The sequence below is a fragment of the Streptomyces vietnamensis genome (assembly GCF_000830005.1).
Classification (GTDB): domain Bacteria; phylum Actinomycetota; class Actinomycetes; order Streptomycetales; family Streptomycetaceae; genus Streptomyces; species Streptomyces vietnamensis.
Genome location: NZ_CP010407.1, coordinates 6,377,744 through 6,434,863, shown reverse-complemented (window position 1 = coordinate 6,434,863; position 57,120 = coordinate 6,377,744). Strand labels below are relative to the sequence as shown.

The window sequence follows — 57,120 nt, the reverse complement described above, 5'->3', positions numbered from 1 at the left end:
TCGTAGTCGGCCCCCTGCTGGGGTTCCGTGAAGATGCGAAGATCCATGCCTCCATCCTGCACCGTCGAGTGCCTGTCAACATCGCCGTCAGCTCCCCGTCCGCACCGGCTCGGTCGGGTGAATATCCGGCCCCCTGGCGGGCCGCGTCCGCCCTGGCCAGTGACCGGGGCCCGGCACTGTCGTTGGCTCGGGCGGAGCCGGACCGCCCGGCCCGCGCGCCGGCGGCCGCTGCCGGTGCGTCTCTCTCACGGCCCCGTCCTCGGCGGCGGGGCCCGGGCCGAGGAGGCCGCCATGTCCCAGGAAGCCGCGCCGGAGCGGGCCGTGCCCGAACAGCCGGTGCCGCAGTCCGTGCCCGAGCAGAAGGGCGCCGGCGCCCCCAAGGGCCTGCTCCAGCAGATGGAGGAGCTGATGGCGGCGCTCTCCGCCGACCTCTCCCAGCTGGACGCCGACCTCCAGTCCACGTCCGACCGCCACGCCCAGGAACCCGAGCCCCAGCAGGACCCCCGCCCCGAGCACCACGACGCCCAGCGCCAGGGCCCCGACCAGCACTGACCCGAGCAACAGGACCACGGCCGGCACCGCCCCTGCCGGCAGTGCCTCCACCGGCAACGACCCGACCGGCATCGCCCCGGTCGGCACCGCCCCGAGCAGGGCCGTCGCCTCCCCGCGCATCCCTACCACGACGGGCCCCGTCCCGGGCCCGCTCGGCCTCGGGCGGGGTCGGGCGGGCGGGCCCGCTCCCCGTCGCGCACGGCGAGGCGCCGCAGCATCCCGCGCACCCGGTCGCTCGACTCGTCGGCGGCGTCGATGGCCTCGATGCACTGCCAGTACAGCCCCTCCTCGTCGGTGGCGCAGGCCACGCCCACGAGCGCGATCCCCACCTCCCCGAGAAGCTCCCCCAGCGCGGTCAACGCCCCCCACGGGTCCGCGACTTCGGTCAGCTGGGCCGCGCGCGGTCCGCCCGCGCCCCAGGTCGGGTACTCCCCGATCTCGCTCAGCCCCCGCGCCTCGCCCCGCAGCTCCATCGGTCCGCAGAGCGCGAGGTGACTCCCTATCGCCTGGGCGAGCGCCTGGGCCTGCCAGGCCTCCGCCACGATGTCCTGTGCCGTCCCGCTCTCCGCCAGTGCGTGCCGGCCGAGCGCGATGAGTCGCTCCGCTTCCATCAACGCCGCCCCCGTTCGTACGACTTACTGCCCACTCACTCCACTACCCAGAGTGAGGCCGCCTGAGCCTCGACACCAGAGGAATTCGGAAATCTGTGGACAGGAAGCCTGACGGGGAAAAGTCGATCACTCCGAAGAGTGACGATCTCCGTCCGTAGCCCCGTTCGTGCCTCCGTTCGCGCCTCCGCCCCCACCCCCTCCGCCCCGCCTCCGTACGGGAAATCGGACCTCGTTCCGGTCGATCTTGGCCGCGAGCGCCGCCAGCGGATCGACCCCGAGCACCTGGCAGAACTGGAGGAGGTAGGCGAGCACGTCCGCGACCTCGTCGGCGACCCGGTGCGCCGACTCCGGGTCGTCCATCACCCGCTCCGCCTGCTCCGGCGTCAGCCACTGGAAGATCTCCAGGAGTTCGGCCGCCTCCACGCTGAGGGCCGCCGCCAGGTTCTTGGGCGTGTGGTAGGGCTGCCAGTCGCGGGCCGCCGCGAAATCGGCCAGCCTGCGCTGCAGCCCCGCCACGTCGTTGTTCTCCGTCACCCCCTCAGGTCTACCACCGTCACCCCGGGCGTCCGGCGCGCTTCCCCCGCCGCCCGTTCGCCGACCGTGCCCGCCACCCGGATGTGGCCGTCGGCGGCGATGTCCGTCGCGAGCCGCAGCAGTTCGCCCACCTGCCTCCCGTCGAGTCCCCGGTCCAGGCCGTCGGCGAGCAGCGTCAGGCCCTGCATCGCGTCCGGCACCTCGGCGATCCGGTCCATCTCCAGGACTCCGGGGCCCGTGAGCAGGGTGAGCGCGAGCGCCAGATAGCGGAGTTCGCCGTCGCCGAGGCGGCCGAGCGGCGTCACGGGCCGGCCGCCCCGTTCGAGGACCGCGCGGACGGTGCCCTCCGGGAGTTCCTGCACGCCGAGCCCGGTGACGGGTCCCGCGCAGCCCGCTCCGGCGACGGCGGCGAGGCGGTGGTGGCGGCGCGGGCAGTCCGTGTGGGTGCGGTGCAGGACCTCGGCGAGGTTGCCGCAGCCGCGCCGCAGCCGCCCCTCGCCGGGCGGCACGGGGTCCCGCATCCGCTCGGGCCGGGGGTCGCAGGCGAAGGCGGACCGCAGCCCGATGACGACCTGCTCGGCGGCGGCCAGGACCTCCCGCTGCCCCTGGGTCTTGCCCGCGACCCGCAGCGGCAGCAGGGCCGTGCCGAGCAGGTCGTCGGGGAGCGGGGCCCGGGTGACGGGGGTGGCGCCGGCCGTGTGCCACTCGGCCTGGACGGTGCTGCGGCCGGGGTCGCGGAGCGCGGTGGCGAGCAGGGTGCGGCCCCGGCCGGTGAGCCGCTCGCCGACGATCCTGAGCCGGGGCTCGGCCTGCACGGCGAGGTCCAGGCTGACGGGGCCCTCGGGTCCGTCGACCGTGCATCCGAGCCGGAAGCCGCGCCTGCCCTGGGCGTCGGGCCGGGCGCGCTCGGGGACGCAGTCGGCGGCGTCGGGGAACACCTCGTGGAGCGCTTCGCCCGCGCCGAGCCGGGCCAGCGCCTCGTACGCCCGCAGGGTGGTGGACTTGCCGCTGCCGCTCGGCCCGGCGAAGAGGGTGACCGGTCCGAGGGCGTGCACGGCGGAACGGTGACCGGCGAAGGCGGAGAGCCGCAGCTCGGTGACCGCGGGCCGGGCGCAGGGCGCCGGCCGGGCGGACAGCGGCCCGCCCCGGCCCTCCGCCGCGACCGGGCCCCGCGCCTCGGGGACGGAGGCGCGGGACCCGATGGAGCGGGACCCGACGGAGCGGGATCCGGCGGGACGGGACCCGATGGGAGGGTCCCCGGCGGGACGGCCCCCGGTGGATCCGGGCCCTGAAGCGCGGGTGCCGGAAGCCGGGGCGCCGACGGCACGGGCATCGAACGCACGCGCACCGGAAGCGCGGGCACCGGACGCGGAGGCCTCGGCGCCACGAGCATCGGGCACACGAGCGTCGGACGCACGGGCTTCGGAAGCGCGGGCATCTGAAGCGCGAGCCTCGGAAGCGCGGGCATCAGAGCCACGAGCTTCGGAAGCGCAGACTTCGGAAGCGCAGACTTCGGAAGCACGAGCCTCGGAAGCGCGGGCATCAGAGCCACGAGCGTCGGAAGCACAGGCTTCGGAAGCACCGGCATCAGAAGCAGGCGCGACAGTGGAAGAGCGGGTCGAGGAAGGAACGACGTCGGAGGGGCGGGCGTCTGACGTGCGGGCGAGCGTGGAGCCGCCGGTGAGGTCCATGCCCGGACCGTACGCAGATCATTCCCTGACGAACCGTTACGGCGAGATGACCTTCCTACGATCGGGGGACGCCGGCGGTCCGGCCGCCCACGACGTCCTCCTCGCCCTCGCCCTCCGCGCCCTCGACCTCCGTGCCGGCCGGGGCCAGCAGGAAAACGTTTCGGTCGACACGGTGCATCCCGCTGCCGAGGCCGAAGACGACACCGCTGCTGAAGTCGAGGATCCGCTTGGCGACCTCGGTGTCGGCGCTCGTCAGATCGAGGAGCACCGGGATCTGGGCGATCAGGTACTCGGCGACCTCGCGGGCGTCGGCGAAGACCTGCACGCGGAGCACGACCATGCGGCGCTGCTCGGCGGATTCGTACTGCTCGGGGATCGTGCGGTGGTCGACCCTGGACGGCCATTCGTCACGGCCGCGCAGGGGCAGGACCTGGGCGAGGCCCTCCCACTGCTCGTCGGTGACGTCGTACCTCTCGTACCTACTCATGGCCCCATCCTCCCGCTCCTCACCCGTTCGGCCCAACAACGACACGAGGTGATGGCCCGGGGAGCGGTCGGCGAGCCGCCCGAGGTCAGCCGGTCCCCTGACCCGCGCCCGCCGGCGGGACGGAGTACGTGACGGTGGCGGAGGCCGCCAGATCGCCCGCCTCGTCCCGGAGTTCGGCGAGGACCACGCAGAGGCGCCGGCCGAACTTGGCCATGCGCGCGTGGGTACGGAGCAGTCCGGGCCGGGGGCGGTTGAGGTAGCTGATCTGGAGCGAGGTGGTGAGCGCCATCGGGGTGGACCGCCCCAGCCGGGCGTTGATCAGGAGGAAGGCGGCGAGGTCGACGAGCCCGGCCTGTTCGGGGCCGGAGATCGTGCCGCCGGGGCGGGTGCGGAGCCGGGCCCCGTCCGCCTCCATGAGCAGGTCCGTCCCGCTCGCGTCGGTGACGCGGCAGGCCGCGTAGTCCGGGAACTGCCGCTGGACGAGCGCGTTCAGCTCGTCCGGCGACAGCGTGGCGGAAGCAGAAGCCGAGGCCGACGTCCTCGCGCCCGTCATCAGACGAAGCTCTTCGCCAGCCGGCGGAGGCCTTCCCCGATCTCTTCGGCCGAGTGCGTCGTGAACGAGAGCCGCATCGCGCCCGGGTCCGGCTCGCCGCAGAAGAACGGCGCCCCCGGCACGTACGCCACCTCGTGGCCGACGGCGGTCTTCAGGAGGGCCGTCGCGTCGTGGCCGGCGGGGAGGGTCACCCAGATGAACATGCCGCCCTCCGGCCTGTTCCACCGGCTGCCTTCGGGCAGGGCGCCCGGCAGGCCTTCGAGCATCGCGTCCCGCCGCTCCTGGTAGGCGGCGCGCATCACCGCGACGTGCGCGTCGAGGTCGCTGTCGCGGAGGTAACGGGCGGCCGCGGCCTGGTCGATGGTCGAGGTGTGCAGGTCGGCAGCCTGCTTGGCGATCACGCAGGCGCGACGCAGCCCGGCGGGGGCGCGCAGGAAGCCGAGCCGGAGGCCGGGGGCCATCACCTTGGAGAAGGAGCCGAGCAGGACGGTGCGGTCGGCGGCCACGGGGTCGGCGGCGATGGAGGGGACGCGCTCGCCGTCGTAGCGCAGTTCGCCGTACGGGTCGTCCTCGACGATCCAGAACCCGTGCCGCGCGGCGGCCTCGGCGACGGCGTGGCGGCGCTCGGCGGGGAGGGTGCGGCCCGTGGGGTTCTGGAAGGTGGGGACGATGTAGAGGAGGGTGGCCTTCTCGCGGACCGCGATCTCCTCCAGGGCTTCCGGGACGAGCCCCTGGTCGTCGGTGGGCACGGGGACGACGCGGGCGCCGGCGAAGCCGAAGGTCTGCAGGGCGGCGAGGTAGCAGGGGTCCTCGACCAGGACCACGCTGCCCGGTTCGACGAGGGCGGTGGTGAGGAGCGTGAGCGCCTGCTGCGAGCCGGTGGTGATCAGCAGGTCGTCGGCGTCGGTGGGCAGTGCGCGCGCGGTGAGGCGGGCGGCGATGGCGGCGCGCAGCTCCGGGTCGCCCTCGGTCGTCGAGTACTGGAGGGCCGCCTGCGGGTTCTCCGTCAGGACCCGGTCGTACGCCGCCCGGATCCCTTCGATGTCGAACAGTTCGGGGGCGGGCAGGCCTCCGGCGAACGAGATCACCTCGGGCCGCGCCGTGAGCGCCAGGATCTCCCGTACCGGCGACGAACCGACGTTGGCCAGCCGGGAGGCGGTGGCCGGCGCGGGCACGGAGGGGGTGGCGGGGGTGGCGTTCGCGGGCGCGGAGGCGGCAGAAAGCATGGCGCCAGCATATAGAGATTCAAGACGGTGTCCAGGTCGTTCGATTCCCGCCGGGCGTGGCCGAGTTGACACAGTTCGGGACCGCTCGCGGGGCGAATTCCGGTCCGATCGGGGCGTGATCCGGCCACACTGCGGGCCGTGGAATTTCGGCCGTGCGCACCGAATTCGGAGGATTCCCCTCCTCCGGCCTTTCCCGCTGGTCGCCTCCGGGAACGGGCGGCCCGGTGATCTTTCCGTGCGCTGTCCGACGCGCCGCAGCCCGTACGGGATCCGGTTCTCCGTGCGCCGTGCGCGACTCAGGGAAATCGGCCATTCCGGTCCTTGGTCTCATTGATGGACGAGTGAGCCCTGGATAGCGTTCGACCGCTCCACCACAGCGACGCACACAGCGATGAACACAGCGATGAACACCGCGTTGTCAGCGGTCTTTCGGGTCGTAGTCGAACGAGCGAGGCGAGTGGATCACCATGGCATCTTCCGTTCCCGTCGACGAGGTCGTCGTCGTCCGCACCCCCGAGGAATTCCTCGCCATGCCCGAGGACTACCGCGAGATCGCCGTCCGGGGAATGATCGTCAACACCGAGGGCGAACTGTCCGGCGCCGACGACTACATCCAGGTGTTCCTGCCGCTCGCGCCGAACGCCGAGGAACGGCAGGTCTGCGCCGAGCGCGCCGTCGAGGAGTACGACCACTACAAGATCGGCAAAAGGATCCTGGCCGACATCGGCGTGGACACCGGCTACATGGAGCAGCAGCGGCTCGTCGACCGCGATCTCTTCGCCGGCCACGAGTTCCACACCTGCACCACCTGGGCCGAGCGCGGAATCTTCTCGTACATCGGCGAGGAGACCGCGATGGTGATGATCTCCGAATTCGCGCAGAGCAGTTACAAGCCGTGGGCCGAGGCGGTGCGCACGATCATTCTCGACGAGAAGGTCCACATCGCGCACGGCGCGCGCGTGTGCCGGAATCTCGCCCGTACCGAGGAAGGCCGCGAGGAACTCCAGCAGGGGCTCGACCGATTGTGGCCGGGGTTCAACCGGATCTTCGGGAGCGCGCGTTCGGAGAGGTCGAAGCTCGCGGTCCGCTTCGGGCTCCGGCAGACCACCAACGGAGAGGCGCGCGACATCTGGCGGGCGAAGGTCACCCCGCGGATCGAGAGTCTCGGCCTGAAGGTCCCCGAGTAGCCCCCGGCCCCCGAGCCCCCTGGCTCCCGAGTAGCCCCAGGCCCCGAGCCCCCTGGCTCCCCGAGCAGCCCCCGGGCCCCGAGCCCCTGGTTCCCCAAGTAGCCCCTCAGCACCCCAAGCCCGGCCCACCGAGGAGTCCGTACGCCCAGCCCGGCCCACCGAGGAGTCCGCACCCCCATGGCCACCCCCCTGACCATCACCCCGCGTCCGCTCGGCCGCCGCGAGGCGAAGGAGCGCACCGCCGCCCTCCTGGCCGAACGCCCCGATCTCGCCGAGCGCCTGCACCGGCTGCGCCGTCTCGGCCGGGAGGTGCGCTCGTGCGAGGTCCACCTCACCAACACCTGCAACATCCGCTGCAAGGGCTGCTGGTACTTCGAGGGCGGCTTCGACACCGCCGTGCGCGAGCTGTCCGACGTCGACAAGATCCGCGCCTTCGCCCGCCGGCTGCGGGACGAGGGCGTCAACCAGGCCACCCTGATCGGCGGCGAGCCGACCCTGGTGCTGCGCCGGGTGGAGGCCTTCGTCGAGGAGCTGCCGTACATCACGATCTCGACCAACGGCCTGCGGCCGATGCCCGTGCAGGGCTTCGAGCACATCGCCGTCGCCGTCAGCATCTTCGGCGGCGGGCCGCTCGACGACGACCTGCGGGCCATCCGGGTCAACGGCTCCAAGTTCACCGGCCTGTTCGACACGGCGCTCTCGCACTACAAGGACGATCCGCGGGTCCTGTTCATCTTCGCGCTCTCCGAGGACGGGTTGCCGTACCTCGAACCGACCGTGCGCAAGATCGCCGAGAACGGCAACATCGTCACCTTCAACTTCTACAGCGAGCACGGCACCGACAACCCGCTGCGGATCGAGAACGAGCGGCGCGTCCTCGAGGAGGCCCTGCGGGTCAAGGAGGCGTACCCGGAGGCCGTGGTCAGCCACCCGTACTTCATCCGCAGCCTCATCACCGGCACCTCGCACTGGGGGGCGCGCTTCGGGTACGACGTGTGCCCGAGCCTCAGCGTCGACCACCCCGCCCACGAGGAGCGGGTCGCCAACGGCAACCCGGTGATCCCGGGCTTCGCCGCCTGGGGCGCCGACTACGAGTCGCTGCAGTTCTGCTGCACGTCCGGGGAGTGCGGCGGCTGCCGCGACAGCCAGGCCGTCTACAGCTGGCTGGTGGTCAGCGCCTCCCGCTTCCTGGACAGCGCCGCGCGCCTGGAGGAGTGGGTGGGCATCGCGGAGAGCTACTGGCGCCAGTGGCACTGGTCCCCGTACCACGCCTCGAAGCTCACCACCCCCTGATCGCAGCCCTGATCGCAGCCCTGATCGCGGCTCTGATCGCCGCTCTGGTCCCCACACCGCACGGGAGAGTCATGTCCGAGACATCCGAGGCGTCCGAGGCGTCCGAGACGCTGGACCGCGCCACCATCGAGCAGTTCATCACCGACGCCCTCGTCGAGCTCGGCGTCGACGCCGCCGACGTCCGGCCCGGGGCCGCGCTCGACGACCTGGAGATCGACTCGCTCGACATGGTCGAGCTCGCGCAGTCCGTCAAGCGGGACCTCGGCGTGCCGGTCCGCACGAAGGACTTCGACGGCATCGACACCGTCGGCCAGATCCTCGAACTCTGCTACGAGAAGGCCGGAGTTGAGTGATCCGGAGAAGGGCGGCCGGGCGGTCGTCGTCACCGGCTTCGGCGCGGTCACCCCGCTCGGCGTCGGCGCCGGCCTGCTCCACGAGCGCGCCGTCGCCGGGGACGTGGCGGCCCCCGGCCCCCATCCGGCGGTCCGGCCCGCGGACTTCACCGCGACCGACCACCTGCCGCGCAACCTGGTGCGCCGGACCGACCGGTTCACCCAGCTGGCCCTGGTGGCGGCCGACGAGGCCCTGACGCAGGCCGGGAAGCGGGACGGCGCGCCGTCGCCCTGGCGGCCCGAGCGCGTCGCCTGCGTCATCGGCTGCGGCCTCGGCGGTACGAGCTCGTTCGAGGCGCAGCGGGAGGTGTACGGCAGGGAGGGCGCCGAGTTCGTGTCGCCGCTGATGGTCCCGCAGATGATGGCCAACGCGGCCGCCGCACACCTCTCCATGCGGCACGGCTTCCGCGGCGAGAGCCTGTGCGTCGCGTCCGCGTGCAGCAGCGGCGCGCAGGCCGTCGGCACGGGCATGCGGCTCCTCGCCTCCGGCGCGGCCGACGCCGTCGTCGTGGGCGGCGCGGAGGCCGCCTCCTCGGACCTGGTGGCGGCCGCGTTCGCCAACGCCGGTGCGCTCTCGCCGAGCGGTTCCGCCCGCCCCTTCGACCGGGACCGGGACGGCTTCGTGATCGGCGAGGGGGCCGGGATCCTCGTCCTGGAGACGGCGGAGGGCGCCGCCCGGCGCGGGGCCGAGGTCCTCGGAGCCGTACGGGGGTACGGGGCGACCTCCGACGCCCATCACGTCACCGCGCCCGAGCCCACCGGCGGGCCCGCGGGCAGGGCGGTCGCGCTCGCGCTGCGGGAGGCCGCGGTGGCGCCCGGGGAGCTGGCGTACGTGAACGCCCACGGGACCGGCACCTCCCTCAACGACCGTCTGGAGTGCGAGGCCCTGCGGCAGGCCCTCGGGGCCGACGTCCTCGCCGAGCTGCCCCTCTCCTCCTCCAAGGGCGCCCTCGGGCACCTCTTCGGGGCGGCGGGCGCGGTCGAGGCCGTCGCCACCCTGCAGGCGCTGCGGCACGGCGTCGCGCCCCCGACGGCGGGGCTGCGCCGTCCGGACCCGGCGCTCGGCCCGCTCGACCTGGTGCGTACGGCGCGCAAGCTCACCACGCGCGCGCGTGGGGGCCGGCTGTTCGGGCTCTCCACCTCCTTCGGTTTCGGCGGACACAACGCGGCCCTGGTCCTGGCCGTGGAAGGACGGTCCTGATGCGCTCCTCCCGCGACCCCCACGGCGTCCCCGACCCCCGTGGCATCCGTGACTCCCACGGCGTCCCCGACCTGCTCGGCTTCTCGGGGCGCCGCTATCTGGTGACCGGCGTCCTCAACGACGACTCGATCGCCTGGCACACCGCGCGGGCGCTCCAGGAGGCGGGCGCGGAGGTCCTGCTCACGGGCTTCGGGCGGACCCGGCGGATCACGGAGGCGGCGGCCTCCGGCCTCCCGTTCCCGGCCGACGTCCTGGAGCTCGACGTGACGCGCCCCGAGGACCTCGACGCGCTCACGAAGGAGCTGGAGCGCCGCTGGGGCGCGGTCGACGGCGTCCTGCACGCGATCGCCGCCGCCCCGCAGTCCGCGCTCAGCGGCAACTTCCTCACCACGTCCGTCGAGAGCGCGACCCTCGCCCTGCGCACGGCGGCGTTCTCGCTGCACTCGCTGACCACCGCGCTCGCCCCGCTGCTGCGCGAGGGCGGGGGCGCCGGGGCGGCCAGGGGCAGCGTCGTCGGGCTCGACTTCGACTCGTCCGGGGCCTGGCCGGGATACGACTGGATGGGCGTCGGCAAGGCCACGCTCGGCGCGGTCTGCCGCTACCTCGCGCTCTATCTGGGGCACTCCGGCATCCGCGTCAACCTCGTCGCCGCCGGCCCGGTCGAGACCGTGGCCGGGCGGGCCGTCAGCACCTTCGACCGGATCGCCGACCGCTGGGAGCAGGAGGCGCCGCTCGGCTGGAGCCGCGCCGATCCGGCCCGGCTCGTCGGCCCCGTCCTGTTCCTGCTCTCGGACCTGGCGGCCACCGTCACCGGGGAGATCGTGCACGCGGACGGCGGGATGCACGCCGTCCGCATGGGGGCGAACGCCGTCGGCGAACCCCCGGGCATCGGCGCCCCGCCCCGCACCGGCAAGGAGGACCGCTCATGACCGCGGCGATCGTCGGCATCGGCTCCGCGTTGCCCGAACGGGCCGTGTCCAACAGCCACTTCGCCGCCATCGGCTCCTCCGACGAGTGGATCGTCAAGCGGACCGGGATCCGGCAGCGCCACTTCCTGCCGGAGGACGGGCACCTCGCCGACCTCGCGCTCGCCGCCTCCCGTACGGCGCTGGCGCAGGCGGGACGCACCGCGCGGGACGTGGGGCACGTCGTCGTGGCGACCACGACCCCCGACCGGACCACCCCGGGCCTCGCCGTGGAGGTGGCCGCCCGGCTGGGGGCGGACCGGGCCGCCGCGTTCGATCTGCACGCGGCCTGCGCCGGATTCGTGTACGCCCTGGACCACGCCGTCGCCCTGGTCGAGTCCGGCCGGGCGAGCACCGTCCTGGTCTGCGGCGCCGAGGCGCTGACCCGTATCACCGACCACGAGGACCGCTCGACGGCGGTCCTGCTCGGCGACGGCGCCGGGGCGGTGGTGGTGGCGGACGTGGACGCGGGCGGCGCTCCCGAACCCGCGTTCCGGCTCGGCTCGGACGGGGACCTGATCCCGCTCCTCTACGCCGACCGGTACGACCGGAAGCTCCGGATGGACGGCCCCGAGATCTTCGTCCAGGCCGTGGAGAGGATGAGCGAGGCGGCCCGGGACGTCCTCGCGCGGCGGGAGCTGACCACCGACGACGTCGACCTGTTCGTCGCCCACCAGGCCAACGCGCGCATCGTACGGGCGGTGGGCAAGGAGCTCGGCGTCCCCCCGGAGCGGCTCTACCTCAACGTCGACCGCGTCGCCAACACCTCCTCCGCCTCCATCCCCCTCGCCCTCCACCAGGCCTGGCAGGAGGGCCGCCTCGGCCCGACGGGCCTGCTCGGGGTGGCCGCGTTCGGCGCGGGCGTCACCTGGGGCGCGGGCGTGATCGGCTGGCGCCTGACGGACGGGGACACGGGGACGGCACCATGAAGGCCCCGCCCTTTCCCGTACTCGCCGAGCTGACCGCCCCCGACGGCGCCTCGCTCGTGGTCCGCGTCCACGCCCGCCCCGAGCCCGCCGCCCCGGTGGTGGTCGTCCTCCCCGCGATGGGCACCGCCGCCCGCCACTACACCCCGCTGGTACGGGCGCTGCACCGGCGGGGCGCGACCGTGGTGACGACGGACCTGCGGGGCCACGGCGAGAGCACCCCGGTCCCGGCGCGCGGGGTCCGCTTCGGCTACCGCGAGCTCGTCGAGCACGACATCGGCGCGGTCCTCGACGCCGTCGAACGCGCCTTCCCCGAGGCGCCGAGGCTGCTCCTGGGGCACAGCCTCGGCGGCCAGCTCGGTCTGGTGCACTGCGGTCTGCTCCGGCCGCGCCTCGCGGGGGTCGTGCTCGTCGCGAGCGGTTCGGCGTGGTGGCGCGCGCTCGGTACGGGGGCGGATCCCCGGCCGGGTGGGCGGTGGCTCGTACGGAGCCTGCTGTGCGTGGCCGGTGCGGAGCTGCTCGGGTACTGGCCGGGGCACCGGTTCGGCTTCGGCGGGCGCGAGTCGGTGGGCGTGATGCGGGACTGGGCCCGGCAGATGCGGACCGGGCGGTACGGGGCCGTGGGCGCCGCCGCCGACTACGAGGAGGCGCTGCGGGGCGTCGGCCTGCCCGTGCTCGCCGTCGACGTCGAGGGCGACGCCCTCGCGCCGCCCCGGGCCGTGGACCACCTGTGCGCGAAGCTTCCCTCGGCGCGGGTCGAGCGCTGGAGCTACCGCTCGTCGGACGCCGGCGGCCGGTCGCTGGACCACTTCCGCTGGATCCGGCACAACGGGGGCCTGGTCGAACGGATCGCGGTGTGGGCGGAGTTCCCACCGGTCCCGGCCGGACCCGCTCCCGCCCCGTCGGGTGCCCGGGCGTGAGCGCGCGAGGCGAGGAGGCGTCCCTTCTCGGCGCGCTGTTGCCCGGCCGGGTGCACTGGGCCGAAGAGACCCACGAGCACGCCCCCCTGTGGCTCTTCGCCGAGGAGGAGGCCCTGATGGCGCGCGCCGTGCCCGGCAGGCGGCGCGAGTTCGCGGCGGGCCGGCGCTGCGCGCACCGGGCCCTCGGCGCCCTCGGGGTCCCGGCTGCCCCGCTCCTGCGGGGGCGGCGCGGGGCGCCCGCGTGGCCCGCGGGCACGGTCGGCAGCATCACGCACTGCTCCGGGTACCGGGGTGCGGCGGTGGCACCGGCCGCCCGTTTCCTCGGCCTCGGCATCGACGCGGAGCCGCACGCGCCGCTGCCCTCCGGGGTCCGTGAGGCGGTGGCGTTCGGCCCGGAGGAGGCGCGGCTGCGCGAACTGGCCGCCCTGCGGCCGGACATCGCCTGGGACCGGCTGCTGTTCAGCGCCAAGGAGTCCGTCTACAAGGCCTGGAGCGGGTACGGCGGTGCCTGGCTCGGCTTCGAGGACGCCGAGGTGTACCCGTACCCGTCCCCACGCGCGCGTGCGGAAGGTTCCGGGGCCGCCGGCCGGTTCCGGGCGCGGCTCCCGGTCGATGCGGGCGTCCCGTCGCCGGCGGGGCCGTACCCCTTCCCCCGCGTGCTGCCCGGTCGCTGGCTCGTCCGCGGGGGCCTGCTGCTGACCGCGGTCGCCGTCCCCCGTCCCGTATCGCCGCCTCCGCACCGTACGGCCCCGAAGGAGCACCTCTGATGAGCGTCGACGACGGCACCGTTCCCGCACTCCTCGCCCGGAGCGCGGCCGCGCACCCCGGCCGGACCGCGCTGCGGCTCGGCACCGACGCGCTGGCGTACGGGGTGCTCGACGACCTCGCCGACCGGGCCGCCGCGCTGCTCCACGCGCGCGGGGTCGGGCCCGGCGACCGGGTCGCCCTCATGCTCCCGAACAGCACGCTGTTCGCCGTGCTCTACTACGGCATCCTGCGCGCGGGCGCGGTCGTCGTCCCGCTCAATCCGCTGCTGCGCGCGGGCGAGGTCCGGCACTGTCTGGCGGACGCCGAGGCGGCGCTGCTCCTCGCCTGGCACCGGGACGGCGAGGAGGCCGCCGAGGGCGCGCGGCTCGCGGGCACCCCGCACCTGGCGGTCGAACCGGCGGAGTTCACGGAGCTGTTGGCGGGCCACGCGCGCGTGGAGGCCGTTTCCCGTACGCCCGAGGACACGGCGGTCGTGCTCTACACCTCCGGCACGACCGGGGCCCCGAAGGGCGCCGAGCTCAGCCACCGCAACATCCGGCGGAACGTCGACGAGGGCGTGCGGGTCCTGCGCCTCGGTCCCTCGGACGTGGTCTTCGGCGGGCTGCCGCTCTTCCACTCCTTCGGGCAGGTGATGGGGCTCGACTGCGCGGTGGCCGTGGGTGCCTGTCTGACCCTCATGTCGCGCTTCGACCCGGCGGGCGCGCTCGCGCTCGTCGCCCGGGACCGGGTGACGGTCTTCCTCGGCGTCCCCACCATGTACGCGCTGCTGCTGCGAGACCCGGACCGCGCCCGGTACGACGTGTCCTCGCTGCGGGTCTGCCTGTGCGGCGGCTCGCCGCTCCCGGTGGCGGTGCTGAACGGTTTCGAGTCCGCGTTCGGCTGCGCGGTCCTCGAAGGGTACGGCCTGTCCGAGTCGTCGCCGCTGGCCTGCGTGAACCGGATCGACCGGCCGCGCTCCCCCGGCACGATCGGCATCCCGATCGAGGGCGTGGAGATGCGCGTGGTGGACCGGGACGGCAAGGAGGTCCCCGACGGCGAGGTCGGCGAGCTCGTCATCCGGGGCCACAACGTCATGAAGGGGTACTGGCGCCGCCCGGAGGCCACCGCCGAGACGGTACGGGACGGCTGGCTGCACACCGGCGACCTCGGCACCCGGGACGCGACGGGCGACTTCCGGGTGGTCGACCGCGTCAAGGACGTCGTGATCCGGGGCGGGTTCAACGTGTACCCGAGGGAGGTGGAGGAGGTCCTCCACCTCCACCCCTGCGTGGCGGAGGCCGCCGTCCTCGGCGTCCCGCACCCGGTGCACGGGCAGGAGGTGGCCGCCGCGGTGGTCCTGCGGCCCGGCAGCCGGATCTCCCCCGCCGAGCTGCGCGCGCACGTGCGGGAGCGGGTCGCCCCGTACAAGTACCCGCGCCGGATCTGGCTCGCGGACGCCCTGCCGAAGGGCCCGACGGGGAAGGTCCTCAAGCGGGAGATCGTCCCGCCGGAAGGGGTGTAGGGGCCTACTCGTCCCCGGTATCCGAGTCGGCCCACAGGGACCGGACATGGCCGAGATGGCGCTCCATGCACGCCTCGGCCGCGGGCGCGTCCCCGGCGATCATCAGGTCGAGGAGTTCGACGTGCTCCTCGGCGGAGGAGACCAGCTTGCCGGCCTCGTCGAGGCCGGTCAGGCCGTACAGCCGGGAGCGCTTGCGCAGGTCTCCCACGGTCTCGACGAGCCGCTCGTTCCCGGAGAGGGCGAGCAGCGCGAGGTGGAAGCGGCGGTCCGCCTCCAGATAGCCGATGAGGTCGTGCTCGCGGGCGCGCGAGACGATCTCCTCGGCGACCGGGCGCAGCTCCTCCAGCTGCTCCCGGGTGGCCCTGCGGGTGACCCGGCCGATGGTGGGGACCTCGATGAGGGTGCGGAGCTCGGTGTACTGGTCGAGGTCCCGCTCGCTGACCTCGGTGATGCGGAAGCCCTTGTTGCGGACGGGCTCGACCAGGCCCTCCCTGGCCAGGTCGAGCATGGCCTCGCGGACCGGGGTCGCGGAGACTCCGAGGTCGGCGGCGAGGCCGGGGGCCGAGTAGACCTGGCCGGGGCGCAGTTCGCCGGCGATCAGGGCGGCGCGAAGGGCGTGGCCGACCTGGTCGCGGAGCCGTTCCTGCGCCCTGACGAGGCCGTACTGTTTCAGGTCACCCATCGTGCGTCCTCCGAGAAGTCACGGGGGAGCATCGTACAATGTCACGTTTCTCCGGCCCGTCGCCGTCGTCTCAGAGCAGGAATCCGGCGGGGAACGGGTCGTCGGGGTCGAGGAAGTACTGGGCCGTGCCGGTGATCCAGGCGCGGCCGGTGACGGTCGGGACGACGGCGGGGAGCCCGCCCACGGTCGTCTCGTCGACGATGCGCCCGGTGAACTCGGTGCCGATGAAGGACTCGTTGACGAAGTCGGTGCCCGGGGCGAGCAGTCCGCGGGCGTGCAGCTGGGCCATGCGGGCGCTGGTGCCCGTGCCGCACGGGGAGCGGTCGAACCAGCCGGGGTGGATGGCCATGGCGTGGCGCGAGCGGGTCGCGTCGGAGCCGGGGGCGGTCAGATAGACGTGCTTGACCCCGGCGAAGGCCGGGTTCTCGGGGTGGACGGGCCGGTCGGGTCCGGCGTTGACGGCGTCCATGACCGCGAGCCCGGCGGCGAGCAGTTCCTGCTTGTGGGCGCGGTCGAACGGCAGGCCCAGGGCGTCGAGGTCGACGAAGGCGTAGAAGTTGCCGCCGTACGCGAGGTCGTAGGTGACCGTGCCGTACCCGGGGACGTCGACCTTGAGGTCGAGCCCGACGGAGAAGGCGGGGACGTTGGTGAGGGTGACGGAGCGGGCCCGGCCGTCCTCGACGCGGACGTCGACGCTGACCAGCCCGGCGGGGGTGTCGAGGCGGACGGTGGTGACCGGTTCGACGACCGGCACCATGCCCGTCTCGACGAGGACGGTGGCGACGCCGATGGTGCCGTGGCCGCACATCGGAAGGAGGCCGGACACCTCGATGTAGAGGACGCCGTAGTCGGCGTCGGGGCGGGTGGGCGGCTGGAGGATCGCGCCGCTCATCGCCGCGTGGCCGCGCGGCTCGTACATGAGGAGGGTGCGGACGTGGTCGAGGTGCTCGGCGAAGTGGAGTCGTCTCTCGGCCATGGTGGCGCCGGGGATGATCCCGAAGCCGCCGGTGATGACGCGGGTGGGCATGCCTTCGGTGTGGGAGTCCACCGCGTGGTAGACGTGGCGGGTGCGCATGGGGTCCCCCTTCTGATGGGTGGATGACGGGCTCGACGCGTGGCCTCGGCGAGGACCTTCCGGTGGTGAGGGGGCTCGGCTACGCGTGGCCCTCGGCGAGGACCTTCTCCGTGGCGGCGCGCACGACGGCCTCCTGTTCGGGCGTCAGCGGGAGGCGGGGCGGCCGGGTGGCGCCGCCGGTGTGGCCGGCGAGGTCCATGGAGAGCTTGATCGCCTGCACGAACTCGGTCCTGGAGTCCCAGCGGAAGAGCGGGTGCAGCGAGCGGTACAGCGGCAGCGCGAGGGCGAGGTCGCCTGCGACGGCGGCGCGGTAGAGGGTGGCGCAGGCGCGCGGGAGGGCGTTGGGGAAGCCGGCGATCCAGCCGACGGCGCCGGCGAGGGCGAGTTCGAGGAGGACGTCGTCGGCGCCGACGAGCAGGTCGAGGCCGGGGGCGAGTTCGGCGAGCTCGTAGGCGCGGCGGACGTCGCCGCTGAACTCCTTGACGGCGACGATGCTGCCGTCGGCGTGGAGGCGGGCGAGGAGCGCGGGCGTGAGGTCGACCTTGGTGTCGTACGGGTTGTTGTAGGCGACGACGGGCAGCCCGGCCTCGGCGACCTCGGCGTAGTGGGCGCGTACGGAACGCTCGTCGGCCCGGTAGGCGTTGGGCGGCAGGAGGAGGACGGAGCCGGCGCCGGCCTCGGCGGCCTGTTCGGCCCAGCGGCGGGCCTCGGCGCTGCCGTACGCGGAGACGCCCGGCATGACCCTGGCCCCGTCCCCGGCGGCTTCGACGGCGGTACGGACGACCTGGGCGCGCTCCGTGTCGGTGAGGGTCTGGTACTCGCCGAGGGAGCCGTTCGGGACGACGCCGTCGCAGCCGTCGGCGATCAGCCGGGCCACGTGCCGCGCGTAGGCGTCGTGGTCGACGGAGCCGTCCTCGCGGAAGGGGAGGGCGGTGGCGACCATGATCCCGTGCCAGGGGTGGGCGCGGTGCACGGGGACTTGCGCGTGGACCATGAAGGACTCCCTTGTGTGGTGTGTGACATTTTATTGATGGGGACGGGGTCCACAAGGGTCCGGTACGGGCTCAGTTCTGACGACCGATCAGCCGGGACGGAACGCCCCCTCGGCGGACCGTCAGGGCCGGTCGATGCGTGACCTCTCCGGCGCGGGGCCGTCAGGGCCGGTCGGTGCGCGACCGCTCCGGCCCCCGGCCGGGACGGTCCCAGGGCGCGCCCCGGCCGCCGCCCTCGTTCGGGTGGGGCCCGGCGGACGGCGTACGGGCGGGGTGAGGCTCGTTCCGGCAGTACTCGGGGACGTGCTCCTCGCCCCCGGCCGCGGCCACGAGCCGCTGCCAGGCAGCGGACTTCGGCGCCTTCCGCCCGCTCTCCCCGTCCCCCTTCCCGAAGGCGTGACAGAGGGCGTCGCGGCTCTTGCCGGGGAACTCCGGGGGGTCCTTCTCCGGACGCAGGGGGGCGGTCGTGCCCGGCGGTACGGATCGAGAGGCACCGGCCTTCCCGCCGGCCGTCGCGTCCGTCCCCGTGGGCGCGGGAGCCGGATCGGGCACGGAGCGGGTGGGCCGGGGTTCGGGGGTCGGGGAGGAGGTGCCGAGGAAGTGCTCGGGGAGATCGCCGGTGGCGACGGCCACGCCGCCGAGCGTCACGCTCGCGACCAGCGCGGCCACGAGCGCCTTGAGGGAACGCCGGGGGTGGCGCCGCTCGACGACCGGGGTCCAGTCGTCGAGGTCCCGGGCGGGCGTCGCCGCATGGAGCCCCGCGTCACGAGCGGCCCGGAAGGCGGCGAGAGCGTCCCCCTCGCCCCGGGCGACGGCGTCGCTCCCGGCCCCCTGCCCACCCCGCTCACCGCTCAGAGCGGCCCGCAGCAACTTCCCGAGCTCTCCGTCCCGCAGCTCATCAGGCATCCGTCACCTCCCTCTCCCCTTGAGTTGTTCCGCAAGTCGCCTCAATCCCCTATGTGCCGCGGACCGTACCGCACCGGGACGCTTGCCCAATACCCGGGCGGCCGAAGGCCCGTCGAGACCGACGACGACGCGGAGCAGCACGGCCTCGGCCTGGTCCTGCGGGAGACCCGCGATGAGGGCGAGCGCCCGCTCGGTCGACAGCGCGTCCAGCGCCTCGCCGGCCGCGTCCCCGGCGGCCGGGAGCTCGGACAGGTCCTGGTCGAACCGGGTGGGACGGGGCCGCGCCCGCACGCGCCGCAGATGGTCGAGGGCCCGGTGGCGGGCGATGGTCGCGGTCCAGCCGCGGAAGCCGGCGCCGTCCCCGCGGAACCGGCCGAGGTCCCGGGCGATCTCCAGCCACGCGTCGGAGGCGACGTCCTCGGCGTCGTCGCCGACGATGCCCCGCAGATAGCCGAGGAGGCCGGGGTGAACGAGCCGATAGGCCTCCGCGAACGCCCCCTCGTCGCCGTGCCGGGCCCGCTCGACGGCCGCGGAGAGCCGGGCGTCACGCTCGGGACCGAACGGGGCGTCACGTCCGGGACCGGGCGCCGCCTCCGCGTCCGGGCCGTGTGCTGTGGCGGGCGCCTGCCCCGTTCCCTCGCCCACCCGACCTCTTCACGCCCCGTACACCCACGAACTCCGACCCTCACCGAACAACCGGAGGACGTACATCCTGTCAGACCGTCAACAGGCCTTTCCCGACACCCTGTCGGGGATGCGGGACGGGACACGGCGCGCCCGGGCGGAGCGCCGCCCGTGCAGGGTGAGGAAGTACGTGTGCAGGGACTCGTTCGGTCCGATCTCGAAACGGTTCACGGTCCGGCCCAGCGGATTCCACACCCGCCCGTCCGGCATCCGCACCGCGACGGGGTGCCCGAACACGGGCCGCAGCAGATGCCCGGACGGCAGGTCCACCCACACGGCCCCGGCCTCCCGCACCAACACCTCCCCCACGTAGGCCCCGAGCCCGAGCAGCGTCCCGGCCACGTCCTCCCGCCCGGCACCGCCCTGCCGCAAGCCGTCGATGAGCCTGTCGACCACCCGCAGGCTCCCCACGGTGTAGTCCAACGGCAGCCGCGCTCTCGTCCCCACCCGCTCCACGAACTCCGCGGCACAGTCCTCCATGCCGGCCGCGCACAACGTCAGGCTCTCGCAGTCCACTGATGACCACCCTTCCCATCGGAGTGGCGGAATCCGCCGACCGACCCAGCGGATCCGCCCCCCGAAACATCACGGAGCCTCCGCGTGACCCTGGTCACAGCCGGCGGGCCCTTCAGGGAGCGGGGACCGCCACCGCCGTGAGGAGGAGGTTCCGGTGGGCCCTCCAGCGGCCCGTGAAGCCGGTGAGGGGGGTGCCGTCGACGGTGGGGCCCGGGACCAGGAGGCGGGCGTGGAAGGTGCCGGTGTCCGGGTCGAGGGTGACCAGGGCCTCATGGAAGTCCAGCCAGCGGCCGGTGAGCGGGAACCACGTCTTGTAGACGCTCTCCTTCGCGCTGAACAGCAGCCGGTCCCAGCACACCTCCGGGCGCGCGGCCGCCAGGCGGGCGAGGCCGCGGCGTTCCTCCGGGAGCGTGACCAGGTCGCGGACGGCGGGGTCCGGGAGCGGCAGATGGGGTTCGGCGTCGATGCCGAGGGAGAGCACACGGTCCGTGCGGGCGACGGCCGCCGCGCGGTAGCCCTCGCAGTGCGTCATGCTGCCGGTGGTCCCGGACGGCCAGCGGGGCGCGCCGCGCTCGCCCCGCAGGATGGGGGCGGGCGGCACGCCCAGGGCGGCGAGTGCGGCACGGGCGCAGAAGCGGGTGGTCGCGAACTCCGTGCGGCGCTTCTCCACGCTCGTCGCCACGAGCGCCCGCTCCTCCTCGTACAGGACGGCGTCGGGCGGATCGCCGAAGACCTCCCTGGCCTCGGCGCCCGACGGGAGCAGTTCCTCGATCACGGGGCCTCCGGCGCGGGTCGTCGGACGGGTCGTCGAACAGACCCTAGCGGGTCACGGCGGCGATGGGCCGTCGGACGACGGAGAAGCGGCCGTCCTCCTCGCGGGTTCCCCGGGCCGGTCCTGACGGCCGGGGTCCTGCACGGCGTACGCCTCGGTGTCGCCGGGCAGTCCGGCGGGCCGGCCCCGGTACGCGAAAGCGGTGCCGCCCGCGTGCGGGGCGCACACGAGCCGGCACCGGGGGCGGGACGGGAAGGACGGCGGCCCGGGCGGGGGGGTCCCGGGGCCGCCGTCCGTCGAAGGGGGCTTATGAGGCCTCCCGGCTCATGGTGCGCCAGGTGACGGCGGCGCTGGCGGTGACGGCGAGGAGCAGGGAGCCGATGATCGCTCCGGTCACGGTGCCGCCGTCGAGGTGCAGTCCGACGTCGGTGGAGGTGGCCTGGGAGAGGCCCGAGGCCATTCCGGCGAGCGGCGGGAGGGTGACGAGGACGCCGAGGGCGGCGCCGACGGCCACGACGAGGGAGGTCTCGCCGACGGAGAAGAGGAGCAGCTGGCGGACGGTGCCGCCGGCGGACTTCATCACCGCGAAGTCGCGGCGCCGGCCGTGGGCGGTCATGGCCATGCTGTTGGCGACGGCGATGCCGCTGTAGCCGACGGCGATGACGATGAGCATGGCGGCGAGGCTGTCGGTGAGCTCGGCGTCGGTGTTGTAGTCGTCCAGGGCGTACTGGAGGGCGTCGTGGAGGGCGGTGCCGGGCACGAGCTCGGTGGGACGGTTGGCCCGAGGGACGAAGATGTCGTCGGTGAGGGCGGCCGGGTCGTGGCTGCGGACCAGGTCGCGGGAGACGACGAAGTCGCCGCGGGCGGGGTCGTCCGGGAGGACCTGGGCGACGCGCAGGCGGACGCTCTCCCCGTCGGCGAAGCGCACGGTGGCCTCCTGGCCGGCCTTGAGGTTCAGGGTCTTGGCGGTCCGCTCGCCGAGCACGGCCCGGCCGGGCTTGCTCCAGCGGGCGTCGCGGGAGCCGAGGACGTCGATGACGGTCTGCTTGCCGGGTTCGCCGACGAAGGCCCGGGTGGGCAGGGCGGCCTTGCCGACGGGGTTGGCGGCGGCGACCTCGTCGGTGTTGCCGGGGGTTCCGTCCGGCGTGACGATCAGCTGGCCCTGGACCTTGAGGGCCTCGCCGGCCGGGTAGGCGACGCGCATGGTCTCGACCATGCCGCTGAGCAGGACGGCGAAACCGACGGCGGCGATGACGGGAGCGGCGAGGGAGGCGGCGCGGCGGGAGTCGGCGCCGAGTTCGGCGCGGACGAGCAGCGGGCCGGCCGATCCGGACCGCTGGAAGGGGGCGGTGAGGGCCCGGCCGGCGGGGCCGACGAAGACGGGGGCGAGGAGCGCGGCGGCCACGATGAGCACCATGGTCGCGAAGACGGCCGTGTTGACGCGGTCGTCGGCGGCCGCGGTGGCGGTGCCGATGGCGAGGGCGGCGCCGAGGCCGAGGACGGCGAGGCCGCTGATCCAACGGGCGCGGCCCATGGTCTTGTTGGCGGAGCGGCTGTCGAGCAGTGCCTCGATGGGGGTGACCTTGGCGGCGAGCCGGCCGGCGGACCAGGCGCCGAGGACGCTGACGCCGATGCCGATGGCGGCGGCGGTGAACAGGGGCCAGGCGGAGACGGTGATCTCCAGGCCGGGCGGGGTGACGTCCAGGCCGTCGAGGACGTTCCGCAGCAGCGGGGCCGCCGCGACGCCGGCGAGACAGCCGGCGAGGGAGCCGAGGAGGCCGACGGCGGCGGCCTCGCCGAGGACCATCCGGCGGATCTGGCGGGGGGCTGCGCCGATGGTGCGCAGCAGGCCGATCTCGCGGCGGCGCATGCCGGTGGAGAGGACGAGCATGGAGGCGACGACGAAGACGGTGGTGAACAGGCCGAGGATGGCCATGGCGCCGATGAGCTGGGTGCCGAGGAACCGCTTGTGCTCGATGTACCGGGGCTGGAGTTCGGCCCGGTCGTCGCCGGAGACGACGGTGCCGGCGGCGCCGACGGCGCTGCGGGCCTGCTGCGCGAGGTTCCCGGCGGAGGTGCCGGGCTCGGGGACGAGGCCGATGACGCCGACGCCGGGTTCCTGGCGTGCGGCGAAGGCGTCGCTGAAGTAGTAGCCGGGTCCGTCGACCGTGCCGACGACCTTGAACGGGGTACGGCCGGCGGTGATGTTGACGGTGAGGTCGGAGCCGACGGGGACGCCGAGGGCGCGGTCGACGACTACCTCGTCGTCGGCGGTCGGGGCGCGGCCCGTGACGAGCTTGTACGGGGCGAGCCGGGTGCTGGCGAAGCCGTGGCCGGCGTCGACGGCGCCCTCGTCGGTGACGGGCCGGTCGCCGCGGAACGCCTGGGCGTAGAAGGTGCGGTCGACGACGGCCGCGGCGACGCCGGGCACCGCTGCCAGCTTCTCGACGAGCGGTGCGGCCTCGGCGCGGCTCCACGGCATCCGGTCCTCGGGGCTGCCGTCCTGGTCGGGGGCCTGGTTCGGCAGGGCGAGGGCGGCGGTGCCGGCGTAGCGGGGCTGGACGTCGAGGCGGGAGGAGTCGTAGATGACGAGGGTGGTGGTGATCAGTCCGACGCCGACCGTCACGGCGACGAACGCGCCGAGGAATCCGGCCCAGCGCTCACGGATGTTCGCAAGGATCAGCATCACGCCTCCAGCCGGGCCATGCGGGCTGCGATGGAGGCGGCGTTCCGGCCGTCGGGGTCCCGGGTCAGGGTGACGCGGTCCGCGATGCGGCCGTCCTTGAGGAAGACGACGACGTCGGCGACGGCGGCGGCCGCCGGGTCGTGGGTGACCATGAGGGTGGTCTGTCCCTCCTGGTCGACGAGCATGCGCATCATCCGGAGCACCTCGCGCGAGGTGACGGTGTCGAGGGCGCCGGTGGGCTCGTCCGCGAAGAGCACGTCGGGGCGGGTGACGAGGGCCCGGGCGAGGGCGACGCGCTGCTGCTGGCCGCCGGAGAGCCGGCTGGGCCGGTGTCCGGCGCGCTCGGCGAGGCCGACGGCGGCGAGGGCGGCGGCGACCTGCTCGCGGCTGACCCGGCGGCCGGCGAAGCGGGAGGGCAGCTCCACGTTCTGAGCGGCCGTCAGCGACTCCACCAGGTTGAAGGCCTGGAAGACGAAGCCGATGTGGTCGCGGCGGAGCTTGGTGCGCTCCTTCTCGGTCTGCTGCCCGATGTCGACGCCGGCGAGCATGATCCGGCCGTCCGTGGGACGGTCCAGGCCGGCCGCGCACTGCAACAGGGTGGATTTCCCGGAACCCGACGGACCCATGATCGCGGTGAAGGTGCCGCGGGGAAAGCCGATGGAGACTCCGTCCAGGGCGGTGACGGAGCGGTCGCCGGCGCCGTGGACCTTTCGTACGGTGAAGAGCTCGACCGCATCCTGTGCGGGGGCGTGCCTGGTGGTCGTCATGGCATCGATTCCACCGGGAAGGCCCCCGGAGCCGCACTGATCCGCGCTCTACTCCTCAAGTAGAGCTGGCTCTACCTGGAGGAGACGAAAGTCCGGGATAGCGTTGCGGCCATGCATCCGAAAACGGCCTGGCAGGCGATGGCTCAGCGGCCGCTGAGCTTCCTCACCTCCAGCTGGCCCTGGCGCTCGCTGGCCTATCTGGCCGGCGGGGTCGTGGTCGGCGCCGCCGCCGTGCTGGTGTTCGCCACCGGCCTGGTGGCGGGGCTCGTGCTGCTGGTCGTCCTCGTCGGGGTGGCGCCGTTGGCCGGCGTGGTGCTGTCCTCGATGGCGGTGGCGACGGTCGAGCGGTACCGGCTGCGTCTGGTGGACCTGGACAGCCTGCCGAACCCGCACCGGGAGCCGGAGGCGCCGGGGCTGCGGAGCTGGGTCGCGACGCGGCTGAAGGAGCAGGTGACCTGGCGGGAGCTGATGTTCACGCTGGTCTCGGCGGCGGCGCTGTGGTGGCTGGACCTGCTGGTGCTCTGCTTCTCGTTCGGCGTGCCGGTGCTGACCTTCGAGGCGGCGGACGGGGACACCTGGCCGTGGGCGGTGTTCGGCGCGGTGGTCCTGCTGGCCTCGCCGTACACGGTGACCTCGTGGGCGGGGGCGCGGGCCGCGCTGGCCCGGACGTTCCTGGCCCCGCGCGACGAGGAGCTGGGCGAGGAGCTGAAGGAGGTGCGGGCCTCGCAGGTGCGGCTGCTCGACTCCTTCGACGCGGAGCGGGTGCGGATCGAGCGGGACCTGCACGACGGGGCGCAGCAGCGGCTGGTGTCGCTGGGCATGACCCTGGGCCTGATGCGTCTCGACGTCCCGGAGGGTTCCCCGCTCGCCGAGCGGCTCACCGAGGCGGAGGGGCAGCTCGCCACCGCGCACAAGGAGCTGCGGAGCCTGATCCGGGGGCTCAATCCGCCGGTGCTCGCGGATCACGGTCTGGTCGCCGCGATCCAGGACTACGCGAGCCGGTTCCCGATACCGGTGACGGTGGACCTCCAGCTCCCGGGCCGGCTGCCGAGGCAACTGGAGACCACCATGTACTACGTGATCAACGAGGCCATGACGAACATCGCCCGGCACAGCGGCGCCGCGCATGCCGCGGTCCGCGGCCGCTACCACTCCGACCTGCTGGTCCTCGACATCTCGGACGACGGGAAGGGCGGCGTCGACCCGGAGGCCGGCAGTGGTCTGACCGGGCTCGCCGACCGGCTCAAGGCCCTCGGCGGCCGGATGCGGGTGTCGAGTCCGGCGGGCGGTCCCACCCTGCTGCATGTGGAGGTCCCGTGCCACTTCGCGTGATCGTCGCCGAGGACGCCGTTCTGCTGCGCGAGGGCCTGGTGGGCCTGCTGCAGCGGTTCGGCCACGAGACCGTCGCCGCGGTCGGCGACGCGGACGCCCTCGTCGAGGCCGTCCGGAAGGACCCGCCGGACCTGGTCGTCACGGATGTGCGGATGCCGCCGTCCAACGGCGACGACGGGTTGCGGGCCGCGGTGGACCTGCGTGAGGTCCACAAGGGACTCCCGGTCCTGGTGCTCAGCCAATACGTCGAGCGCTCGTACGCGATGCGGCTGCTCGACTCCTGCGGCGGCGCCGGGGTGGGATACCTCCTGAAGGAACGCATCGGGGCGGTGGCCGACTTCATGGCCGCGGTCGACCGGGTCGCCGCGGGCGGCGCGGTCGTCGACCCCGAGGTGATCCACCAGCTGGTACGGCTGCGCCAGGACCCCCTGGAGCGGCTCAGCGGCCGGGAGAAGGAGGTCCTGAGTCTGATGGCGCAGGGACATTCCAACGCCAATCTGGCGTCCCAATTGTTCATCAGTGAGGCGGCTGTCAACAAACACATCGGCAATATCTTCAATAAACTGGACCTGCCGGTGGACACCGACGGCCATCGACGCGTTCTGGCGGTGCTCGCATTCCTCAGGGCGTAACGAGAAGAACCGGATATCCGGGGGAAAAGAAACCGATCCCGCGGAAGACGGCACCGCCTGAACAGGCGGTGCCGTCTGTTCCTGCCAGGAAAGGCCGGTCACTCCGCCTCGGGGGTGGCGCGGTGACCGGCCGCGGGGCGCCGGAGCGTCAGTTCACGGAGTCGAGCTTCGCCCGCTGCTCCGGGGTCAGTTCGAGCTCGACCGCGCCCAGGTTCTCCTCCAGCTGGGCCACCGAGGAGGCACCGACGAGGGGGAGGACCGGGATGTCGCCGCCCATCAGCCAGGAGAGCACCACCTGGTTGACGGTGGCGCCGGTCTCCGCCGCCACCTCGCGGACCGCCTTCAGGCGCGGCTCGGTGCCGGCGTGCTCGAAGCCGGGGCCGAGCGGCTTGTCGTCCCGTACGTACGCGCCCGAGATCAGCGGCGAGTACGAGACCTGCGTGAGCTCCGGGTTGGCGCGCAGGTAGCTGAGCAGGTCGCCGCTGACCAGGCCCTGGTTGCCGTCGGGCGAGCGCAGGCTCGGGATGTCGGTGCGCTGGCGCAGGTAGCTGTGGTGGTGCTGGAGCACCTCGTAGCCGGGCACGCCCGCCGCCGCGGCGAGGGTGCGGGCGCGCTCGATGCGCCAGGACCAGTGGTTGCTCGCGCCGAGAAGGCCGGCCACACCGTCGGCGACCACGTCGGCGAAGCCCTGGACGGTCTCCTCCAGCGGGGTGTTCTCGTCCATGATGTGCGCGTACAGCAGGTGGATCTTCTCGATGCCGAGGCGTTCGCGGCTGCGCTCCGAGGACTCGCGGATGACCTTGGCGGACAGGCCCTCCACGTCCAGGCTGAAGCCCGTGGTGGGCTGGTTGGGGCGGGCGCCGAGCTTGGTGGCGATGGTGAACTCGTCGCCGACGCCGCGGCTCTTCAGCCAGCGGCCGACCAGCTCCTCGCTCTCGCCGCCCTGGGTGCCGTTCACCCAGAACGCGTAGTTGTTGGAGGTGTCGATGAACGTGCCGCCGGCCTCGGCGAACCGGTCGAGGATCGCGAAGGAGGTGGCCTCGTCGACGATCGTGCCGAAGGTCATGGTGCCGAGGCTCAGTACGCTGACCTCGCGGCGGGTCTCGGGGGAGCTTCCGATGACGCGGTACTTCATGACGGGTCCTTTCGGATGGGGGTGTGGTCCGGGGTGTCCGTCCCGGTGGCCGGCAGGTCGGCGCGCAGTTCGGACGCGACGGCGTCCAGATGGGGCCGGAGGTAGAAGTGGCCGCCCGCGTAGACGCGCAGGCGGTAGGCGCCGGTGGTGTGGGTGCGCCAGGCCAGCGCCTGCGGCTCGTCGACCCGGGGGTCGATGTCGCCGATCAGGGCTGTGACGGGGCAGTCCAGTGGCGTGGCACCGCGGAAGCGGTACGTCTCGGTCGCCACGTAGTCGCTGCGGACGGCGGGCAGGATCGCGGCGAGGAGCTCCGGGTGGTCGAGCATCTGCTCGTCCGTGCCGCCGAGGAGCTTCATGTCCGCGATGAGCAGCTCGTCGTCGGCCAGGTGCACCGCGCCCGGCGCGGGGATCGACGGCGCGCGCCGGCCGGAGACCGTGAGGGCCGCGGGCGGGAGACCGGCGTCGCGGAGCCGGCAGGCCACCTCGAAGGCGAGGGAGGCGCCCATGCTGTGCCCGAAGATGCCGAACGGCCGGTCCAGGTAGGAGTCCTGAGTACGGATCAGCTCGGCGGCCACCAGGTCGGCCAGCTCGTGCAGCGACTCCACGCACGGCTCGCCGAACCGCTCCTGGCGGCCCGGGTACTGCACCACGAGCACGTCGGCGTGGTCCGCGAGTGCGGCCGAGAGCGGAAAGAAGTACGAGGCGTTGCCGCCCGCGTGGGGGAAGACGAGGAGGCGCGGGGCGTCGGCGGGCGCGGTGTGGAACCGGCGCAGCCACCGCGTCCCGGTCGGCGGGGCCGGGGTCGTGGTCCTGCGGGGCCTGACCGGGGCCGTCATGCCGTCGTCCTCGCCCGCCCGTTGCCGCCGCGCGCGGGGCGGGCGGCGATGGGGATGTGCTTGTAGCCGGAGACGAAGCTGGACCGCAGCCGCTCGGGACGGCCGGCCGGACGGAAGTCCTCGAAGCGGGTGAACAGCTCGTGGAAGAGGGTCTTGAGGCTGACCCGGGCGACGCTGTGGCCGATGCAGTAGTGCGGTCCGATGCCGAACGCGAGGTGCTTGTTCGGCTTGCGCCGGATGTCGAACTCGCTGCCGCGCGTGAAGACCCGGTCGTCGCGGTTGGCGGAGCCCAGCCAGACCACGACCGCGTCCCCGGCCTTGATCCGGGTGTTGCGGATCTCCACGTCGCGGGTGGCGTACCGCAGGAAGTGGTTGACCGGGGAGGCCCAGCGCAGCGACTCCTCCAGGGCGGTGGCGTCCAGCTCGGGGTGGGCGGCCCAGTCCTGGAGCACGCCCGAATCGATGAACTCGGCCATGACGAAGTTCGGCGCGTGCGGGGTGGTGACGTTCGCGCCGAGCAGCAGGCTGTAGCAGTTGGCGACGATCTCGTCGGACGCCATGTGCCGGCCCTCGAACTCGGTGGAGATCAGCACGCTGAGCAGGTCGTCGCCCAGGTTGTTGCGGCGGAAGCGGACGAGGTCCTGGAAGTAGGCGAACAGGTCGCGGTGGGCCGCCTTCAGGGTGGCTTCGCGGCCGCCCGGGTCCTGGTACTCGGGGTCGTCGGCGGCGATGCACACGGTGGTGAGCCGGTTGAGCCAGGCCCAGTCCGCGGTGGGGAGGCCCATCATCGTTCCGGTGACCGACATCGGCATCGCGAGCATGGCCTGGGCGAAGTCGAACGTGCCGCCGTCGCCGAGCGGTTCGATGAGCGGCACGACCAGGTCGCGGATCATCTCGCGCTGCTTGTCGACCGACTTGATGGCCAGGGCCTTCTTGAGCCGGCCCTGCATCTCGGTGTGGCGCGGCGGGTCGGTGGCCGCGAGCTGCTTCCCGCTGGCCGGGTCGTCCTGGCCCAGCAGGTCGAGCATGGTGCCGCGTTCGGAGGTGAAGGTCGCGGTGTCGCGCAGCACGCGGTCGGAGTCGTCGAAGCGGACGACGTTCCAGAACCAGCGTTCGTCGTCGACCTCGTGGCGGGTCAGCGTGTCGAGCGAGCGCATGTGGCGCCAGAGCGGATGCGGGTCCCCGTCGCTGTAGAGGCGCGGGTCGACCAGGTCGAAGGCGTCGGCCGGTCCGGTCGCCGCGGCGTGCATCGGGCAGCCGGGCGGGGGCGTGAGCGGCGGTACGTCGGGGGCGGATGTGGCGTAGACGGTCAAGACCCGTCTTCCTTTCGCCGGGCGGGCTTTCGCCGGGGCGGGCGGTGGGAACGCGCCATGACGTGCGGGCCCGCACCGTACGAAGGGCACGGCGCGGGGCGCACGAGGGAAGGGACGGGGCACGGACCACCGGGATCACGACCCGGGGCGGGGCCCAGCGTGGCGCGACGGGGAACCAACCGGTCTGCGCGGTGCGACGGCCGGGAGACGGCCGCGCGGGAACGGTGCTGTGGGCACAACGTACATGACGGCCGGGGGAAGGTGAAGCCGTGTCCCCCGGTCCGGCACGTCCCCCCGTCACTCCGATACGTCGTCCAGGAACCCGCTCTTGGCGATCAGGTACGCCAGCTGCGCCCGGCTGCGGCTGCCGAACAGCTCCGCCGCCCAGCGCATGTGGTTGGCCACGCTGCGGGTGCTCATGCCGAGCCGGGCCGCGATCGCCTCGTCCGTGTGGCCGTTGACCATGTGCCGCAGGATCGCCCGGCGCACCTCGTCCGTCAGCAGCGGGGGCAGCCGGGTGCTGGGGAAGCTGCGCAGCGGCGACGCCCGCTGCCAGGTGTGCTCGAAGATGCCGACCAGGTACCGGACCACGCCCGGATGCTCCACGGCGAGCGCGATCTCGCTCCGCTCCGAGCTGGGATCGGGGATGAAGGCGACCTTGCGGTCGCAGATGATCAGCCGGTCGAAGACCTCGTCCAGCGTCCGCACCTCGCCGCCCGCCTGCGCGATGTGCTCGACGTACATGAGCGTGGGCTGGTGGGAGCGGATCGTGTGCTGGTAGATCGTCCGCTGCGACACTCCCCGCCCGATCGCCTCCAGATCGCTGGCGAGCGCCTTGTCCAGCATCTCCTGGGGGCGGCCGCCGCCGGGCTGGGCCGTCAGCAGTTCCTCCTGGCAGGCGTGCACCGCGGCCGAGAGGGTGGCGCTGATCGCGTTGGCCCCCTGGACCACGCGGATCAGATGCGACTCCCCCTTGCCGTAACTGTCGAGATAGATCTCCTGCGCCTGGGCGATGGCGGCCCGCATGGCCGCCAGGGCGTTCTTCTTCTCCTCGATGGCGCGTTCCATGTGGTCCATCTGGGCGCCGGCCGCCAGTCGCGGCGGGATCGGGGCCAGTGTCCCGTCGGGCACGCGCTGGACGAGTCCCAGGTCGAGCAGGCAACGCGGACATTCACCGGATGCGGGCCGGCCCTGCAGCGCGTCCGCGTAGTACTGAAGGCCGTCCGCGCAGATCTCGGCGGTCGGACCTGCGCCTCCTTCGTTTCCAATGTCCGCTCTCGTGCACATTTTCCCACCCTGCTGGTTCTCGCATTGCAGGATCATCCTCCCCGATCAGCGAGACCTGGGGCGCAAAGACAACGCAAGATTTCGGCCGGGGAACCACCCACCGTCTGAACCCTGCAGATCAGCTCTGACCAAGGTAAGAAAGCAAGGTAGAAAGATGCTTCAGCGCTTTTCCGTCCGCTTCCTGGCCGCCCTCGCACTGACGGTTCTGGCCACCGCGGGCCTGGCCGCCGCCGGCTCCTCCCCGGCCACCGACGTCGCCGCCGACTCCCAGTGGGGCCCGACCCCGCCGCCGGCCCCCGCCCCGGTCGCCCCCGTGACGCTCGCCGGCGCCGACGACTCCCAGTGGGGCTGAGCCCCCACTCACCCACCCCGCCCGCCCCTTCCGCAGATTTCGGAGGCCCCTTCGTGCTGCCCGCGGCACCGCACGGTGCGTCACCGTCCGATCACGCCTGGTATCCGGCCACCCGGGTGCAGCAAGGCATGTGGGTCCTGGACCGGGACGAGCTGCTGCGTCCCACCCAACTGGTCCCCACGGTCGTCGAGTTCACCGGCCCCGTGGACCACCGGGCCCTCGTATCGGCGGTCGGGCGGTCCCTCTCCCGGCACCCCTCGCTCCGGGCCCGCTTCCGGCTCGACGTCAAGCGCCGCCAGGTCGAGTACCGCACCGACGGTCCGCCGGCCGAGCCCGGCTTCCTCGACGCCGAGGCCGAGGGCTGGACCGAGGAGGAGGTCGACAACCTGGTACGGGCCCTGAGCGCCGCGCCCTTCGACCTCGCCCGGGACGCGCCCGCCCGCGCCGAGATCATCCGCATGGGAGCCGAGCGCACCCTGCTCGCGCTCAACGTGCACCACATCATCTTCGACGGGGTGTCCCGCGGCATGCTCCTGGAGGACATCCGCACCCTCTACCGGGCCGCCGTCGACGGGGTCGAGCCACAGCTCAGCACGCCGCCGCACCCCGCCTCCGTCGTCGCCGAGCGCACTCCGGAGGAGATCGCCGAACAGGTCGCCGAAGTCGTCGACCGGCTGCGCGGCGCACCCGCCGAGGTCCGACTGCCCTTTCCCCGCACCCCCATCGCCGGGTCGGCGGAATCGCTGCTCGGAGCCTCTCTCGCCACCTCCCTCGACCCCGACACCACGGCACGGGTCATGGCGGTGGCCGCCCAGGAGGGCTGCACCCCCTTCATGGTCGGCGTCGCACTCCTGGCCGCCACCCTCGCCCGCACCGGACCCCAGCGCGACTTCCTCATCGCCTTCGCCTGGCCGGGGCGTGACGATCCCGACACCGCCGACGTGATCGGGATGTTCATGACCACCGTCGTGCTCCGGGTCACCGTCGGGCCCGAGGACACCTGGCACGACCTGCTCGGCGACGTACGCGTCAGCGGCATGGAGGCGTTCGTCGACAGCGACGTCCCCCTGGACGCGGTGTCCGCCGCCCTCAACCCCGACCGGAACGCCCTGTGGCCGCCACTGTCGCCGGTCCTGGTCAACCTCGACGAGGCGCCCCGGTCCGTGGACCTCACCCCCGGCATCACCGGGAGGCTGCGTCCGCTCGACCCGATGTTCGTCAAGTACGACCTGGCCGCGTTCGTCCGTCTGGAGGACACGCCCGACGGACGACGGCTCGCCCTGTCCCTGGACTACCCGGTCAACGTGTTCGACACCGGCGACGTCAAGGACTTCCTCAACGCTCTGCGGCACAGCGCCGTGGACCTCGCCACCTTCCCGGAGAACCCCGTGCTCGAAGAGTCCGTACGTCCCACCGCCACCGCCCCGGCCGTCGACCTGGACGACCCGGCCGCGCGCCTCGAACTCGTCCGCTCCATCTGGCGCGAGATCCTGGACACCGACGACGTCGCCGACGACGTCAGCTTCTTCGAGTCCGGCGGCGACTCGCTGCTCCTCGTCCTCCTCGTCGAGCGCCTCGGCCAGGTCTCCGGCCGCGAGGTCCGCACCATGGACCTGTTCCGCTCGCCCACCGTCGGCGGCCAGGCCGACCTCATCGCCGCCGCGGCCGAGCCGGCCGCCGCCCCCGCCGCCGGGGACCGGGCCGCGCTCCTCGCCGCCGCCCGCACCCAGGGCGGAGCCGCCCGATGACGGCCCGCTCACTGGCCGCCGAGATCCTGGACCTCCCGGACGGCCCCGACGCCTTCGGCGACGAGAGCTTCATCTCCCTCGGCGGCGACTCGCTGCGCGCCCTGCGCCTCGCCGCCGTCCTCCAGGAGGAGCTCGGACTGCGCGTGCCGCTCATGGAGCTGCTCGGCGACGCCCCGCTCGCCCAGGTCCTCGACGCCGCCACGCCCGTCACCGCCCCCGGGCCCGAAGCCCGCGCCGACGACCGGAACGGACCGGCCGAGCAGTCGCTCACCCCCGCCCAGCGCGGCATGTGGCTGATCGAGCGGGTCGCCGGCGGCTCCCCGTACAACCTCGTCTTCCGCTGCTTCACCGACGGCGGCCGGCTCGACCGCGACGTGCTCGCCAAGGCCGTCGCCGCCACCGTCGCCCGCCACGAGGGACTGCGGACCGTCTTCCGCGAGAGCGACGACGACGTGGTCCAGGAGATCCTGCCCGCCTACGTACCCGAGCTCGTCGAGCACACCTACGTCGGACCGGCCGAGGCCTTCGAGAGCGAGGTCCGCCGCCAGGGCGCCGACCTCGGCCGCGAGCCCTTCGACCTGGCCGCCGCCCCCGCCTACCGGTTCGGCCACTGGGCCCCCGCCGACGTCTCCGACGAGCGCAGCGCCCTCGTCCTCGCCGCGCACCACATGGTCCTCGACGGCCACGCCGTCGGCCAGCTGCTCCGGGAGATCCTGGAGACGTACACCGAGCTCACCGCCGCGGCCGACCAGGCCGTCCCCCGCGACCTCGGCACTCCGCTCGCGGCCCTGCGCCGCCACCAGGAGGAGGCCAGGGCCCGGGGCGCCTGGGACGAGCAGACCGCGCTCTGGCGCGAGCGCCTCGACGGGGTGCCGTCCGTCCTCGAACTCCCCGCCGACCGGCAGCGCCCGGCCGTCCAGGACGGCGCCGGCGACCGCCTCGGCCTCGACCTCGGTCCCGCCGTCACCGAGCGGGTCGCCGCCCGGGCCCGCGCCCTCGGCATCACCCCGTACGCCTTCCTGCTCGGCGCCTTCGGCCTCACGCTGGCCCGCCGCACCGGAGTCCGCAGCCTCCTGGTGGGCGTGCCCCTGCTCGGCCGCGGCAGCTCCGAGCTGAGCCGCCTCATCGCCGTCGCGGGCAACCTCGTCCCCGTACGCGTCGACGTGGACGACGACCTCGACGTCGCCGCCTTCCTGCGCGGGGTCCACCGCTCGCTCGCCGCCGCCATCGACGCCGGCGACCTGCCCTTCGAGGAACTCGTCGCCCGCCTCGGCGTCGAGCGCAGCCTCGGCTGCCACCCGCTCGTCCAGGTCTGCTTCGGCATGCACGACCAGCTCGTGCCGCGCGAACTGACCGCAGGACCGCTGCGCGTCCGCATCGAGGAGGGCCACGGCGGCGGCTCCCAGTTCGACCTGACCATGCTCATCGGCCATGCCGACCCCTCGTACGCCGGTCACCTGGAGTACGCCACGAGCGTCTGGCACCAGGCGGAGGCGGAGGGCTTCGTCGCCGACTTCCGCGCCGCGGTCGGGCAGCTCGCCGACGCCCCCGACGCCCGGCTCGAGGACGTCCGCGGCATCTCCGCCGAAGGCCGCGCGCTGCTCGACGAGATCAACGCGAGCGGCCGGGACTTCCCCGTCACGTCGCTCGACGCCCTCTTCCGCGAGGTGGCCGCACGGACGCCCGACGCCGTCGCCGTCCGCGACGCCGAGCAGACCCTGACGTACGGTCGACTCGCCGAGGCCGCCGCCGAACAGGCCCGCCTGCTGCTCGCCGCCGGCGTGCGGCCGGGCGACCGGGTCCTGGTGGGCGTGGAGCGCTCGGTGGCCGAGGCCGTCGCCGTCCTCGGCGTGGCCCGGGCGGGCGCCGCGTACGTCGGCATCGACCCGACGCTGCCCGACAGCCACGTCACCAAGATCCTGGAGCGGGCCCGGCCCACCGCCGCCCTCACGGGCCCCGTCGCCGGCCCGGTCGCCGAACGCTTCGCCGGCCTCGGCGTACCCGCCGTCGCGACCTGGGAGCCCGACTGGCGGCCCGGCCCGGCCGACGCCGTGGCCACCCCGCCCGCCGACCCGGCACGCCTGGCGTACGTCGCCTTCACCTCGGGCTCCACCGGGCAGCCCAAGGGGGTGTGCGTCCCGCACCGGGCCGTCATCCGCCTGGTCCACGAGGCCGGTTACGTCCGCCTCGGCGCGGGCGAGCGGATGCTGCGGCTCTCCCCGCTGTCCTTCGACGCCTCCACCCTCGAGCTGTGGGGCGCCCTGCTCACCGGCGCCGTCCTGGAGGTGCACCCGGCCGGCCTCGCCTCGCCGACCGAGCTGGGCGCCTTCCTCCAGGAGCGCGGGATCACCGTCGCCTGGCTGACCGCCGGACTCTTCCGGCTGGTCGAGGAGTTCGCGCCGGAGTCCCTCGGCGGCCTGCGCCAGCTGCTGACCGGCGGCGACGTGGTGCCCCACGAGCACACCGCCCGCCTCCTCGCCCGGCACCCCGGCATCGTCGTCACCAACGGATACGGCCCGACCGAGAACACCACCTTCACCACCACCCACTCGGTGGCGCGCGCCGAGGACGTGGACGGACCGCTGCCCATCGGCCGCCCCGTGCCCGGCACCCGTGTCCACGTCCTCGACGCCCGTCGCCGGCTGCTCCCGCCCGGCGCGGTCGGCGAGCTCTACACCGGCGGTGACGGCCTGGCCGACGGATACCTCGGCGACGAGGCGGAGACGGCCCGGGTGTTCGGGCACCTGTCCCCGGACGTGCCCGAGCGCCTCTACCGCACCGGCGACCTGGTCAGGGTCGACACCAGCGGTCGTCTCCGCTTCCTCGGCCGCGCCGACGACCAGGTCAAGCTGCGCGGCTACCGGATCGAGCTGAGCGCCATCAGCGACGTGCTCACCGAACACCCCGAGGTGCAGGACGCCGTGGTGGTCGTGACCGACGGCGGCGGCGCCGACAAGCGCCTCGTGGCCGCCGTCGTCCTCGCCCCGGACGCGGCCGTCGACGCGGTCGCGCTGCGCGACCTGCTCACCGAGACGCTGCCGTCCTACATGGTGCCGACCCTGTGGGCCGTGGTGGACCGGCTGCCGGTGACCGCCAACGGCAAGGTGGACCGGCGGGCCCTCGTCGCCGTGGCCAAGCCCGCCAGGCGGTCCGCCGGCACCCCCGTGGCGGCCGTCGAGGAGCCTGTGGCCGCTCCGGCTCCGCCCGCGGTGGACCTGGAGCGCATCGCCGGACTGTTCGCCGCCGTCATCGAGGGCGAGCCCGTCACCGACGTCACCGAGGACACCGACTTCTTCGTGATCGGCGGCAACTCCCTCGGCGCCGTACGCCTCATGCGCAAGGTCAAGCAGGAACTGGGCGCGACCGTACGGCTGCGGGACTTCCTGCTGTCGCCCACGCCCGCCGGGCTGAGCGCGCTCGTCGAGAAGGCCGCGGAGCGATGACCTCTGCCACGGCACCGGTCCCGCCGCCGTCCCTCGCGGACGGCGTGCGGGCGCCGGAGTGGGACGAGGGCCTCGACTGCTGGGTCGTGGCCGACCCGGCCCTGGCCCTGCAGGTCCTCAACCACCCCGGCTTCGCCTCCGGGACCTTCGAGCGCTCCTTCCAGCTCTACATGACGGACGCGGCCCGCGCCGAGTACCGGGAGCTCACCGAGTTCCTGCGGCTGTGGTTCGTCCAGGCCGACGCCCCCGAGCACACGGCCCTGCGGCGCCCGGTCCAGCGCATGTTCTCCGCCTCGTACGTGCGGTCGCTCGTTCCGCGCATCGAGGAGATCACGGACGAGTGCCTGACCGCGCTCGCCGCCGGGGCCGCTCCGCAGGACGTCATGCCGACCGTCGCCGAGGGCATCTCCGGCAAGGTCATGGCCCACGTCGTCGGGATCGACGTGCCCCCGCCGGTGCTGCACGAGTGGTCGCGGACCCTGTCGCTGTTCATCGGCGCCATGTACCGCCGCGACTACGCGCAGGCCGCCCACCGGGTCATGGTGGAGATGTCGGAGGCGCTCGTCGGCGCCCGGGCCCTGGACGGCTTCCCCACCGACACCCCGGAGGACCGGGCCCGGACCACCGCGACCTGGGCCATGTGCCTGTTCGGCGGCCTGGAGACCACCGCCTCGCTGCTCGGCTCCACGGTCCTGACCGCGCTCGGCGACCGGGCCCTCTGGGACACCGTCGTCCGCGACGAACCGGGTGCGGTGACCGGCCTCGTGGAGTCGGTGCTGGTGAGCAGGCCGCCGCTGCGGCATCTCGGCCGGGTCGCCGCGTACGACCAGGAGTTCGCGGGGGCGCGGCTGCGCCAGGGGGACCTGGTGCTCGTGAGCCTCACGGGTCAGGGGCCGCTGGACGAGGTCGTCCCGGAGGCCGAAGCCCCGGCGGCCTGTCCGGTCACCGGCGCCGCCGCCCCGGCGGGCGGGGACCGGAACCTCGTCTTCGGTCACGGGCCGCACTACTGCGTGGGCGCCCCGCTGGCCCGGTCGGAGGCGGCCGTCCTGCTGCGCCGGCTCGCCGCGCGGTTCCCGCACGCCCGGCTGTCCGACGAGGCCGCCGTGTGGGGTCCCAACCTCAGCTACGTCGGCCTCGACCACCTGTACGTCGACCTGGGCGGAGAAGCCTGACATGTCCCTCACCCTTGCCGAGGGCACCCCGGTGCCTCTCGACGACGGCGCCGTCGCCGTCGTCGGCATGGCCTGCCGGCTGCCCGGCGCGCGTGACGTCCGCGCCTTCCGGGCCATGCTGCGGGCCGGCCGGGACGGCATCAGCCGGCCCGGCCGCGAGGAGCTGCTCCGGTCCGGGGTGGACCCCGCGTACGCGGGCCGGGAGAACTTCGTACCGGCCATGGGCGTCATCGAGGACTCCCGCCGCTTCGACTGGTCCTTCTTCCGGTACAGCCGGGCGGAGGCCGCGGCGATGGACCCGCAGCAGCGGGTCTTCCTGGAGTGCGCGGCCACGGCCGTCGACGACGCCGGCCTCGACCCCGTACGGTTCCCGGGCCGGATCGGCGTCTACGCGGGCGCCGACCGCTCGGGGCCGGGCCGCGACGACGACGGGCTGGGCGAACTGGCGCGGCACATCGGGCGCGAGAAGGACTTCGTCGCCACCCGCGTGGCCTACAAGCTCGGCCTGCGCGGCCCCGCCCTCACCGTGCAGACCGCCTGCTCCACCTCGCTCACCGCCGTCCACCTCGCGGTGCGGGCACTGGTGGGCGGCGAGTGCGACGCGGCCCTCGCGGGCGGCGTCACCGTGATGCCGGACGGCGAGTGGGGCTACCTCTTCGAGCCCGGCGGGATCCTCGCGCAGGACGGGCACTGCCGCCCGTTCGACGTCCGGTCCGGGGGTACGGTGCCCAGCGAGGGCGTGGGCGTGGTCGTGCTCAAGCGGCTCGCCGACGCCGTACGCGACGGCGACCGGATCGCGGCCGTCATCGCGGGTACGGCGGTCAACAACGACGGCGCGGACAAGATGGCCTTCACCGCGCCCTCCGCCACCGGCCAGAGCGAGGTCATCCGCGCGGCCCTGGACGCCGCGGGCCTCGCCCCCACCGCCATCGGGCACGTGGAGGCGCACGGCACCGCCACGCAACTGGGCGACCCCATCGAGGTCCAGGCGCTCACCGAGGTCTTCGGGGCGGCGAGCGGGGAGACCGGCTGGTGCGCGCTCGGCGCCGTCAAGGGCCACGTCGGGCACACCGGCGCGGCCGCCGGGGTCACGGGCCTGATCAAGACGGCGCTCATGCTGGAGCACCGCGAGATCTACCCGACCGCGCACTACACGGCCCCCAACCCGCTGCTCGAACTGGAGCGTTCGCCGTTCCGGGTGACGGAGCGCTTCGAGCCCTGGGAGCTCGGCGCGGGGCAGGAGCTGCGGGCCGGCGCGGTCAGCTCGTTCGGCGTGGGCGGCACCAACGCGCACGCGGTACTGACCGAGGCACCGGCCGTCCGCCGCCGGCCCGCCGGCCCGCGGACCGCCGGGCCGGAGCTGCTGGCGCTGTCGGCGCAGAGCCCGCGGGCCCTGGCGGGCCTGGGCGAGGCGCTGGCGGATCATTTCGCCGCGGTGGTGGAGGCGCGGGAGACCGCGGCCTCGGAACATTTCGCCACTGTGGTGGAGGCACGGGAGACCGCGGCCTCCGCCCAGGAACTCGACGCGTCGGCAGGGGCGACCGGGCACGGAGCCGAGGCACCGGACCTCGACACGCCCGCCCCCGGAGCCGGGGAACCGGAACTCGGCGCCGTCGCACGGACGTTGGCCGGGCGTCGGGTGCATCGGCACCGGCAGGCCGTGGTCGTGCGCGACGCGGCCCGGGCCCCCGAGGCCTTGCGCGCGGCGACCGCCGCGGCCGGCGAGCCGCGGCGACTGGGCAAGGTGGCCTTCCTCTTCCCGGGCCAGGGCACGCTCAAGAGCGCCGCGGGCGAGGCCGCGTACCGCCTGCTGCCGGAGTTCCGCTCCGCCTTCGACGAGATCCGCACGCTCGCGGACGAGCGGTGCGGCGTGGACCTCGGCCCCGTGATCGTCCCGGCGTCCGCCGGCCCGGACGCCGACGACTGGTACGCCGACACCGTCCACCAACAGCTCGGCCTCTTCGCCCTGGGCCTCTCCTTCGGGCGCCAGCTGGCCGCGTGGGGCGTCACCCCGCACGCCATGCTCGGCAACAGCATCGGCGAGTACGCCGCCGCGGCCCTCGCCGGGACCTGGAGCCTGCCGGACGCCGTCGGACTGGTCCACCGCCGGGCCGTCGCGATGCGCGACGCCTCCCCCGGCCGGATGGCCCTGGTCGAGGCCGACCCGGCCGAGGTCGAGGCCCGGCTGCCCGCGGACGCGGCCGTCACCGTCGCGGTGCGCGGCAACGGCTCGGCGGTGCTCTCGGGCCCCGAGGCCGCCATGGACTCCCTCCTCGCGGGGGACGCGCTGAACGGACTGCGCGTCACCCCCGTCCACACCCGGCGGGCCTTCCACTCGCCGGCCATGAACTCGGCAGCCGAGGCGGTGCGGGACCATCTGTCGTCGATGCCCGCCCGCCCGCCACGGCTGCCGTACATCTCCAACACCACCGGCGACTGGGCCGATCCCGGGGCCGCGGCCGAACCCGGCTACTGGGCGGCGCACCTGCGCGAGCCGGTCCGGCTCGACACCGGCACCGCCACCCTGCTGGCCGCCGGCTGCACCACCTACCTCGAACTGGGCCCCGGCGGCTCGATGACCGGCTCGCTGCGGACCGCCCCCGGCTGGGCCCCCGGCCACCGGACCGTACGGCTCGCCCCCGGCGGGCGGGCCGACGCCGAGACCGGGCTCCTCGACGCGATCGGCGCCCTGTGGGAGCTCGGCGTCGACCGCGCCCTGGAGACGGTCCTCGAGGCGCGGTACGCCGACCCCGAGGACCGGCCCGCGCACTGCTCGCTGCCCGCGCACCCGTTCCTGGGCGAGGACCCGGCGACGGTGAAGGCGAAGGCGCCGCACGAGGGGCGGAGCCCGGCCCCGGTCCCCGGGCGCCCGGACGCCGGGCGCCGCCCCCGGCGGGCCGTCCTCGAAGAGGTGTGGTGCCAGACCCTCGGCGTCGCCGCCGTGGCCGACGGGGACGACTTCTTCACGCTCGGCGGCGAGTCGCTGCTCGCCCTCGCGCTCACCAACGCCGTCCGCGAACGCCTCGGCGCGGAGGTCTCCGTCACCGACTTCTCCCTGAAGGGCACCTTCGCCGGACTCGTCGAGCTCGTCGACCGGCGGCTGCCCGGCGAGGACGGCCCCGTCCACGACGCGCCGCCGCCCGGAGTGGCCACCCTGCGGGAGGGCACCGGACGTCCCGTCTTCCTCGTCGCGGACGCCCTCGGCAACGCCCTGCCCTACCGGGAGCTGGCCGCGCGCCTCTCCCCCGCGGGCGACCGTCCGGTGCTGGCCCTGGAGCGGCCCGTGCCCCGCGGCGGCGGCATCCGTGCCCTGGCCGCCGCCCACGCCCGGACCCTGCTGAGCGCCCAGCCGGAAGGTCCGTACACCCTCGGCGGCTGGTCCTTCGGCGCCGTGGTCGCGCACGAGACCGCGCGGCTGCTCATCCGCCGGGGGCGGACGGTGGACCTGCTGTTCGGCCTCGACGGCTACGTGCCCGACACCCGCCCGCTGCCCGTCGCCACGGCCCCGGACTTCCTGCTCGGCGGGGTACGGGCGGGCCTCGACACCCTGCTCGGGGTCGGGCCGGCCGCCGGGGCGCTCCGTGCCGACCCGGAGGCGCGCCGCCGGTTCCTCGCCGGCCAGGCCGCCCTGCTGGCCCACCGGCCGGGCCCGGTGACGTGCCCCGCCGTGCTCTTCAAGGCGGAGGCGGGCCCGGGCACGGCCGCCCACCTCGGCCGGCGTCTCGCGGGGCTGTACCCGGCGGGTCTGCGCGTGGTCCCGGTCCCCGGCGACCACTGGTCGATGCTGCGGTCCCCGCACGTCGACGAGCTGGCCTCGCGCATCGACGAGGCACTCAAGACGGTCCCCCGGGCCGCGGAACACAAGGAGAGGAAGGACTCATGACGGTCTCACAGACACCGCCCGACAGTGCGGCTGACGAGGAGCGGAAGGAAGAGGAGCGCCCGGAGCTTCGGAAGGAGCCGGGGCAGACGGAGAAGCCGGAGACGCCGGAGACGGCGGAGACGGCGGAGCAGCCGGAGAAGCCGCTCCTGAAGAACCTCGACTTCCAGGCGCTGTGGACCAGCGAGGCGTTCGCCGCGCTCGCGAAGGAGACCGCGGAGGTCGCGTACCCCCTGCTCATCCTGTCGTCCACCGGCTCCGCCTTCTACGCCGGCGCGGTCGGATCGGCCCAGCTCATCACCGCCAGCCTGCTCTCCATCCCCGGCGGCACGCTCGCCGACCGGATGGACCGCCGACTGCTGATGATCATCTGCAATGTGGTCCGGGTCGTCCTGCTCGGCCTCTTCGGCGTGCTGATCCTCGCCGGCCAGACCCACCCCGCCCTCATCTTCACCGTCGCCGTGGGCTCGGCCGCCTGTCTCGGCATCTCCAACCCGACCGGTCTCGCCGCGATCAAGCAGCTCGTCCCGCCGTCCCAGCTCACCCAGGCCACCGCCCAGAACCAGATCCGCTACTTCGCCGCGACCATGGGCGGCCCGCCCGTCGGCGGCACCCTCTTCGGCGTGGCGCGCGCCTTCCCGTTCCTGAGCGCGGCCGTCGGTTTCCTCGTCTCCACGGTCCTGCTGCTGTTCATCCGCAAGCCGATGAAGGTGGAGCAGCTCGCCCCCGGGGAGAAGCGCAACACGGCCGAGGGCTTCCGGATCCTGGCGCGCCAGCCGGTCCTGCGGCTGCTGATCGTCTGGATCATGGGCTCGAACATGGCGTTCACCCACTCCGGCGTCTTCCTCGCACTCATCGCCACCGCCGAGAGCCGGGGCGCCTCCGCGGGCTTCACCGGCATGCTGCTGTCCATCGCCGGCGTCGGCGGTCTGGTCGGCTCGCTCATCGCGGGCCCGGTCATCAAGAGGGTCGCACCGGCCAAGCTCTTCCTGACCGCCGCGTGGATCGGCCCGGTGGCCGCCGTGCTGCTCGCCAACGTCTCCGGGCTCGTCCCGCTCGGCATCATCGTCGCCTGCGTGTTCCTGCGCGGGCCCATCACCAGCGCCCTGTTCCTCGCCTACCTCGCGGCGATGGTCCCGGACAAGGCGCAGGGCCGGGTCCTCGGCGCCGTGATGTTCATGTCGATGATCGCCGCCCCCGTCGGCGTGTTCGCCATCGGCACCATCTTCGACCAGGCCGGCCCGGTCTGGGTGTTCACCGTCATGGCCGTCGTCTCGGGACTGGCCGCCCTGCCCACCCTCAGCCCGCGCATCCGCAACCTCGCGCCCCCGGAGACGTACGCGGACACCGTGTCCGCCGACACGACGCCCGCCGACAAGGCGTCCACCGCCAAGGCATCCACCGACAAGGCATCCGCGGACAACGAAGGAGAGACCCGATGACCACCGAACTCCCCCGCACCGCCGAGCAGCTTCCCCCCGAGTTCTTCACCGCCCCCGAGGGCAACGACCTCCACACGGGCAACGCCAAGCTGCGTGCCACCGGTTGCCCGGTCCACGCCATCAACTACCCGGTGGGAGGCGAGGGTTACGTGGTCGCCGACTACGCGACCGCGCTCAAGGCCTTCAGCGACCCGCGCCTGTCCAAGAAGGTCGACAACGCCCCCGCCTGGTTCCGCGACCTCGTCAAGGACTCCAGCCCGGTCCTGGTGCGCAACATGCTGACCGCCGACCCGCCGGAGCACACCCGGCTGCGCAAGCTCGTCAGCCGCGCCTTCGTGCCTCGTCGGATGGAGGTGCTGCGCCCGCGCATCCAGGAGATCACCGACGAGCTCATCGACGCCTTCCCCGAGCACGGCGAGGTGAACCTGACGGAGTTCGCCTTCTCGCTGCCGATGCGCGTCATCTGCGAGTTCCTCGGCGTCCCGGTCGAGGACCGGCCTCAGCTGCACACCTGGGGCAACTGGCTCAGCGGCGCCCCGTACCCCGACGCCGAGTCCAACGAGAAGCTCAAGGACGCCAGCGAGAACATCGAGCGCTACCTGACCGACCTGCTCGCCGACCGGCGCGCGGACCTCGGCGAGGACCTGGTCAGCATCCTGGTGCGGGCCGCCGACGAGGAGGGCCGCTTCACCAACGACGAGCTGATCTCCACCCTCGTCCTGCTGATCATCGCCGGGCACAAGACCACCGCCAACCTCATAGGCAACGGCGTCCACGCCCTGCTCACCCACCCCGACCAGCTCGAACTCCTGCGCAGCCGGCCGGAGCTGGCCGAGTCGGCCATCGAGGAGTTCCTGCGCTTCGAGTCCCCGGTCTACCGCGGCACCCTCCGCGTCGCCGCCGAGGACATGGAGCTCGGCGGCTGCCCCATCCCCAAGGAGAGCTTCGTCCACCTGCTGATGGGCTCCGCCAACCGGGACCCCGAGGCCTTCGAGAACCCCGACGAGCTGGACATCACCCGCACCGCCAACCGCCATCTCGCCTTCGGGCAGGGCCCCCACTTCTGCGTCGGCGCGCCGCTCTCCCGGGTCGAGGGCCAGATCGCCTTCACGACCCTGCTGCGCCGCCTGCCGGGCCTGCGCCTGGCCGTGCCCGAGGAGGAGATCGAGTGGCTCTTCGACAACTCCACCAGCCGCGGACTCGTGAAGCTGCCCGTCACCTACGACGTCCGCCGCGCCGCCGACGCCCCCGAGGGGAACTGACATGACCGACCGCACCACGCTCGTCTGCCTGCCCTTCGCGGGTGCCGGCGCCTCCTTCTACCGGCCCTGGCAGCGCGTCGCCGAGCCCCTCGGCATCGACGTCCTGCCGCTCCAGCTGCCGGGCCGGGAGCGCCTCATCGACGAGGAGCCCTACCGCGACGCGTCCGCCGCCGCCGAAGGGCTGCGCACCGACCTGCTCGCCGCGCTCGGCGACACCCCGGGGGCGCACCGCGTCGCCCTGTTCGGCCACAGCCTCGGCGCGGTCCTCGCGTACGAGCTGACCCGCCGGCTCACCGCGACCGCGGACGTGACGGTCGTCCACCTCTTCGCCAGCGGCTCCCCGCACCCGGCCGAGCCCCGGAGCGCTCACGCCACCGGCCTCGACGACGACGCCTTCCTGGCCCGCGTGAGCGAGTTCGCCGGCTACACCGACGAGGCCCTCCAGGACCCCGAGATGCGCGAGCTGATCCTGCCCACGCTCCGCGCCGACGTCGAGATGCACGAGTCCTACCTGCCGGCCGACGACCGGCCGCTTCCGGTCCCCGTGACCAGCCTGCGCGGCAGCGCCGACACCCTCGTCAGCCGCACGGAGGCCGAGGCGTGGGCGCGCACCACGGACGCCGGGTTCCGGGCCGTGGAGCTGGACGGCGGCCACATGTACCTGGCCGAGTCGGCGCCGGAGCTGCTCCGGATCCTCGCCGCGAACCTGGACCGGGCGGCGGAGGAACTGTGCGTCTGACCGGCAAGACCGTCCTGATCACCGGCGCGGCCCGGGGTCTCGGCCGGGCCACCGCCCTCGCCTGCGCCGCCGAGGGCGCCGACCTCGCGCTCCTGGACCTGTGCGACGACCTCGACGGCGTGCCGTACCCGCTGGGCACCCGCGGCCAGCTGGAGCACACCGCCGCGCTGTGCCGCAAGCACGGCGTCGCCGTGCTCACCGCCGCCTGCGACGTCCGCGACCTGTCGTCGGTGGAGGCCGCCGTGGCCCTCGCCGAGGACCGGTTCGGCAGGATCGACGGCGTCGTCAACAACGCGGGGATCGCGGCGCCTTCGGGCAGGCCGGTGCACGAGATCCGCGAGGACGAGTGGGCGCTGATGATCGACGTCGACCTCTCGGGCGCCTACCGGGTCATCCGTGCGGTCGCCGGGGCGATGAGCGCCCGCCGCTCCGGCTCCGTCGTCAACGTCTCCTCGACGGCCGGACTGGTCGGCTACCGGCACTTCGCCGGCTACGTCGCCGCCAAGCACGGCCTGATCGGGCTGACGAAGGCCGCGGCCCTCGACTACGCGCCCACCAAGGTGCGGGTCAACGCCGTGTGCCCCGGCTCGGTGCGGGACGACGCCACCGCCGAGGGCCGGATGCTCGCCGAGATCGCCCGCGCCCTGGAGGTGCAGGTGGGCGAGCACGAGCAGACGTTCACCGAGGCGCAGCCCATGAACGCCCTGATCGAGCCCGAGGACGTGGCCGCCGCCGTGGTCTACCTCCTCTCGGACGACGCCCGGCAGGTGACCGGATCCGTGCTGACCGTGGACGGCGGGTTCACCGCGCGCTGAGGCGGCGCGGGACCGGCCCGTGGCCGGCAGTTGTGACGTGTGTGAGAGAGAAGGAGGACGCCCCATGGAGGGTGAGCAGTGCCATGCCGTACGGGTCCGGCTGAGCGGTTCGGTGAGCGACGCCGAACTGACCGCCCGGCTGGGCGCGGCGGGCCCGTGGCGGCTGTGGGTGGAGGAGGTCGCGGCCGGCTCGGGCGAGCCGGAGGCCCGCCGCCGGTGGAACGCCGAGCTGAACCGGCCGACGGCTGCCGTGCGGTGCGTCCTGCTGCGCTACCGGGACGGTCTCGCGGACCTGGTCGTGGTCGCCGACCGCGCGGTGCTCGACCGGGCCGGTCTCGACGGCCTGGCGGGGGCGCTGGTCACGGGGGCGGATCCCGGTCCCCTGTCCGGCTCGTCCGTTCGCGCACCCGCCGCGGCCCCGGCACCGGACTGGGGTGGCGGGGCCCGCTCCGCCACCGCCTGGGAGACCCGCTCCCACGACCTGTCCGACGACCTGCCGGGTACGGCGGACCCGGCCGTGCTGCTCGCCGCCCTCGCCCTGACCATGCACCGCTACGAGGGGCACGGCGCCACCGGTGTCGTCACCGTCGCCAGTGACCGGCGCGGCGCCCTCGCCCACGCGCTCCCCGGCGACGCCTCGCTCGCCGCGCTGCGTGCCGCCGTACCGGTGCCGTCGGAGCACCCGGTGACCGCGGGTCTGATCGAGCCCGCGGCCCCGGCCGCGAACACGGAGAAGTACGCGGGCGAGTACCTGCCCTGCCTCGCTCCGCCGTTCCCGCTGACCCTCGCCGTGCTGCCGTCCGAGGCGGCGGAGGAGGGCGGGGAGCCGACCGGCAGCAGGCTCTGGGCCGCGTTCCGCCGCAGCCACCTCGCTCCCGAGACCGTCGAGGGGTTCCTGCGCCACCTGGCCCACGTCCTGCGCCAGTTCGCCGAGACCCCGGAGATCCCCACCGACGACGTCGAGCTCCTCGACGCCGCCGAGCGCGAGCGGGTGGCGGCCCTCGGCCGGCCGGACGGCGCCCTGACCGGCGTACCGGAGCGGCTCGTCGACGCCTTCGCGCGGGTGGCCGCCGCCCGCCCGGACGCCCCGGCGGTCGACGACGGGACGACGTCCCTCACCTACCGCGAACTCGACCGGCAGGCCGACCGGCTGGCCCGGGGCCTGGTGGCGCACGGGGTGACCCCGGGCGACCGGGTCGGCATCTGCCTGGAGCGGACCGCCGAACTCGTGGTGGCCATGCTCGGCGTACTGAAGGCGGGTGCGGCGTACGTGCCCACGGACCCGGCCTACCCGGCCGACCGGCTCGCCCACACGGCGCGGGACGCCGGCCTCGACCTGGCGATCACCCGGCTCGCGGAGTACCCCGCCGAGGCGGGCACCCCCGTCGCTCCCGACGACCTGCTCGCCTCGGGCGACGCGCCCGGCCTCGCCGAACCGGCGGGCGCCGCGGGCCCCGACGACCCGGCGTACGTCATCTACACCTCGGGCTCCACCGGCCGCCCCAAGGGCGTCGTCGTGCCGCACCGCAACGTCGTCGCGCTCATCGACGCGACCCGCGACGAGTACGGTCTCGGCCCGGCCGACGTGTGGACCTTCTTCCACTCCGGCGCGTTCGACTTCTCCGTCTGGGAGATCTGGGGCTGCCTGCTGACCGGAGGACGGCTCGTCGTCGTGCCGTACCTCGTCTCCCGCGAACCCGGGGAGTTCCGCGACCTGCTGGAGCGCGAGCGGGTCACCGTCCTCAGCCAGACGCCCTCCGCCTTCTCCCAGCTCCTGGAGACCGACCACGCCCGGCTCGCCGTCCGGCTGGTCGTCTTCGGCGGCGAGCCGCTGGACGCCCGCATGCTGCTGCGCTGGTTCGACCGGCACCCGGAGGACGAGTGCCGCATGGTCAACATGTTCGGCATCACCGAGACCACCGTGCACGTCACCGCGCAGACCCTGACCCGGGAGCTGGCCCTCGCCGGCTCGAAGTCCGTCGGTCCGGCGCTGCCCGGCTGGCACCTGTACGTGACGGACGCGCGCGGCCGGCTCGTCCCGCCCGGCGTCACCGGAGAGATCCTCGTCGGCGGCGCGGGCGTGGCCCTCGGCTACCTCGGCCAACCCGAGCTCACCGCCGCCCGGTTCACCGCCGACCCGTTCGCGGCCGACCGGTTCGCGGCCGACGGGTTCACCGCCGCCCGGTTCACCGCCGACCCGTTCGCGGCCGACCGGTTCGCGGCCGACGGGTTCGCGGCCGACGGGTTCGCGGCCGACGGGTTCACGGCCGACGGGGTGGCAGCCGACCGGGACGGCCGCCGGTACCACAGCGGCGACCTCGGCCGGCTGCGCCCCGACGGCACCCTGGAACACCTGGGACGCATCGACAGCCAGGTGAAGATCCGCGGCTTCCGCATCGAGCTCGACGAGATCCGTTCCGTCCTCCTGGAGGACCCGGACGTCCGCGCGGCGGCCGTGATCGTGCGCCGCGAGAACCCGGACGACCCCGCCACCGCCCGCCTCGACGCCTACGTCGTCCCTGCGGACCTGGACACCGTCGGCGTGCGCAAGCGAGCCGCGACCGTCCTGCCCGGCTACATGCTCCCCGCGACCGTCACCGCGCTCGACTCCCTGCCGCTGACCACCAACGGCAAGCTCGACGCCGCCCGGCTGCCGGAACCCGCCCGCACCGTTCCCGCCCCCGCACCGGCCTCCACCGGGGAGCAGGGAACCGCCGCGGTGCTCCAGGACATCTGGTCGACCGTACTGGGCACCCCGGTCGGACTCGACGACGACTTCTTCGAGCTCGGCGGCAACTCCCTGCTCGCGGTACGGATCAGCGCCGCACTGCGCAACCGCGGACTGCCGGCCGTACCGCTGCGGGACCTGTTCCGCACGCCCACCATCCGCGAGCTCGCCGGGACCGGCGCCGATGCCTGAGCTCGCACACGCCCCCTCGCCCGCGTGTGCCCCCTTCCAGTACCACGCGCTCGACGACACGCCCCCGGAGCCGGGCCCGCCCCCACGGGGCGGGGACGTGGCCCTGTGGTGGCTGGACACGGACCGGGAGGTCGTGGGCGGCCACCCGGTGGCGGCCGAGCGGGCGCCGCTGAGCACGGCGGAACGCGAGCGCTCCGCCCGGCTGCGCCGCCCCGGCGACCGGCACCGCTACCGGGCCGCGCACATCGGCCTCCGCCTGGTCCTGAGCGGGTACACCGGACTCGCACCCGAGTCGGTGAGCCTGGTACGCGAGGACTGCCCCTGCTGCGGCGAGCCCCACGGACGGCCCGCCCTGGCCGGCGGCGGCCCCCACTTCTCGCTCTCGCACAGCGGCGGGCTCGCCCTGATCGCCGTATCGGGGGTCACGGTGGGCGCCGACGTCGAAGGCGTCCCCCGGCCGGACATCACCGAAGAGCTGCTGCCCGCCCTGCACCCGCGCGAGCAGCACGCCCTGCGCGCGCTGCCGGACGCGGACCGCCCCGGGGCCCTGGCCCGGGTGTGGACGCGCAAGGAGGCGTACCTGAAGGCGACGGGGGCGGGACTCGCGTACGGGGTCACCGACCCGTACGTCGGAGTGTCCGAAGTCCCCGCCGCGATACAGGACTTCACCTTCCACGACCTGGCCGCACCCACCCCCTCGTTCGCGGCCGCTGTCGTCCTCGCCACGGCGAGCTGACCCCCTCCGCCTCCCCCCATAAGGAGATTCCCTGATGCCGGTCCTCGGCAAAGAGATCCACAGACTCGACCGGGTGGTCATCCGTTTCGCGGGTGACTCCGGCGACGGCATGCAGCTCACGGGCGACCGCTTCACCTCGGAGACGGCATCCTTCGGGAACGACCTCTCCACCCTGCCCAACTTCCCCGCCGAGATCCGCGCCCCCGCCGGAACCCTGCCGGGCGTCTCCTCCTTCCAGCTCCACTTCGCCGACCACGACATCCTGACCCCCGGCGACGCCCCCAACGTCCTGGTCGCCATGAACCCCGCCGCCCTCAAGGCCAACATCGCCGACGTACCCCGCGGCGGCGAGATCATCGTCAACACCGACGAATTCGCCAAACGCGCCATGGCCAAGGTCGGCTACGCCACCTCCCCCCTCGAAGACGGCTCGCTGGACGGCTACCGGGTCCACCCCGTGCCGCTGACGACCCTCACCCTGGAGGCGCTGAAGGACTTCGGCCTGTCCCGCAAGGAGGCCGAACGCTCCAAGAACATGTTCGCGCTCGGGCTGCTGTCCTGGATGTACCACCGCCCCACCGAGGCCACCGAGACCTTCCTGCGCACCAAGTTCGCCAAGAAGCCCGAGATCGCCGAGGCCAACATCGTCGCCTTTAGGGCCGGCTGGAACTTCGGCGAGACCACCGAGGACTTCGCCGTCTCCTACGAGGTCGCCCCCGCCACCCGCGCCTTCCCCACCGGCACCTACCGCAACATCTCCGGGAACCTGGCTCTCTCGTACGGCCTGATCGCCGCGAGCCGGCAGGCCGACCTGCCGCTCTACCTGGGCTCCTACCCCATCACCCCGGCCTCGGACATCCTGCACGAGCTGTCCAAGCACAAGAACTTCGGCGTGCGGACCTTCCAGGCCGAGGACGAGATCGCCGGCATCGGCGCCGCGCTCGGCGCCGCCTTCGGTGGTTCGCTTGCGGTGACGACGACGTCCGGACCCGGTGTGGCGCTCAAGTCCGAGACGATCGGGCTGGCGGTGTCGCTGGAGCTGCCGCTGCTGATCGTCGACATCCAGCGCGGCGGACCCTCCACCGGTCTGCCGACGAAGACGGAGCAGGCCGATCTGCTGCAGGCCATGTACGGCCGCAACGGCGAGGCGCCGGTGCCGGTCGTGGCCCCGAAGACGCCGGCGGACTGCTTCGACGCGGCGCTGGAGGCCGCCCGGATCGCGCTGACCTACCGCACGCCCGTGTTCCTGCTGTCGGACGGCTATCTGGCGAACGGCTCCGAGCCGTGGCGGATCCCGGACGTCGAGGAGCTGCCCGACCTGACGACCCCCTTCGCCACCGGCCCGAACCACACCCTGGACGATGGCACCGAGGTGTTCTGGCCCTACAAGCGCGACCCGGAGACCCTGGCCCGGCCGTGGGCGGTGCCCGGCACCCCGGGCCTGGAGCACCGCATCGGCGGCATCGAGAAGCAGGACGGCACCGGCAACATCTCGTACGACCCGGCCAACCACGAGTTCATGGTCCGCACCCGCCAGGCCAAGATCGACAACATCGCCGTGCCGGACCTGGAGGTCGACGACCCCGACGGCGCCACCACTCTCGTGCTGGGCTGGGGCTCCACCTACGGGCCGATCACCGCCGCGGTGCGCCGCATCCGCCGGGAGGGCGGGCCCATCGCCCAGGCCCACCTGCGCCACCTCAACCCCTTCCCGACAAACCTCGGCGAGATCCTGAAGCGGTACGAGAAGGTCGTCATCCCCGAGATGAACCTCGGCCAGCTGGCCACCCTCGTCCGGGCGACGTACCTGGTCGACGCCCGCAGCCACACCCAGGTCAACGGCATGCCGTTCAAGGCCGAACAGCTCGCCGCCGCCCTCAAGGAGGCCATCGATGCCTGAGCCCACCGAGCCGCTCCTGCACCTGGTCCCCAAGGCCGAGGCCGCCCAGTCCATGAAGGACTTCAAGTCCGACCAGGAGGTCCGCTGGTGCCCCGGCTGCGGTGACTACGCGGTCCTGGCCGCCGTGCAGGGCTTCATGCCCGAGCTCGGCCTGGCACGCGAGAACATCGTCTTCGTCTCCGGCATCGGCTGCTCCTCCCGCTTCCCGTACTACATGAACACCTACGGGATGCACTCCATCCACGGCCGCGCCCCCGCCATCGCCACCGGCCTGGCCACCTCCCGCCGCGACCTGTCCGTCTGGGTCGTCACCGGCGACGGCGACGCCCTGTCCATCGGCGGCAACCACCTCATCCACGCCCTGCGCCGCAACGTCAACCTCAAGATCCTGCTCTTCAACAACCGGATCTACGGCCTCACCAAGGGCCAGTACTCCCCCACCAGCGAGCTCGGCAAGATCACCAAATCCACGCCGATGGGCTCCCTCGACGCCCCCTTCAACCCCGTCTCCCTCGCGCTGGGCGCGGAGGCGTCCTTCGTGGCCCGCACCGTCGACTCCGACCGCAAGCACCTCACCGAGGTGCTCCGCCAGGCCTCCGCACACAACGGCACCGCCCTGGTGGAGATCTACCAGAACTGCAACATCTTCAACGACGGCGCCTTCGAGGCCCTCAAGGACAAGGACCAGGCCCAGGAGGCGGTCATCCGCCTCGAACACGGCCGGCCCATCCGCTTCGGCACCGACAACGCCAAGGGCGTCGTCCGCGACCCCGCCACCGGCGACCTGAAGGTCGTCACCGTCACCCCCGACAACGAGTCGCGGATCCTCGTCCACGACGCCCACGCCGCCACCCCCACCACCGCGTTCGCGCTCTCCCGCCTCGCCGACCCGGACACCCTGCACCAGACCCCCATCGGCGTCTTCCGCTCGGTCGACCGCCCGGTCTACGACACCCTGATGGCCGACCAGCTGGAGACGGCGGTGGAGCGGTACGGGAAGGGCGACCTGGGCCAGCTGCTCACCGGCAACGACACCTGGACACGGGATGAGTGACACGCACCCCGCCGACGTCGCCGGCCGGAACTTCCTGAGCGACAACACCTTCGGCGCGTCTCCGGAGGTCCTGGAAGCGGTCACGGCGGCTGCGGCGGGCCACGCCATGCCGTACGGCGCGGATTCCTTCACCGACTCCGTCCGTCGCCGCCTCGGGGAGGTCTTCGAGCGGGATGTGGACGTCTTCCTGGTCTCTTCCGGTACCGCCGCCAACGGCCTTGCGCTGTCGTCTCTTTCGCGCCCGTGGGGGAGCATCCTGTGCCACCCCGACAGCCACATCGACAACGACGAATGCGGGGCCGCCGAGTTCTTCACGGGCGGCTCCAAGCTCGTCGCCGTCCCCGGTGCCGGGGGCAAGATCGACCCCGATTCCCTGCAGCACGAGCTGCGGCGTCGCGCCGGTGACGTGCACGGCATGCGGCCCTCGGTGCTGAGCATCAGCCAGGGCACGGAGAGCGGTGGCGCCTACACGCTGGAGGAGATCCGCGTACTGAGCCTGCACGCCAAGTCCGCCGGCCTCGGGGTGCACATGGACGGGGCGCGGTTCGCCAATGCCCTGAGCCGTTTCGGGGCCAGTCCGGCCGAGATGAGCTGGAAGGCCGGGATCGACGTGCTGTCGTTCGGCACCACGAAGAACGGGACGATGACCGCCGATGCGGTCATCTCCTTCCACCCCTCCGCCTCCGTCGAGCTCGCCGCCCGCGTCAAGCGTGCCGGACAGCTTCCCGCGAAGGCCCGCTTCCACGCCGCACAGCTCGACGCCTATCTGTCCGACGGCCTGTGGCTGCGCAATGCCGGCCGGGCGAACGCCCTGGCGTCCCGGCTCTGGGACGGCCTGAAGGGGATGCCGGGCGTCGAGCTCGGCAGCGAGCCGGAGATGAACATGGTCTTCTGCGCGCTCGCCCGGCCGGTCGTCGAGGAGCTCCTCGCGGAGGGGTACGCCTTCTACCACGACCGCTGGGAGCCGGGGGTCGTGCGCTTCGTGACCTCGTTCTCGCACTCCACCGCCGATGTCGACCGGCTCCTGGCGTCGATCCGTCGGTGCTCCGCCGCCGCGCCGGCGGCCGAGCGCCGTCCGCGCCCGCGTGACAGGTCGCGGCACCACTGCGTACGGGACTGAGGTCCCGTCCCGTCGGGCCAAGGCGCTTCCGACCGAACCGCTCCGGCCCTGCCCGGCCCGGCAACCGACCACGCTGGTGGGACGGTTGCCGGGCTCAGCCCTGGGTCACAACAGGTCGCCCGGCTGCACCTCGAGGGCGACCTGGTAGACGACCGGCCGCGGAGTGACGTGCAGGTCGGGGTCGTCGACGATCCGCAGCGCCGACGCGCGGAACTCAGGGTTGGCGCGCGCCGCGTCCAGGGCCTTCCCGGACTCCCACTCGGCCACGTTGATGAAGCGCAGCTCCACGTCGTCGACCAGGGAGCGGTACATCCGGGCCTGGAGAAACCCCGGCTGCCGGGCCATGATGCGGGCGTTGTCCTTCCACCGGTGCAGGAACCGCTCGGCCTCGTCCACCGGCACGGTGAAGGCGTTGATCAGGGTGACGGGCTCGTCGATGAGCGCGTCGATCACGGGGAATGGATTACTCATGCTGAATCCTCGTTTCCGTTTCCGCTGTTCGGTTTCTCTCGCCCCATGTGCAGGGAGGCAAGAATTCATCCGTCTCCGAGTTTGAATCCGACTCCGCGGACGGTGATGATCCAGCCACTTCCGCCGAGTTTGCCGCGCAAGCTGCTGACATGCGTGTCGATGGTGCGACGTGACCATGAATCCCCCCACACCTGCTGGAGGATTCGCTTGCGCGGAACGACGGCTCCCGGATGGGAGGCGAGAAGCCGCAGCAGGTCGAATTCCTTGCGGGTGGTCTCGACCCTGCGGCCGTCCACGCTGACCTCGCGGGAGTCCAGGTCTATCCGGAGCGGGCCGTGCAGTATCTCCCTGGCCGTGGGCCACTGGGCGGAGCGCGTGCGACGCATGACGGCCTCCATGCGCGCCATCAGCTCCCGGAAGCCGTAGGGCTTGACCACATAGTCGTCCGCGCCGGCCTGGAGACCCAGCACACAGTCGAGTTCGGACTCGCGGGCGGTGACGACGATGATCGGGACGCTGCTCACCGCGCGGATGGCCCGGCAGACCTCCAGGCCGTCCAGGTCGGGAAGTTCGAGGTCCAGCAGGACCAGGTCGACATCGTCGTGCGCCTCCAGGGCGGTGCTGCCCTTGGCCGTACTGATCGCCTGATGGCCGTGCCGGCGCAGTCGGCAGACTAAGGACTCCGCGCCGGCGGAATCGTCGTCCACGACAAGAATGCGCCAACAGTCGGACATTCCAGCCGTCCTTCGCGTCTGCTCCGGCACACTCCCCTCTATCATGCGAGGCTCTGAAAGCATCCCCAGCGAACCGTGATTCACATCTCCCCCGTCCGGTTGACCCACTTCATGACTCGAACCAGATATCGATAAAGAACCTACATGCATCGGTTCGAGTTCCACGGACCCCCAGGATGAAGAGGTTGTTGCGGTTTCGTAAAAGCAGGGGCTTCCGGCGACATTCCCTGTCACTGACTTTGCCTCTCCTTGGAGGACTTTTCAAAGAATTGACACACCTCGCGGCAGGGCGGCCTGGCGCTTTCAGAAGATCCATGCAGAACGACCCGAGTGTCATATTCAGTACATGTGACTGACGTCGCATGTGACTGGCATCACCGCTCATTCGAAGAAGTTGAATTCTGTGGGACCGCCCACCCGGATCACGCCGACGGACCCGACGGCGGACTCGACAGCAGACCCCACGGCGGACTCGAGAGCCGGACCCGTCGGCGGGGCGCCGCCCGTCGGTGCCGCCGCCCCGAGCCTCCTCGGGGCGCGCCGGACCACGTATGGTTTAAGTGGAAGGAGATTCCGCATGACTAGCTCCGCTTCAATGTCGCCGTCCAGGCCCGACGACGCTCCCCGGCCGCGCCGCGCGGATGCCGAGCGCAACCGCGCCAAGGTGCTGGCCGCCGCACGGGCGCTCTTCGCCGAGGGAGGGGACAGCGTCTCGATGGACGAGGTGGCCCACCGTGCCGGCGTCGGCATCGGCACGCTCTACCGCCACTTCCCCACGAAGGAAGCCATGATCGAGGCGGCCGCGCAGCAGCGGTTCGGCGAGATCGTGGAGTACTACCGCACCTCCTGCCGCGAGACGGCCCAGGACGCACCGCTCGAGGCGCTGCACCTGTTGCTGACGCACATCGGCGAGGTGGAGGCCCGGGACCGCGGGTTCGCCAGCGTCGTCGAGGGCACCCTCGGCTCCGAGGGGCCGCCGAGCGAGATGCGGGCCGACCTCGAGGCCGAGCTGATGGACCTCGTCGGGAAGGGCCAGGCGGCCGGCACCATGCGGCCGGACCTCGCGGGCGCCGACATCCTGGCGATCACCTGCGGCCTCACCGCGATCGTGCACCGCCGCACCGGCGACTGGCGTCGCTACATCGACATCGTGCTCGACGGACTGCGTTCGTCCTGACGCACGGCCGGACCCCGACAAGAGAAGCCTTGTCGGGGTCCGGTCTTTCCATGCCCGCGTCTTCACGTGTCCGCGCCTTTACGTGTGCGCGTCTTCACGTGTCCGCGTCTTTCTGTCGTGCGTCCGTCCGCCGGGCCGAGCGGGAAGTCCCGCCGCCGGCGCGCCGGTTACTTGCCCGCGGACCGCGTGTGGACCACGCGGTACGAGTTCCAGTCGCTGGAGGTCGCGAGGGAGTCGACGCGGGCCTGCGCCTTCTGCCGGGCGGCCGGCTGCTCGGCGGTCGGTACCGCCCGGAACGCGTCGTACGACTCCTTGTCGTTCCACTGCGAGTAGGCGACGACGAAGGCGCCCTCGACCCCGCGTGCCGCGAGGCCGCGCAGCACGCTGTGGGAGCGGTAGCCCTCCACGTCGACCAGCCACTCCTGGTCCTGGCCCAGGGCCTCGACCAGGTCGGCCTGGTTCTCGTCCGCCACCAGGAAGACCTCGATGACCGTGTAGTCGTCCCGGTCGGGCGAGATCTCCGTGACACCGCCCAGCGAGGGGTGCCGCTGGGCGAAGGCGATCTCGGTCTGCAGCAGCCGGATCGACGTGGTGATCTCGGAGAAGAGCGGCCACGTGCGGTGCTGGAACTCGTCGCCCGCGTAGCGCTTCTCCAGGTCCTCGCCGCTGCGCCACTGGATGAAGTTGGCGGTGCCGAACCTGTCCTGGCCGCTGTGCACGGTGCTGGAGATCCAGCCGGGGTAGGCCGCGGCGTCGACGATCTCCCGCATCGCTCCGAGCAGGCGCGTCTGCTTCTCGGCCGCGTCCGTGCTGAACAGGTTGAGGACGGTCAGGTGACGGTCTTCGGTGGCGATGTTGGGCATGGGATGCTCTTCCGTTTCAGGAGGGAACTGGCGGAAAGGGAGTCGGTTCTCAGGCGGCCGGGCCGAACCAGCGGGCGAGGGCGTCGGTGAGCCCCTGCTCGCGGGAGCCCGCGGTGGAGACCCAGGCGACGTATCCGTCGGGGCGGACCAGGAAGCCGTCCAGCGGGATGTCGCAGTTGTGGCGGTCGGCGGTGACCGTGTCCACCCGGTCCGCCCAGCCCGCGCCGATACGACGCAGCTCGGGGTCGTCCGCGAGGTCGAACAGCACGCCGCGGCCGGGGTGCAGCAGCTCGAAGTTGGTGGTCTTCCTGTCCTTGAGCACCACCTCCTGGTTGTCCAGGCGCCGGCCGAGCAGCGGGTGGTCGCCGGGGCCGACCTCGTGGCGGATGTCCAGGCCGGTGACCATCCCGACGAGGTGGCGCTGGACGTCCTCGTACGCCGTCAGCTCGGTGAACACGTCGAGCAGCGGCTTGATCTCGTCTCCTCCGAGGTAGAGGAAGCGCTGGGCGAGGGTGTTGGCCAGGATGCGGGCGCCGACCGGGTGCCGCTCGCTGTGGTACGTGTCGAGCAGCCCCTCGGGGGCCTTGCCCTTGATGTCGAGGGCGAGCTTCCAGCCGAGGTTGACCGCGTCCTGGACGCCCGCGCTCATCCCCTGGGCACCGATGGGGAGGTGGATGTGCGCCGCGTCGCCGGCCAGGAACACGCGCCCGCGCCGGTACTCGGCGGCCTGGCGGCTGGCGTCGGTGGTCGAGCTGACCCACAGGGGCTTGGCCTCGTGGATGTCCTCGCCGGTCAGCCGCTCGAAGGCCTCGGCGACCTCGTCGAAGGCGAGCGGCTCCCGGCTCTCGCGCAGCGGTTCGGCGCGGTCGT

51 protein-coding genes (2 of these 51 only partly in view) are annotated in these 57,120 nt (G+C 73.4%); 27 read left to right on the top strand and 24 right to left on the bottom strand.

Annotated features, from left to right (window positions below):
• Positions 1-47, bottom strand: partial view of an LLM class F420-dependent oxidoreductase gene (locus SVTN_RS28920; RefSeq protein WP_041131729.1) — the 5' end (the start) only. 877 nt of this gene lie to the left of the window's left edge; 47 of the gene's 924 nt are visible here — the first part of the coding sequence; its start codon is at positions 45-47; its stop codon lies beyond the left edge, outside the window.
• A 244-nt stretch (positions 48-291) separates the two neighbouring features.
• Between SVTN_RS28920 and SVTN_RS28915 the strand changes: the two genes are divergently transcribed.
• Positions 292-552: a hypothetical protein gene (locus SVTN_RS28915; protein WP_041131728.1), complete on the top strand. Its 261-nt coding sequence runs from the start codon at positions 292-294 to the stop codon at positions 550-552.
• Positions 553-674: 122 nt separating this feature from the next.
• On the opposite strand, the gene SVTN_RS28910 is transcribed toward SVTN_RS28915, so the two are convergent.
• From SVTN_RS28910 to SVTN_RS28885, 6 genes are all read right to left on the bottom strand, one after another.
• Positions 675-1,163, bottom strand: coding sequence for a DUF6099 family protein (locus SVTN_RS28910; protein WP_174518297.1), 489 nt, complete (start codon positions 1,161-1,163; stop codon positions 675-677).
• A 126-nt stretch (positions 1,164-1,289) separates the two neighbouring features.
• Complete coding sequence (locus SVTN_RS28905) at positions 1,290-1,697, bottom strand: nucleotide pyrophosphohydrolase (protein ID WP_041131727.1); 408 nt, start codon at positions 1,695-1,697, stop codon at positions 1,290-1,292.
• Positions 1,694-2,899 (bottom strand): AAA family ATPase, encoded by a 1,206-nt coding sequence (locus SVTN_RS28900; protein WP_425429060.1) that lies wholly within the window; start codon positions 2,897-2,899, stop codon positions 1,694-1,696. The genes SVTN_RS28905 and SVTN_RS28900 overlap by 4 nt, the downstream gene beginning before the upstream one ends.
• A gap of 544 nt (positions 2,900-3,443) precedes the next feature.
• The gene (locus SVTN_RS28895) at positions 3,444-3,875 is read right to left on the bottom strand and encodes a cell division protein SepF (RefSeq protein ID WP_041131726.1); all 432 of its coding nucleotides are present in this window, start codon (positions 3,873-3,875) and stop codon (positions 3,444-3,446) included.
• An 85-nt stretch (positions 3,876-3,960) separates the two neighbouring features.
• The gene (locus SVTN_RS28890) at positions 3,961-4,428 is read right to left on the bottom strand and encodes a PaaI family thioesterase (protein ID WP_041131725.1); all 468 of its coding nucleotides are present in this window, start codon (positions 4,426-4,428) and stop codon (positions 3,961-3,963) included.
• The gene (locus SVTN_RS28885; RefSeq protein WP_174518296.1) at positions 4,428-5,654 is read right to left on the bottom strand and encodes an aminotransferase-like domain-containing protein; all 1,227 of its coding nucleotides are present in this window, start codon (positions 5,652-5,654) and stop codon (positions 4,428-4,430) included. The genes SVTN_RS28890 and SVTN_RS28885 overlap by 1 nt, the downstream gene beginning before the upstream one ends.
• A gap of 467 nt (positions 5,655-6,121) precedes the next feature.
• Here SVTN_RS28885 and SVTN_RS28880 point away from each other — a divergent pair, with 467 nt between their 5' ends.
• From SVTN_RS28880 to SVTN_RS28840, 9 genes are all read left to right on the top strand, one after another.
• On the top strand, positions 6,122-6,841 hold the full coding sequence (locus SVTN_RS28880; protein ID WP_174518295.1) for a Phenylacetic acid catabolic protein: 720 nt from the start codon (positions 6,122-6,124) through the stop codon (positions 6,839-6,841).
• A 177-nt stretch (positions 6,842-7,018) separates the two neighbouring features.
• On the top strand, positions 7,019-8,134 hold the full coding sequence (locus SVTN_RS28875; protein ID WP_041131724.1) for a radical SAM protein: 1,116 nt from the start codon (positions 7,019-7,021) through the stop codon (positions 8,132-8,134).
• Between the two features lie 71 nt (positions 8,135-8,205).
• Positions 8,206-8,487, top strand: coding sequence for an acyl carrier protein (locus tag SVTN_RS28870; protein ID WP_052499346.1), 282 nt, complete (start codon positions 8,206-8,208; stop codon positions 8,485-8,487).
• The gene (locus SVTN_RS28865; protein ID WP_041131723.1) at positions 8,480-9,727 is read left to right on the top strand and encodes a beta-ketoacyl-[acyl-carrier-protein] synthase family protein; all 1,248 of its coding nucleotides are present in this window, start codon (positions 8,480-8,482) and stop codon (positions 9,725-9,727) included. The genes SVTN_RS28870 and SVTN_RS28865 overlap by 8 nt, the downstream gene beginning before the upstream one ends.
• Before the next feature lie 71 nt (positions 9,728-9,798).
• Entirely contained in the window at positions 9,799-10,656 is an 858-nt protein-coding gene (fabI, locus tag SVTN_RS28860) for an enoyl-ACP reductase FabI (RefSeq protein ID WP_041134336.1), read from the top strand.
• Complete coding sequence (locus SVTN_RS28855; RefSeq protein WP_041131722.1) at positions 10,653-11,621, top strand: beta-ketoacyl-ACP synthase III; 969 nt, start codon at positions 10,653-10,655, stop codon at positions 11,619-11,621. Before fabI ends, SVTN_RS28855 begins: the two co-directional genes overlap by 4 nt.
• On the top strand, positions 11,618-12,538 hold the full coding sequence (locus SVTN_RS28850; protein WP_041131721.1) for an alpha/beta hydrolase family protein: 921 nt from the start codon (positions 11,618-11,620) through the stop codon (positions 12,536-12,538). The genes SVTN_RS28855 and SVTN_RS28850 overlap by 4 nt, the downstream gene beginning before the upstream one ends.
• Entirely contained in the window at positions 12,535-13,305 is a 771-nt protein-coding gene (locus tag SVTN_RS28845; RefSeq protein ID WP_041134335.1) for a 4'-phosphopantetheinyl transferase family protein, read from the top strand. The genes SVTN_RS28850 and SVTN_RS28845 overlap by 4 nt, the downstream gene beginning before the upstream one ends.
• Positions 13,305-14,807: a long-chain-fatty-acid--CoA ligase gene (locus tag SVTN_RS28840; RefSeq protein ID WP_041131720.1), complete on the top strand. Its 1,503-nt coding sequence runs from the start codon at positions 13,305-13,307 to the stop codon at positions 14,805-14,807. Before SVTN_RS28845 ends, SVTN_RS28840 begins: the two co-directional genes overlap by 1 nt.
• Positions 14,808-14,811: 4 nt before the next feature.
• On the opposite strand, the gene SVTN_RS28835 is transcribed toward SVTN_RS28840, so the two are convergent.
• The 9 genes from SVTN_RS28835 to SVTN_RS28795 all read right to left on the bottom strand — a co-directional run bounded on the left by SVTN_RS28835 (position 14,812) and on the right by SVTN_RS28795 (position 23,887).
• Positions 14,812-15,489: a GntR family transcriptional regulator gene (locus SVTN_RS28835; RefSeq protein WP_041131719.1), complete on the bottom strand. Its 678-nt coding sequence runs from the start codon at positions 15,487-15,489 to the stop codon at positions 14,812-14,814.
• A gap of 70 nt (positions 15,490-15,559) precedes the next feature.
• The gene (locus SVTN_RS28830) at positions 15,560-16,564 is read right to left on the bottom strand and encodes a proline racemase family protein (protein ID WP_041131718.1); all 1,005 of its coding nucleotides are present in this window, start codon (positions 16,562-16,564) and stop codon (positions 15,560-15,562) included.
• A gap of 79 nt (positions 16,565-16,643) precedes the next feature.
• Positions 16,644-17,558, bottom strand: coding sequence for a dihydrodipicolinate synthase family protein (locus tag SVTN_RS28825; RefSeq protein ID WP_041131717.1), 915 nt, complete (start codon positions 17,556-17,558; stop codon positions 16,644-16,646).
• A gap of 160 nt (positions 17,559-17,718) precedes the next feature.
• Positions 17,719-18,462 (bottom strand): hypothetical protein, encoded by a 744-nt coding sequence (locus SVTN_RS28820; protein ID WP_052499345.1) that lies wholly within the window; start codon positions 18,460-18,462, stop codon positions 17,719-17,721.
• Positions 18,463-18,465: 3 nt separating this feature from the next.
• Positions 18,466-19,107 (bottom strand): RNA polymerase sigma factor, encoded by a 642-nt coding sequence (locus SVTN_RS28815; RefSeq protein WP_078908541.1) that lies wholly within the window; start codon positions 19,105-19,107, stop codon positions 18,466-18,468.
• 78 nt (positions 19,108-19,185) lie between these two features.
• Complete coding sequence (locus tag SVTN_RS28810) at positions 19,186-19,626, bottom strand: hypothetical protein (RefSeq protein ID WP_052499736.1); 441 nt, start codon at positions 19,624-19,626, stop codon at positions 19,186-19,188.
• Positions 19,627-19,774: 148 nt separating this feature from the next.
• A complete protein-coding gene (locus tag SVTN_RS28805) occupies positions 19,775-20,437 on the bottom strand; it encodes a 4'-phosphopantetheinyl transferase family protein (protein WP_041131716.1) in 663 nt (220 codons plus the stop codon).
• A gap of 304 nt (positions 20,438-20,741) precedes the next feature.
• Entirely contained in the window at positions 20,742-23,120 is a 2,379-nt protein-coding gene (locus SVTN_RS28800; RefSeq protein ID WP_052499344.1) for an ABC transporter permease, read from the bottom strand.
• Complete coding sequence (locus SVTN_RS28795) at positions 23,120-23,887, bottom strand: ABC transporter ATP-binding protein (RefSeq protein ID WP_041131715.1); 768 nt, start codon at positions 23,885-23,887, stop codon at positions 23,120-23,122. Before SVTN_RS28795 ends, SVTN_RS28800 begins: the two co-directional genes overlap by 1 nt.
• 111 nt (positions 23,888-23,998) lie before the next feature.
• Between SVTN_RS28795 and SVTN_RS28790 the strand changes: the two genes are divergently transcribed.
• Positions 23,999-25,219, top strand: coding sequence for a sensor histidine kinase (locus SVTN_RS28790; RefSeq protein ID WP_041131714.1), 1,221 nt, complete (start codon positions 23,999-24,001; stop codon positions 25,217-25,219).
• The gene (locus tag SVTN_RS28785) at positions 25,204-25,851 is read left to right on the top strand and encodes a response regulator (RefSeq protein WP_078908540.1); all 648 of its coding nucleotides are present in this window, start codon (positions 25,204-25,206) and stop codon (positions 25,849-25,851) included. The genes SVTN_RS28790 and SVTN_RS28785 overlap by 16 nt, the downstream gene beginning before the upstream one ends.
• Before the next feature lie 148 nt (positions 25,852-25,999).
• On the opposite strand, the gene SVTN_RS28780 is transcribed toward SVTN_RS28785, so the two are convergent.
• The 4 genes from SVTN_RS28780 to SVTN_RS28765 form a co-directional block, all read right to left on the bottom strand.
• Entirely contained in the window at positions 26,000-26,986 is a 987-nt protein-coding gene (locus SVTN_RS28780) for an aldo/keto reductase (protein ID WP_041131713.1), read from the bottom strand.
• On the bottom strand, positions 26,983-27,822 hold the full coding sequence (locus SVTN_RS28775; protein ID WP_052499343.1) for a thioesterase II family protein: 840 nt from the start codon (positions 27,820-27,822) through the stop codon (positions 26,983-26,985). The genes SVTN_RS28780 and SVTN_RS28775 overlap by 4 nt, the downstream gene beginning before the upstream one ends.
• Complete coding sequence (locus tag SVTN_RS28770) at positions 27,819-29,135, bottom strand: cytochrome P450 (protein WP_245727663.1); 1,317 nt, start codon at positions 29,133-29,135, stop codon at positions 27,819-27,821. The genes SVTN_RS28775 and SVTN_RS28770 overlap by 4 nt, the downstream gene beginning before the upstream one ends.
• 297 nt (positions 29,136-29,432) lie before the next feature.
• A complete protein-coding gene (locus SVTN_RS28765) occupies positions 29,433-30,422 on the bottom strand; it encodes a LuxR C-terminal-related transcriptional regulator (protein WP_041131712.1) in 990 nt (329 codons plus the stop codon).
• Positions 30,423-30,576: 154 nt separating this feature from the next.
• Between SVTN_RS28765 and SVTN_RS28760 the strand changes: the two genes are divergently transcribed.
• The 14 genes from SVTN_RS28760 to SVTN_RS28695 all read left to right on the top strand — a co-directional run bounded on the left by SVTN_RS28760 (position 30,577) and on the right by SVTN_RS28695 (position 53,005).
• Positions 30,577-30,774, top strand: a complete 198-nt coding sequence (locus SVTN_RS28760; protein ID WP_041131711.1) for a hypothetical protein — start codon at positions 30,577-30,579, stop codon at positions 30,772-30,774.
• A 53-nt stretch (positions 30,775-30,827) separates the two neighbouring features.
• Positions 30,828-32,522 (top strand): condensation domain-containing protein, encoded by a 1,695-nt coding sequence (locus tag SVTN_RS28755; protein WP_052499342.1) that lies wholly within the window; start codon positions 30,828-30,830, stop codon positions 32,520-32,522.
• Positions 32,519-35,965, top strand: a complete 3,447-nt coding sequence (locus SVTN_RS28750; protein WP_041131710.1) for a non-ribosomal peptide synthetase — start codon at positions 32,519-32,521, stop codon at positions 35,963-35,965. Before SVTN_RS28755 ends, SVTN_RS28750 begins: the two co-directional genes overlap by 4 nt.
• A complete protein-coding gene (locus SVTN_RS28745; RefSeq protein ID WP_041131709.1) occupies positions 35,962-37,137 on the top strand; it encodes a cytochrome P450 family protein in 1,176 nt (391 codons plus the stop codon). The genes SVTN_RS28750 and SVTN_RS28745 overlap by 4 nt, the downstream gene beginning before the upstream one ends.
• A gap of 1 nt (position 37,138) precedes the next feature.
• Entirely contained in the window at positions 37,139-41,020 is a 3,882-nt protein-coding gene (locus SVTN_RS42460) for a type I polyketide synthase (protein WP_052499341.1), read from the top strand.
• Entirely contained in the window at positions 41,017-42,459 is a 1,443-nt protein-coding gene (locus SVTN_RS28735) for an MFS transporter (protein WP_078908538.1), read from the top strand. The genes SVTN_RS42460 and SVTN_RS28735 overlap by 4 nt, the downstream gene beginning before the upstream one ends.
• Entirely contained in the window at positions 42,456-43,721 is a 1,266-nt protein-coding gene (locus SVTN_RS28730; RefSeq protein WP_041131708.1) for a cytochrome P450 family protein, read from the top strand. The genes SVTN_RS28735 and SVTN_RS28730 overlap by 4 nt, the downstream gene beginning before the upstream one ends.
• 1 nt (position 43,722) lies before the next feature.
• Positions 43,723-44,460 carry a thioesterase II family protein gene (locus tag SVTN_RS28725; RefSeq protein WP_041131707.1) on the top strand — a complete coding sequence of 246 codons (738 nt, stop codon included), beginning with the start codon at positions 43,723-43,725 and terminating at the stop codon, positions 44,458-44,460.
• Complete coding sequence (locus SVTN_RS28720) at positions 44,451-45,275, top strand: SDR family oxidoreductase (protein WP_041131706.1); 825 nt, start codon at positions 44,451-44,453, stop codon at positions 45,273-45,275. Before SVTN_RS28725 ends, SVTN_RS28720 begins: the two co-directional genes overlap by 10 nt.
• Positions 45,276-45,339: 64 nt before the next feature.
• Positions 45,340-48,195 carry a non-ribosomal peptide synthetase gene (locus SVTN_RS42455; RefSeq protein ID WP_041131705.1) on the top strand — a complete coding sequence of 952 codons (2,856 nt, stop codon included), beginning with the start codon at positions 45,340-45,342 and terminating at the stop codon, positions 48,193-48,195.
• On the top strand, positions 48,188-48,931 hold the full coding sequence (locus tag SVTN_RS28710) for a 4'-phosphopantetheinyl transferase family protein (protein WP_052499340.1): 744 nt from the start codon (positions 48,188-48,190) through the stop codon (positions 48,929-48,931). The genes SVTN_RS42455 and SVTN_RS28710 overlap by 8 nt, the downstream gene beginning before the upstream one ends.
• A gap of 34 nt (positions 48,932-48,965) precedes the next feature.
• The gene (locus tag SVTN_RS28705; RefSeq protein WP_041131704.1) at positions 48,966-50,831 is read left to right on the top strand and encodes a 2-oxoacid:acceptor oxidoreductase subunit alpha; all 1,866 of its coding nucleotides are present in this window, start codon (positions 48,966-48,968) and stop codon (positions 50,829-50,831) included.
• Positions 50,824-51,885, top strand: a complete 1,062-nt coding sequence (locus SVTN_RS28700; RefSeq protein WP_041131703.1) for a 2-oxoacid:ferredoxin oxidoreductase subunit beta — start codon at positions 50,824-50,826, stop codon at positions 51,883-51,885. Before SVTN_RS28705 ends, SVTN_RS28700 begins: the two co-directional genes overlap by 8 nt.
• Positions 51,878-53,005, top strand: coding sequence for a threonine aldolase family protein (locus tag SVTN_RS28695; RefSeq protein WP_063782288.1), 1,128 nt, complete (start codon positions 51,878-51,880; stop codon positions 53,003-53,005). Before SVTN_RS28700 ends, SVTN_RS28695 begins: the two co-directional genes overlap by 8 nt.
• A 105-nt stretch (positions 53,006-53,110) precedes the next feature.
• Here SVTN_RS28695 and SVTN_RS28690 read toward each other — a convergent pair whose 3' ends face one another.
• Complete coding sequence (locus tag SVTN_RS28690) at positions 53,111-53,476, bottom strand: antibiotic biosynthesis monooxygenase family protein (RefSeq protein ID WP_063782287.1); 366 nt, start codon at positions 53,474-53,476, stop codon at positions 53,111-53,113.
• A gap of 65 nt (positions 53,477-53,541) precedes the next feature.
• On the bottom strand, positions 53,542-54,183 hold the full coding sequence (locus SVTN_RS28685; protein ID WP_041134322.1) for a response regulator transcription factor: 642 nt from the start codon (positions 54,181-54,183) through the stop codon (positions 53,542-53,544).
• 604 nt (positions 54,184-54,787) lie between these two features.
• On the opposite strand from SVTN_RS28685, the gene SVTN_RS28680 reads away from it, so the two are divergent.
• Positions 54,788-55,387: a TetR/AcrR family transcriptional regulator gene (locus SVTN_RS28680; RefSeq protein WP_078908536.1), complete on the top strand. Its 600-nt coding sequence runs from the start codon at positions 54,788-54,790 to the stop codon at positions 55,385-55,387.
• A 167-nt stretch (positions 55,388-55,554) separates the two neighbouring features.
• Here SVTN_RS28680 and SVTN_RS28675 read toward each other — a convergent pair whose 3' ends face one another.
• Positions 55,555-56,250, bottom strand: coding sequence for an antibiotic biosynthesis monooxygenase family protein (locus tag SVTN_RS28675; RefSeq protein WP_041131700.1), 696 nt, complete (start codon positions 56,248-56,250; stop codon positions 55,555-55,557).
• A 49-nt stretch (positions 56,251-56,299) separates the two neighbouring features.
• Positions 56,300-57,120: the 3' portion of an FAD-dependent monooxygenase gene (locus SVTN_RS28670; protein ID WP_483855332.1), read on the bottom strand. Its footprint extends 628 nt past the window's final position; only the last 821 of its 1,449 coding nucleotides appear in the window; its start codon lies beyond the right edge, outside the window — the gene reads right to left on this strand; the stop codon is at positions 56,300-56,302.

Coding starts and splice junctions, on each gene's coding strand:
- SVTN_RS28795 (WP_041131715.1), bottom strand. CDS start 23,887: ATGACGACCACCAGGCACGCCCCCGCACAGGATGCGGTCGAGCTCTTC.
- SVTN_RS28790 (WP_041131714.1), top strand. CDS start 23,999: ATGCATCCGAAAACGGCCTGGCAGGCGATGGCTCAGCGGCCGCTGAGC.
- SVTN_RS28830 (WP_041131718.1), bottom strand. CDS start 16,564: ATGCGCACCCGCCACGTCTACCACGCGGTGGACTCCCACACCGAAGGC.
- SVTN_RS28810 (WP_052499736.1), bottom strand. CDS start 19,626: ATGGAGGACTGTGCCGCGGAGTTCGTGGAGCGGGTGGGGACGAGAGCG.
- SVTN_RS28915 (WP_041131728.1), top strand. CDS start 292: ATGTCCCAGGAAGCCGCGCCGGAGCGGGCCGTGCCCGAACAGCCGGTG.
- SVTN_RS28850 (WP_041131721.1), top strand. CDS start 11,618: ATGAAGGCCCCGCCCTTTCCCGTACTCGCCGAGCTGACCGCCCCCGAC.
- SVTN_RS28875 (WP_041131724.1), top strand. CDS start 7,019: ATGGCCACCCCCCTGACCATCACCCCGCGTCCGCTCGGCCGCCGCGAG.
- SVTN_RS28855 (WP_041131722.1), top strand. CDS start 10,653: ATGACCGCGGCGATCGTCGGCATCGGCTCCGCGTTGCCCGAACGGGCC.
- SVTN_RS28760 (WP_041131711.1), top strand. CDS start 30,577: ATGCTTCAGCGCTTTTCCGTCCGCTTCCTGGCCGCCCTCGCACTGACG.
- SVTN_RS28800 (WP_052499344.1), bottom strand. CDS start 23,120: ATGCTGATCCTTGCGAACATCCGTGAGCGCTGGGCCGGATTCCTCGGC.
- SVTN_RS28825 (WP_041131717.1), bottom strand. CDS start 17,558: ATGGTCCACGCGCAAGTCCCCGTGCACCGCGCCCACCCCTGGCACGGG.
- SVTN_RS28880 (WP_174518295.1), top strand. CDS start 6,122: ATGGCATCTTCCGTTCCCGTCGACGAGGTCGTCGTCGTCCGCACCCCC.
- SVTN_RS28780 (WP_041131713.1), bottom strand. CDS start 26,986: ATGAAGTACCGCGTCATCGGAAGCTCCCCCGAGACCCGCCGCGAGGTC.
- SVTN_RS42460 (WP_052499341.1), top strand. CDS start 37,139: ATGTCCCTCACCCTTGCCGAGGGCACCCCGGTGCCTCTCGACGACGGC.
- SVTN_RS28725 (WP_041131707.1), top strand. CDS start 43,723: ATGACCGACCGCACCACGCTCGTCTGCCTGCCCTTCGCGGGTGCCGGC.
- SVTN_RS28820 (WP_052499345.1), bottom strand. CDS start 18,462: ATGCCTGATGAGCTGCGGGACGGAGAGCTCGGGAAGTTGCTGCGGGCC.
- SVTN_RS28840 (WP_041131720.1), top strand. CDS start 13,305: ATGAGCGTCGACGACGGCACCGTTCCCGCACTCCTCGCCCGGAGCGCG.
- SVTN_RS28735 (WP_078908538.1), top strand. CDS start 41,017: ATGACGGTCTCACAGACACCGCCCGACAGTGCGGCTGACGAGGAGCGG.
- SVTN_RS28730 (WP_041131708.1), top strand. CDS start 42,456: ATGACCACCGAACTCCCCCGCACCGCCGAGCAGCTTCCCCCCGAGTTC.
- SVTN_RS28910 (WP_174518297.1), bottom strand. CDS start 1,163: ATGGAAGCGGAGCGACTCATCGCGCTCGGCCGGCACGCACTGGCGGAG.
- SVTN_RS28895 (WP_041131726.1), bottom strand. CDS start 3,875: ATGAGTAGGTACGAGAGGTACGACGTCACCGACGAGCAGTGGGAGGGC.
- SVTN_RS42455 (WP_041131705.1), top strand. CDS start 45,340: ATGGAGGGTGAGCAGTGCCATGCCGTACGGGTCCGGCTGAGCGGTTCG.
- SVTN_RS28710 (WP_052499340.1), top strand. CDS start 48,188: ATGCCTGAGCTCGCACACGCCCCCTCGCCCGCGTGTGCCCCCTTCCAG.
- SVTN_RS28750 (WP_041131710.1), top strand. CDS start 32,519: ATGACGGCCCGCTCACTGGCCGCCGAGATCCTGGACCTCCCGGACGGC.
- SVTN_RS28870 (WP_052499346.1), top strand. CDS start 8,206: ATGTCCGAGACATCCGAGGCGTCCGAGGCGTCCGAGACGCTGGACCGC.
- SVTN_RS28745 (WP_041131709.1), top strand. CDS start 35,962: ATGACCTCTGCCACGGCACCGGTCCCGCCGCCGTCCCTCGCGGACGGC.
- SVTN_RS28885 (WP_174518296.1), bottom strand. CDS start 5,654: ATGCTTTCTGCCGCCTCCGCGCCCGCGAACGCCACCCCCGCCACCCCC.
- SVTN_RS28765 (WP_041131712.1), bottom strand. CDS start 30,422: ATGTGCACGAGAGCGGACATTGGAAACGAAGGAGGCGCAGGTCCGACC.
- SVTN_RS28705 (WP_041131704.1), top strand. CDS start 48,966: ATGCCGGTCCTCGGCAAAGAGATCCACAGACTCGACCGGGTGGTCATC.
- SVTN_RS28835 (WP_041131719.1), bottom strand. CDS start 15,489: ATGGGTGACCTGAAACAGTACGGCCTCGTCAGGGCGCAGGAACGGCTC.
- SVTN_RS28675 (WP_041131700.1), bottom strand. CDS start 56,250: ATGCCCAACATCGCCACCGAAGACCGTCACCTGACCGTCCTCAACCTG.
- SVTN_RS28690 (WP_063782287.1), bottom strand. CDS start 53,476: ATGAGTAATCCATTCCCCGTGATCGACGCGCTCATCGACGAGCCCGTC.
- SVTN_RS28775 (WP_052499343.1), bottom strand. CDS start 27,822: ATGACGGCCCCGGTCAGGCCCCGCAGGACCACGACCCCGGCCCCGCCG.
- SVTN_RS28680 (WP_078908536.1), top strand. CDS start 54,788: ATGACTAGCTCCGCTTCAATGTCGCCGTCCAGGCCCGACGACGCTCCC.
- SVTN_RS28700 (WP_041131703.1), top strand. CDS start 50,824: ATGCCTGAGCCCACCGAGCCGCTCCTGCACCTGGTCCCCAAGGCCGAG.
- SVTN_RS28890 (WP_041131725.1), bottom strand. CDS start 4,428: ATGACGGGCGCGAGGACGTCGGCCTCGGCTTCTGCTTCCGCCACGCTG.
- SVTN_RS28695 (WP_063782288.1), top strand. CDS start 51,878: ATGAGTGACACGCACCCCGCCGACGTCGCCGGCCGGAACTTCCTGAGC.